The 44,163-nt window shown below is 71.8% G+C and carries 35 protein-coding genes and 3 pseudogenes (1 of these 38 cut by a window edge); 20 read left to right on the forward strand and 18 right to left on the reverse strand.

Going from position 1 to position 44,163, the window contains the following annotated elements; all coding sequences use genetic code 11:
* Window positions 1-350, forward strand: the 3' portion of a protein-coding gene (locus ACWDR0_RS12835; RefSeq protein ID WP_456351688.1) for a Uma2 family endonuclease. 250 nt of this gene lie to the left of the window's left edge; 350 of the gene's 600 nt are visible here — the last part of the coding sequence; its start codon lies off the left edge, out of view; it ends in the stop codon at window positions 348-350.
* Between the two features lie 3 nt (window positions 351-353).
* Here ACWDR0_RS12835 and ACWDR0_RS12840 read toward each other — a convergent pair whose 3' ends face one another.
* The 8 genes and pseudogenes from ACWDR0_RS12840 to ACWDR0_RS12875 form a co-directional block, all read right to left on the reverse strand.
* Entirely contained in the window at window positions 354-845 is a 492-nt protein-coding gene (locus tag ACWDR0_RS12840; protein WP_456351689.1) for a DUF3291 domain-containing protein, read from the reverse strand.
* A gap of 128 nt (window positions 846-973) precedes the next feature.
* Complete coding sequence (locus ACWDR0_RS12845) at window positions 974-2,455, reverse strand: penicillin-binding transpeptidase domain-containing protein (RefSeq protein ID WP_456351690.1); 1,482 nt, start codon at window positions 2,453-2,455, stop codon at window positions 974-976.
* The gene (locus tag ACWDR0_RS12850; protein WP_456351691.1) at window positions 2,452-3,942 is read right to left on the reverse strand and encodes an FtsW/RodA/SpoVE family cell cycle protein; all 1,491 of its coding nucleotides are present in this window, start codon (window positions 3,940-3,942) and stop codon (window positions 2,452-2,454) included. Before ACWDR0_RS12850 ends, ACWDR0_RS12845 begins: the two co-directional genes overlap by 4 nt.
* Window positions 3,943-4,133: 191 nt before the next feature.
* Complete coding sequence (locus tag ACWDR0_RS12855; protein WP_456351723.1) at window positions 4,134-5,300, reverse strand: histidine kinase dimerization/phospho-acceptor domain-containing protein; 1,167 nt, start codon at window positions 5,298-5,300, stop codon at window positions 4,134-4,136.
* 383 nt (window positions 5,301-5,683) lie between these two features.
* Complete coding sequence (locus ACWDR0_RS12860; RefSeq protein WP_456351692.1) at window positions 5,684-6,550, reverse strand: hypothetical protein; 867 nt, start codon at window positions 6,548-6,550, stop codon at window positions 5,684-5,686.
* A gap of 220 nt (window positions 6,551-6,770) precedes the next feature.
* Entirely contained in the window at window positions 6,771-7,142 is a 372-nt protein-coding gene (locus tag ACWDR0_RS12865; protein ID WP_456351693.1) for a zinc-ribbon domain-containing protein, read from the reverse strand.
* Window positions 7,139-9,289 (reverse strand): hypothetical protein, encoded by a 2,151-nt coding sequence (locus ACWDR0_RS12870; RefSeq protein WP_456351724.1) that lies wholly within the window; start codon window positions 9,287-9,289, stop codon window positions 7,139-7,141. The genes ACWDR0_RS12865 and ACWDR0_RS12870 overlap by 4 nt, the downstream gene beginning before the upstream one ends.
* Before the next feature lie 15 nt (window positions 9,290-9,304).
* Window positions 9,305-9,919, reverse strand: a pseudogene (locus ACWDR0_RS12875) (hypothetical protein); the annotation flags it as partial.
* 226 nt (window positions 9,920-10,145) lie between these two features.
* On the opposite strand from ACWDR0_RS12875, the gene ACWDR0_RS12880 reads away from it, so the two are divergent.
* Window positions 10,146-11,000: an NERD domain-containing protein gene (locus tag ACWDR0_RS12880; protein ID WP_456351694.1), complete on the forward strand. Its 855-nt coding sequence runs from the start codon at window positions 10,146-10,148 to the stop codon at window positions 10,998-11,000.
* Between the two features lie 82 nt (window positions 11,001-11,082).
* On the opposite strand, the gene ACWDR0_RS12885 is transcribed toward ACWDR0_RS12880, so the two are convergent.
* Window positions 11,083-12,114: an ATP-dependent DNA ligase gene (locus ACWDR0_RS12885; protein ID WP_456351695.1), complete on the reverse strand. Its 1,032-nt coding sequence runs from the start codon at window positions 12,112-12,114 to the stop codon at window positions 11,083-11,085.
* Complete coding sequence (gene ligD / locus ACWDR0_RS12890; RefSeq protein WP_456351696.1) at window positions 12,111-12,986, reverse strand: non-homologous end-joining DNA ligase; 876 nt, start codon at window positions 12,984-12,986, stop codon at window positions 12,111-12,113. Before ligD ends, ACWDR0_RS12885 begins: the two co-directional genes overlap by 4 nt.
* A 41-nt stretch (window positions 12,987-13,027) precedes the next feature.
* On the opposite strand from ligD, the gene ku reads away from it, so the two are divergent.
* The gene (gene ku, locus ACWDR0_RS12895; RefSeq protein ID WP_456351697.1) at window positions 13,028-14,101 is read left to right on the forward strand and encodes a non-homologous end joining protein Ku; all 1,074 of its coding nucleotides are present in this window, start codon (window positions 13,028-13,030) and stop codon (window positions 14,099-14,101) included.
* A gap of 325 nt (window positions 14,102-14,426) precedes the next feature.
* Here the strand turns inward: ku and ACWDR0_RS12900 are convergent, their stop codons facing one another.
* Complete coding sequence (locus tag ACWDR0_RS12900; protein ID WP_456351725.1) at window positions 14,427-17,711, reverse strand: S8 family peptidase; 3,285 nt, start codon at window positions 17,709-17,711, stop codon at window positions 14,427-14,429.
* Between the two features lie 357 nt (window positions 17,712-18,068).
* Window positions 18,069-21,485 carry a S8 family serine peptidase gene (locus tag ACWDR0_RS12905; protein ID WP_456351698.1) on the reverse strand — a complete coding sequence of 1,139 codons (3,417 nt, stop codon included), beginning with the start codon at window positions 21,483-21,485 and terminating at the stop codon, window positions 18,069-18,071.
* Between the two features lie 478 nt (window positions 21,486-21,963).
* On the opposite strand from ACWDR0_RS12905, the gene ACWDR0_RS12910 reads away from it, so the two are divergent.
* The 4 genes from ACWDR0_RS12910 to ACWDR0_RS12925 all read left to right on the forward strand — a co-directional run bounded on the left by ACWDR0_RS12910 (window position 21,964) and on the right by ACWDR0_RS12925 (window position 27,453).
* Entirely contained in the window at window positions 21,964-22,965 is a 1,002-nt protein-coding gene (locus ACWDR0_RS12910) for a hypothetical protein (RefSeq protein WP_456351699.1), read from the forward strand.
* Between the two features lie 164 nt (window positions 22,966-23,129).
* Complete coding sequence (locus tag ACWDR0_RS12915; RefSeq protein ID WP_456351700.1) at window positions 23,130-23,873, forward strand: hypothetical protein; 744 nt, start codon at window positions 23,130-23,132, stop codon at window positions 23,871-23,873.
* 367 nt (window positions 23,874-24,240) lie between these two features.
* Window positions 24,241-26,433 (forward strand): M48 family metalloprotease, encoded by a 2,193-nt coding sequence (locus ACWDR0_RS12920; protein ID WP_456351701.1) that lies wholly within the window; start codon window positions 24,241-24,243, stop codon window positions 26,431-26,433.
* 126 nt (window positions 26,434-26,559) lie between these two features.
* Complete coding sequence (locus ACWDR0_RS12925) at window positions 26,560-27,453, forward strand: hypothetical protein (RefSeq protein WP_456351702.1); 894 nt, start codon at window positions 26,560-26,562, stop codon at window positions 27,451-27,453.
* A gap of 15 nt (window positions 27,454-27,468) precedes the next feature.
* Here ACWDR0_RS12925 and ACWDR0_RS12930 read toward each other — a convergent pair whose 3' ends face one another.
* Window positions 27,469-28,158: a GntR family transcriptional regulator gene (locus ACWDR0_RS12930; RefSeq protein WP_456351703.1), complete on the reverse strand. Its 690-nt coding sequence runs from the start codon at window positions 28,156-28,158 to the stop codon at window positions 27,469-27,471.
* A 206-nt stretch (window positions 28,159-28,364) separates the two neighbouring features.
* A complete protein-coding gene (locus ACWDR0_RS12935; protein WP_456351704.1) occupies window positions 28,365-29,090 on the reverse strand; it encodes a TetR/AcrR family transcriptional regulator in 726 nt (241 codons plus the stop codon).
* A 200-nt stretch (window positions 29,091-29,290) separates the two neighbouring features.
* Here ACWDR0_RS12935 and ACWDR0_RS12940 point away from each other — a divergent pair, with 200 nt between their 5' ends.
* The gene (locus tag ACWDR0_RS12940; protein WP_456351705.1) at window positions 29,291-30,334 is read left to right on the forward strand and encodes an AraC-like ligand-binding domain-containing protein; all 1,044 of its coding nucleotides are present in this window, start codon (window positions 29,291-29,293) and stop codon (window positions 30,332-30,334) included.
* Between the two features lie 63 nt (window positions 30,335-30,397).
* On the opposite strand, the gene ACWDR0_RS12945 is transcribed toward ACWDR0_RS12940, so the two are convergent.
* Complete coding sequence (locus tag ACWDR0_RS12945) at window positions 30,398-31,117, reverse strand: hypothetical protein (RefSeq protein WP_456351706.1); 720 nt, start codon at window positions 31,115-31,117, stop codon at window positions 30,398-30,400.
* Window positions 31,118-31,145: 28 nt separating this feature from the next.
* Here ACWDR0_RS12945 and ACWDR0_RS12950 point away from each other — a divergent pair.
* Together ACWDR0_RS12950 and ACWDR0_RS12955 are read left to right on the forward strand one after the other, a co-directional pair.
* A pseudogene (locus ACWDR0_RS12950) lies at window positions 31,146-31,214 on the forward strand (hypothetical protein); the annotation flags it as partial.
* 64 nt (window positions 31,215-31,278) lie between these two features.
* Complete coding sequence (locus tag ACWDR0_RS12955; protein WP_456351707.1) at window positions 31,279-31,563, forward strand: hypothetical protein; 285 nt, start codon at window positions 31,279-31,281, stop codon at window positions 31,561-31,563.
* A gap of 49 nt (window positions 31,564-31,612) precedes the next feature.
* Here ACWDR0_RS12955 and ACWDR0_RS12960 read toward each other — a convergent pair whose 3' ends face one another.
* A complete protein-coding gene (locus tag ACWDR0_RS12960; protein ID WP_456351708.1) occupies window positions 31,613-32,047 on the reverse strand; it encodes a hypothetical protein in 435 nt (144 codons plus the stop codon).
* 228 nt (window positions 32,048-32,275) lie between these two features.
* Entirely contained in the window at window positions 32,276-32,437 is a 162-nt protein-coding gene (locus ACWDR0_RS12965) for a hypothetical protein (RefSeq protein WP_456351709.1), read from the reverse strand.
* Between the two features lie 87 nt (window positions 32,438-32,524).
* Here ACWDR0_RS12965 and ACWDR0_RS12970 point away from each other — a divergent pair, with 87 nt between their 5' ends.
* From ACWDR0_RS12970 to ACWDR0_RS13015, 10 genes and pseudogenes are all read left to right on the forward strand, one after another.
* On the forward strand, window positions 32,525-33,361 hold the full coding sequence (locus ACWDR0_RS12970; protein ID WP_456351710.1) for an HNH endonuclease: 837 nt from the start codon (window positions 32,525-32,527) through the stop codon (window positions 33,359-33,361).
* 122 nt (window positions 33,362-33,483) lie between these two features.
* Window positions 33,484-34,353 carry a nuclease-related domain-containing protein gene (locus ACWDR0_RS12975; protein ID WP_456351711.1) on the forward strand — a complete coding sequence of 290 codons (870 nt, stop codon included), beginning with the start codon at window positions 33,484-33,486 and terminating at the stop codon, window positions 34,351-34,353.
* Window positions 34,354-34,600: 247 nt separating this feature from the next.
* Window positions 34,601-37,768, forward strand: coding sequence for an AAA domain-containing protein (locus tag ACWDR0_RS12980; RefSeq protein WP_456351712.1), 3,168 nt, complete (start codon window positions 34,601-34,603; stop codon window positions 37,766-37,768).
* A gap of 147 nt (window positions 37,769-37,915) precedes the next feature.
* Window positions 37,916-38,338, forward strand: a complete 423-nt coding sequence (locus tag ACWDR0_RS12985; protein ID WP_456351713.1) for a WXG100 family type VII secretion target — start codon at window positions 37,916-37,918, stop codon at window positions 38,336-38,338.
* Between the two features lie 57 nt (window positions 38,339-38,395).
* On the forward strand, window positions 38,396-38,710 hold the full coding sequence (locus ACWDR0_RS12990; protein ID WP_456351714.1) for a WXG100 family type VII secretion target: 315 nt from the start codon (window positions 38,396-38,398) through the stop codon (window positions 38,708-38,710).
* Window positions 38,638-40,434, forward strand: a complete 1,797-nt coding sequence (locus tag ACWDR0_RS12995) for an RNase A-like domain-containing protein (protein ID WP_456351715.1) — start codon at window positions 38,638-38,640, stop codon at window positions 40,432-40,434. The genes ACWDR0_RS12990 and ACWDR0_RS12995 overlap by 73 nt, the downstream gene beginning before the upstream one ends.
* 102 nt (window positions 40,435-40,536) lie before the next feature.
* Window positions 40,537-41,097, forward strand: a complete 561-nt coding sequence (locus ACWDR0_RS13000; protein WP_456351716.1) for a hypothetical protein — start codon at window positions 40,537-40,539, stop codon at window positions 41,095-41,097.
* A gap of 49 nt (window positions 41,098-41,146) precedes the next feature.
* Window positions 41,147-41,446 (forward strand): RNase A-like domain-containing protein, encoded by a 300-nt coding sequence (locus ACWDR0_RS13005; RefSeq protein WP_456351717.1) that lies wholly within the window; start codon window positions 41,147-41,149, stop codon window positions 41,444-41,446.
* Window positions 41,447-41,459: 13 nt separating this feature from the next.
* A complete protein-coding gene (locus ACWDR0_RS13010) occupies window positions 41,460-42,116 on the forward strand; it encodes a contact-dependent growth inhibition system immunity protein (RefSeq protein WP_456351718.1) in 657 nt (218 codons plus the stop codon).
* A gap of 638 nt (window positions 42,117-42,754) precedes the next feature.
* A pseudogene (locus tag ACWDR0_RS13015) lies at window positions 42,755-43,222 on the forward strand (transposase); the annotation flags it as partial.
* A gap of 71 nt (window positions 43,223-43,293) precedes the next feature.
* Here ACWDR0_RS13015 and ACWDR0_RS13020 read toward each other — a convergent pair.
* Window positions 43,294-44,163, reverse strand: an 870-nt coding sequence (locus tag ACWDR0_RS13020; protein WP_456351719.1) for a hypothetical protein, incomplete at its 5' end; no start/stop codon positions are given.

The following is a 44,163-nucleotide window of genomic DNA, read 5'->3' on the forward strand; positions in this document are numbered from 1 at the left end:
CGGTCAGGCTGGACCGGCGCAACCGCCCGGAGCCGGACCTGATGGTGGTCCCGCGGGCCACCAGAAAGAACCGGCGGCAGACCTGGTACGCGCCGGAGCACCTGCTGCTCGCCGTGGAGATCACCTCCCCGGACTCCGAGCAGCGCGACCGCGAGGTCAAGCCCCTCAAGTACGCCCGCGCGGGGATTCCGCACTACTGGCGGGTGGAATGCGTCAACGACGCGCCCGTCGTCTACGTCTATGAACTCGACCCCGCGAGCCTCACCTATGTCGTGACCGGGATCCACCACAAGCAGCTCAAACTGGACCGGCCCTTCGACATCGACATCGACCTCACCGAGGAGATGTGAGCCTCACGGCCCGGTGAGGTCCGTCCCCGGGGCCGGGAACAGCCGGGTCAGGGTGAACGCCTCCGCCGTCGGGCCGTCCGCGCGCAGCCGGAGCAGGCGGGACTCCGCCTCGGCGACCGTGGGCCGGTGGCCCGCGGGGACCCACCACAGGGTGGTCATCGCCTCGCGAACCCGGTCGAACCATTCGTGGCGGCGGGCCAGCAGCTCGCGGTGGGTGCCGCGGTACATGAAGTCCTTCAGCGCCTCGTGGTCCCGCCAGACGGACATGTTCACGATCAGCCACTCGTCGTCGAAGATCCGGATGCCGGTGGCGTCGCCGACCTCGCCGTCCGCACCGCCGCCCGCTTCGTCCTTGAGCCGCCAGACGAAGCCGTCCGAGGCTTCGGCCGCCGCGTTCACCGGGTCGAGGTTGTCGGTGAAGTACTTCAGTTCGGGGGAGTCGAGGGGGAACTTGAGGCGGGCTATGTTCACCTGGGCGAGTTCGTACGACGTCATGGTCGGCACCCTAGGCGGCGGAGGGGTCGCGGGGTACCGGTAATTCACCTGCGGGCCGCGGCAGCCGAGCGGGCACGCCCGGTGTCACCGTCCGGCCGTGGCACCGCCCGCCGCACCCCCACCCGGTGTCAGCGACGTGCCTCCCGCCCGGGTGCCGACTTCAGCACCGCCTCCATCACCGCGCGGGCGATCGGCGCCGCGCTGCCGTTGCCGCTGATCCGGCCGCGGACGGCCTCCGCGTCCTCCACGACCACCGCGACCGCGACCCCCGGCTGGACGGCGTCGTCGTCCTGGGCCCAGGCGATGAACCAGGCGTAGGGCTTTCCGGTGTTGTCGGGGCCGTGCTGGGCGGTGCCGGTCTTGCCGCCGACGCGGGCTCCGGCGATCGCCGCGTTCCGGCCGGTGCCGTCCTCCACCACCCGGACCATCAGCCGCTGGAGCCGCTGCGCGGTCGCGGGGTTCATCGCCTGCCGGTAGAGCCGCTGGTGGTACTGGCGGACCGGCCGTCCGCCCGCCGTGGTGACCCGGTCCACCAGATAGGGCCGCTTCAGCGTGCCGCCGTTGGCGACGGCCGCCGACACCATCGCCATCTGGAGCGGGGTCGCGGTCGTGTTGAACTGGCCGATCGACGAGAGCGCCAGCTGGTCCACCGACATCCGCCGGTCGAAGGTGGACCGGGCCACCGGGGACGGGATCCGCAGCGAGCGGTCGTTGAAGCCGAAGTTCTCGGCCGTCGCCAGCACCGCCGGGAGCCCGGCCTTCGCCCCCAGCCGGGCCAGCACCGAATTGCACGACCACTGGACGGCGTACGCCAGCGACGCCCCGCCGCAGCCCTTCGCCGCGTCCGGGAGCCGGGTCCGGGTGCCCGGCAGGATGTACGGGTCCGGTGTGTCGGTGGGCGCGTCCACATCTCGTACCAGCCCCGCGTCCAGCACCGCCGCCGCCGTGACGATCTTGAAGGCGGAGCCCGGGGGGTACGTCTGCCGGATCGCCCGGTTCAGCATCGGCTCGCCGTCCGCGGCATTCAGCTCCGCCCAGGCCCGGCGGGTCGCCGGGCCGGTGCCCGAGAGCACCCCCGGGTCGTACGAAGGGCTGCTGACCAGCGCCAGTACCCGGCCCGTCGAGGGTTCGAGCGCGGCGACCGCGCCGCGGCGGCCCGCCAGCCCGCGGAACGCCGCCTCCTGCGCCGCCGGTTCGACGGTGGTGACCACCCGGCCGCCCGGCCGGCGGGACCTGCTCAGATCGTTCCAGAGCGGGAAGGCGGAGAGCAGCGGGTCGGCGCCCGACAGCGCCGCGTCCTCGGCGTGCTCGACGAGGGAGGTGCCGTACGTCTGCGAGGAGTACCCGGTCACCGGCGCGTACACGGGCCCGTCGGGGTAGGTGCGCTCGTAACGCAACTGCTCCCGGGTGTCCCGCGAGCCGGTGAGCGTTCGCCCCCCGGCGGTGATCTCGCCGCGCGGCTCGGCGTAACGGGCGATCGGGCCGCGCCGGTTGGCCGGGTTGTCGTCCAGGGCCGGGGACTCCACGATCTGTACCCGGGCCGCGTTGACCAGCAGCGCGGCAAGGAGGACCAGACAGAGCGCGGCCGCGCGGCGGATGGTGCGGGTCACCGGGGAGCCTTCCGGGGTTTGTCGAGGTGTCCGGCGAGCAGCGGGGAGCGCTCCGCCGGGGCCGGGCCGCCGTCCGGTTCCCCGGCCACCGGTTCCCGGGCCGCGTCGCTCAGCCGGATCAGCAGCGCGGTGATCATCCAGTTGGCGACGGTCGACGAACCGCCCTGGGCCAGGAACGGCATCGCCATACCGGTCAGCGGGATCAGCCCGGTGACACCGCCGGTGATGACGAAGACCTGGAGCGCCACGATGGATGCCAGACCGACGGCGAGAAGGCGGCCGAAGTCGTCGCGCAGCCCGAGCGCGGCCCGGTAGCCGCGGGCCACCAGCACCGCGTACAGCAGCACGATGCCGGTGAGCCCGGCGAGCCCCAGCTCCTCGCCCGCCGTCGCCAGGATGAAGTCGGACTTGACCGCGAAGCCGATGAGGACGGAGTGCCCCAGGCCGAGGCCGGTGCCGAGGAGGCCGCCCGCGCCGAAGGAGAAGAGCGACTGGGCGATCTGGTCGGGCCCCTGACCGGCCCGGACGGACGCGAACGGGTCCAGCCAGTCCTCGACCCGGCCGTGCACATGGGGTTCGACCGTACCCACCGCGTACGCCCCCGCGGCGGCCAGCGCCAGACCCGCCAGAATCCAGCCGGTGCGGCCGGTCGCCACGTACAGCATCAGGACGAACAGCCCGAAGAACAGCAGCGACGAACCCAGGTCCCGCTCCAGGACCAGGACGCCCACACTGATCAGCCAGACCGTGACCACCGGGCTCAGCACCCGGGCGGGCGGCAGCCGGAACCGCCGCAGCCCGCGGCCCCGCGCCGACAGGGTGTGCCGGTTGGCGGCGAGATAGGCGGCGAAGAAGACCGCCAGCAGGATCTTCGCGAACTCGCCTGGCTGGAAGGAGAGGTCCCCGATCCGGATCCAGATCCGGGCGCCGTTGACCGGCGGGAACAGGGCCGGGACGACCATCAGGATCAGTGCGGTGACGACGGAGACGTACGCATAGCGGGCGAGCAGCCGGTGGTCCGGCAGCAGTGCCACCACCACGATGAACAGCCCCGCGCCCAGGGTCGACCAGACCAGCTGGGCGGGGGCCGCGGCATCGCCGGGGGTCTCCAGGTCGAGGCGGTAGATCAGCACCAGGCCGAGGCCGTTGAGGAGGACCGCGATCGGGAGGACCAGCGGGTCGGCGGCGGGCGCGCGCAGCCGGACCGCGAGATGCGCCAGCAGGGCGAGGACGGCGAGCCCGGCACCGTAGCCGAGGACGTCGGGCGGTACGGAACCGCTGTGGTTGAGCCCGACGGAGGCGTATCCGCAGACCGGGATCAGCACCGCGCCGGTGAGCAGCAGGAGTTCGGTGCCGCGCCGGTGTCCGGCCGGTGTCCCGGCGGTCCCGGTCGTCCCGGCGGCCGCGCCGGTGGCCCCCGGCTCCGGGCCGGAACCGGGACCCGGGCCGGAACCGGGATCAGGGCCGGTGCCTGCGCTTGCGGTCATGCGGGGCAACGTAGCAAGCACCGGGCGGTATGTCCGTTATGTGGATGGGTGTGTGGGGGCGTGCGCCGTCCTCCTGTCCGCGCGCCGGAGGAGCCGGGGCGTCCCGGCCGGGCGTACGGCGGCGGCCGGGGTCCCGGCGGCTGCGCGCCCGTGGCGCCCGGCCCCGGGCCGGCACCCGAGCCGGACCCGGGCTACGGCAGGAGGAGCCGGGCCAGCGCGCCGCCCTCGGGGCGGTTGCGGAAGGTCAGCGCCGCGCCCAGGACCGACGCCTGGCCCACCGCGATCGTCAGACCCAGCCCATGGCCCTTCGCGCCGCCCTCGGTACGGAACCGCTCGGGCCCGTGGGCGAGCAGATACTCCGGATAGCCCGGGCCGCCGTCCGAGACGGTGACCACGGGGCCGTCCACGGTCAGCACCACGGGCGGCGCGCCGTGGCGGTGCGCGTTGGCCACCAGATTGCCCAGCACCCGCTCCAGGCGGCGCCGGTCGGTCTCCACGGTGGCGTCGCGCACCACCCGGACCTCCGTACCGGGACCGGCCGCCCGGGCCACCCGCCCGGCCAGCTCGCCCAGTCCGTACACCGCCAGGTCGAGGGTCTCCCGGCCCGCGTCCAGCCGGGAGATCTCCAGCAGGTCCTCGGTGAGCGCCCGCATCGCCCGCACCCGGTCGCGCACCAGCTCCGCCGGGCGCCCCTCGGGCAGCAGTTCGGCGGCCGCCGACAGCCCGGTCAGCGGGGTCCGCAGCTCGTGCGCCACGTCCGCGGTGAACCGCTGCTCGCTCAGCAGCTTGTGCTGGAGCGTGGAGGCCATGGTGTCCAGCGCCCCCGAGACCGTCGCCACTTCGTCCAGCGGCCGGGTGGGGTCCGTGGTCCGCGGATCGCCGACCCTGGCGTCGAGGTCCCCGGCGCTGATCCGCCGGGCCACCTGGGCGGTCAGATGCAGCCGCCGGGTGACCCGGGTGACGGCGAACGCGCCCACCAGCAGCGTCGTACCGATGGCCAGTCCGGCGGAGCCCAGGATTGCCCGGTCCAGCGCCGAGATCGTCCGGGCGGCCTGGGTGTAGTCGACCCGGACGGCGATCGCCCGGCCGTCGGCGGGGCCCGCCGCCCACATCGTCGGACGCTCCCGGTGGCGGCCGACCATGGTGCCGCGTTCGCCGCGCAGCGCCAGCGCCCGCAGCTCGGCGGGCAGCCCGGGCGGGTCGACGCCGCCGAACTTCGGCAGCGGATGCCCCGCCTCGTACGCTTCGGTGACCTCTTCCAGACGGCCCAGCGCCTTCTCCCGCGAGGCGTCCACGGTCTGCCGGGTCACCCCGACGTGCACCAGCACCCCGAGCAGAGTGGCCAGGGTGCAGCACATGACCGTGATGAAGAGGGCGGCCTTCCAGGTCAGGGTCGCGGTCCAGCGGGGCGGGCGGGGCCACCGGCGGCCCCGGCCGCGGTCACCGTTCCGTCCGCGGTCCCGGCCGCGGTCACCGCCCCGGCCGAGGGGGCGGCGGGGCAGGGGGGCGCGGCCGGGGGCGGAAAGCGCCGCCGGGCCGTCGCCGCCCGGTTCGTCACCGGCGGTGCCGGGGCCGGAGCGCGCGGTGCGGACGGCCGTCGCCGGGCACCCGGCCGGTGCGGGACCGGCGGCGGGGGAGGGAGCGGGCGCGGGGGAGACCGGGGGTGCGGGCGATGGCGCGGGAGAGGCCGCGGGGGGCGGCGGGCCCGGGATCCGGGACCGGGGGCGTCTGATCGGAAGCTTCACGGCCGGTTCTCCTCCGTGCCGCCGTCACCGGCGCCGCCGTCGCCCGTGCCCGGCCCGGACCCCGTCCCGGTGCCCTCGCCGGAACCGGCGGCCGAGGCGGACGAGGTGATCGAGGCGCCCGGCACCGGCTTGTCGGAACGCGGCTTGACCCGCACGATCTCGTCGCGCGTCGGCAGCATCGCCTGGTGCTGCCCGTCCCAGGACCAGGCGGTCCGGTACTCGTACCCCGGGATCCCGGCCGACACCGAGCGCAGGATGATGTCCCGGCCCGCCAGCTCCACGCTCACCAGCTGGTCGGACGTCGCCATGATCCGGGTCAGCACCCGGGGGTCCTGCTGCGCGTGCGGGGTGAACACCCGGACCTCGGTGAGCTGGCGGCCCAGCTTCACCCCGAGGATCAGCTCCTCCCGGCCGTCGCCGGTCAGATCGCGGTAGTAGGGCGTGAGCACCGGGCACGCGGCGGGTTTCGGCGCCGCGCCCGCGGTCCCCTCGGTGTCCTTGCGGACACAGTCGGCGAGCCGGTCGGCCAGCTGGCCGGGCGGGCCGTCCGGCAGGGCGTACGCCATGGGGTACGTCCGGACCTCGGCCCGGACGACGGCGATCGGGTCCAGCGCGCGGACCCCGCCGGACGGCACCCGGACACCCGGTATCGGGACCGTGTCGATCTCCCCGTAGTCGTACGGGGGCGCCGTCACCGGCGGCAGGTCCGGCCAGAGCCGCACCGGGCCGGTGGCCGTCGGCGTCGGCCCGGCGCTGCGCAGGTCCCCCGCCTCGCCGCAGCCCGTCAGCAGCGCGGCGAGAACGGCCGCCGCCCCGGCGAACAGGGCCGGGACGGACAGGGAACGGCGGGCTGGCGGGCGCAAGGATCTCCTCGCCGGGCGGGGACGGACGGTTTCTCGTCACGCAGCGGATGGTTTCCCGTCAACCATAGGAGATGTCCGGGACCGCTCCGGGCCGCCCGGGACTGCTCCGGCTGCCGGACCGCTCCATGCGCCGGACCGCTCCATGCGCCGGACCGCTCCGGCGGCCGGGACGCTCCGGGGCCGCCCGGCGTGCCCGGCGCGCTCCCCCGGCGCCGGCCGGTCAGCGCTGGTACGGGTTGCCGGAGGGGCCGGGCTGCCCCTGCCCGCCCTGCGGGCCCTGCGGGAACGGGTTGCCCTGGGCGAAGGGGTTGGCCTGGTGCGGGCCGTGACCCGGCGCCGCGCCGGGACCCGGGGCCGCCAGGGCCTGGGCCTGCAACTGCTCCGCCTGCTCCCCGGAGAGCTGCGACTCCGCCCCGCAGAACGTGCACTGCGTCCCGTACTTCGTGGACACCGGGAAGAGCGGCACGAAGAACAGCGTGAACTTCGTGACGCGCTTGCGCAGGGTGTGCGCGGCGGGGTTGCCGCACCGGCCGCACACCAGCGTGACTATCGCCAGCTGGTACAGATACCCCTTGGTACCAAAGATGATCATGAACTGGTCCTCCCGTTCAGCGCCCGCCGGCACAGGGCCAGCAGCCTCTCGTCCCTCACGATGTCATGACCCCCGTATCCCCCGTCTATGGCGTTGTGGCGGCGAACCTGCGCCAGCTCGGCACGGAGCAGCGATTCCGCACCTGCCGGGCCGACCGCACCGGCGAGGCCGACCGCACTGACCGCACCGGTCGCACCCGCCGCACCGGGCGGGAGCGCGCCCCGCGCGCCCGGATGCGGGCCCGCGCCGCCCGCCAGACGTTCGGCGGTCGGGATCCGGGTGCTCGGCAGCGTGTCCCAGGCTGCCCGCAGCACCGGCCACGCCAGCCCCGCGCCGCCCGTCACGCCCCACAGCGCGTGCGCCGCTTCCACCCGGGTCCACGGGTCGGCCGCGGTCAGCAGCGGGGCCAGCACGGCCGCCGCCGGGGCCCCGGCCGGGCCCATCGCGGTCACCGCCTCCGCCGCCACCCGCCGGGCCCCCTGGTCGGCCGAGGACAGGGCCCCGCACAGCACCGGCAGCACCGCGTCCGGGTCGCCCTCGACCGCCCACAGGGCCGCCGCGGCCTTGGCACCGAACGCCGGGGACGGGCCGTCCTGCCGGGCCGCGCCCCGCACCAGCGCCCGCAGCTCCGGAACGGCCTCCGCCGCTCCGGGCCCGAAGGCCGCCAGAGCCCGCAGCACCAGCTCGACCACCCACTCCCTGCGGTACTCGGGCGCCCCGCGCAGCAGCCGCAGCACCTCCGGCAGCGCCTCCGCCGCCCGCAGCGACTTCACCGCCCACAGCAGCGACCCCGCGCCGTCGTACAGCCCCTCGTCGAGGGGGAGCGCGCCGAGGCGCTCGCGCAGCGCCGGGACCAGCGGGGCCGCCGCCGCACCCAGATGCCCCACCGCGTACCCCAGGTCCCGGGGGAGCGGATCCCGTTCCAGCAGCCGTGCCAGTACCGGGACGGCCCGCGGGTCGCCGGTACGGGCCAGGGCCACCAGCGCCCGGCCGAGGGCATCGGGCTCCTCCGCCCACCGCCGCACCCACAGCCCGGGACCGGCGGCGATCACATGGTCCGCCAGCGCGTCGGCCGCGGGGAGCGCGATCCGGTGCAGGTCCTCCAGCGCGGTGACGGCGGCGTCGGCGAGCCGGGGCTCGTCGTCGTGGAGCTGCTCGCCGATCAGCCCGACCAGCTCGCCGTACTCCCCGCGCCAGGTGCGCATCAGCCGGGCGCTCATCCGTACGGCATCGATCCGCTGGCCCCGGTCGGGGCTGCACAACTGGTCGGCGAGGAGCGCGATCCGGTCGTCGACCCGGTCGCCGAGGCCGTCGTGCAGGGTCCGCAGCAGATCGCCCGTCCACGGCGCCGTACGGGCGCGTTCCGCCTCCCGCTGGTCGCGCAGCATGCCCAGCAGCGCCCCCGGCCCCGATACCGGGGCGGACCAGGGGGCCGGGGCCCGGTGGAAACGCTCGGGGCCGTGGCCGGTGCGCAGCTCCCGCAGCAGTCCGGTCACATCCGGCACCACATCGGCGGGCAGGGTGTGCGGGGCGCAGCGGGCGAGCTGGGCGATGGCGGAGAGCCGGAGACCGGGGTCGTACGGCCGGGCGGGGGCCGGGGCGCCCGGCTTCAGCGCCTCTCCGCAGCCGTCCCCGGCACCGCCTGCGCCGTCCGCGCCGGTCCCGGCGGCCCGGGCACCTCCGGCGGTCCCGGCGGCTCCGGTACCTCCCGCGGCCCCGGGGGCCCCGGTGGCTCCGGTACCTTCCGCGGTCCCGGCGGTCCCGGCACCCTCCGGGGCCCCGGTGGCTCCGGCGGTTCCGCTGCCCGGGGTGCTCCCGGCGCCGTCGGCCCGGCCCGTGCCGTTCACCCGGTCCCTGCCGGTCGCCCGCTCGGTTTCGTTCGTCCGTTCCGTGCCGTTCGGCCGCTCCGTTTCGTTCGTCCGTCCCGTGCCGGTCGCCCGCTCCGTGCCGTTCGCCTGCCCGGCCCGGGAGGCGCGCGCCGGCCCGCCCGTTTCGCGTGTCCCGCCCGCCCGGTCACCGGCCGGATCGCCGTCCGGGGCCGCGGTCCTTCCCGTACGGCCCTGACCGCCGGCCGCCCGCCGGCCGGTGCGGGCCCGGCCCGCCGGCTCCGGCGGCAGGCCCACCCCGTACGCGTCGGGGTCGTACACCGACGGTTTCCCGTCGTGCGGGCTGCGGGTCAGCGCCGTCAGCCACTCGACCACCTCCGGCGCCAGCCCGTCGTGCCGCAGCGCGATCCGCCCCCCGGCCTCCACACAGGCCAGCCGGACCTCCGGGTCCTGCTCCACCTTCAGCCGCTCCCGCAGCAGCGCCAGCACCAGGGCCGGTTCGCCGTGGAACGCGGCGAGGGCCAGCGGCACCGTCAGCCGTACCCCGCGGTCCTCGCAGCCCACCAGCGCCAGGAACGCGTCGGCTCCCGCGGTCACCGCCGCGGCCGCCATGGCGTAGTTCGCGGCGGACTCGAACTCCTCGCACTCCGGGTCCAGCTCGTCGTCCCCGTCGAGTTCGATACCGCCGATGCTGGTCAGCAGCTCGATGATGCCGCCGCGGTCCGGCACCGCCGGATCCGCCACCAGCTCCAGCAGGAACGGTATGCAGGCGAGCGTCGAATCGTAGACGTCACCCTGGTGGTGCACCGCTCCGTACATCCCGTCCAGTGCGGACTCCCGCACGGCCGCGTCGGGCGAAGCGAGCCCGCGCAGCCAAGCCGGCACATCTCCGGCAGGCCCGTAGGCATGCTCCAGTCCGGCCCACTCGACCTCGTCGATCCCCCCGAACACGCGTGCCTCCTCCCAGGCTCCGTCCTCACGAAGCACCACAGGCATACGCCCGCTAGGGGTGCGTTCACCACCCCGTTCGAACCATTCGTTCGGTGGAAGTGTGCACCACCCGGCCGACATGGAGTCGGCAACGAACGGACATGGCGAGGTTATTGCCCCCGAGGGCCGGGGACTGGTCCCATGGGCGGAGCGCCACGCCGGGTGGCCGGGGGCCGGAGGTGAGGGCATGGCGGGGTTACTGCGCGTCACACCGGCAGGCGACCGGCTGTTCGTGCGGGCGCCGGACGGCCGGATCGTCGGCTGGTACGACCCGGAGGACACCGGAGGCGGCCCCGGCGGAGCCGGTGAGGCTGGCCGGATCCGTATCGCGTACGAACCACTCCGCGCCGAAGTGCTCACCGCCCTCGCGCCGTTCGTGACGGGTGAGGTCACCGTGGGCCCGCCGCCCGTGCCGACCTCCGCCCGGCTGGCGGGCCTGGCGCTGCACCCCGACGACGACCTCGCCCCCAACCGGCCGGGTGAGGCGCTGCACGCGCGGCTCGACCACCTTCCCGGCCCCCGGGGCCCGGTCGGGCGGCTCCGGGACCCGCACCGGGCGGCCCGCGCCCTGCTCGCCGCCGAACAGGAGGTGGGCGCCGCGCTGGACGCCTGGGAGGCCGCCGGCTGGCGGCTGCTGCACTCCGTACCGCTGCCCGGTGCCGACCGGATCCCGCATCTGGCCCTGGGCCCCGGCGGGGTGCTGGCGGTGCACACCGTGCCCGCGCGGCGGTTACGGATCCGGGCCGAGGGGGATGTGCTGAGGCTGCCGGGGAACCGGCGGGCCGCCGAGGTGCCGCCGCTGCGGCTGGCCCGCCGCCGTGCCGAACGCGCCTCCTTCGCCCTGGCGACCGCGGTCCGCCCGGTCCTGGTACTGGTGGCCCCGGCGAGGCTGGAGATCGTGCCGCCGGGCCCGTCCGGGGTGCGCGTCGTCCCGGAGACGGGCCTTCCGGCACTGGCCGCGCTCGGCGGCGTCCATAAACCGGCGGACGTGGAGACCCTGTACGCGACGGCCCGCGACCGCCGCACCTGGACGAGACCGTAGCCCCGGGTCCCCGCCCCGCGTCCCGGTCCCGCGTCCCGGTCCCGGATCCTGCCGGGCAGTCCCGCTTCCCGGCCCTGTTGTTCTAGGTCCCGTCCAGGCCCTTCTGCGGGTCCCCGCTCCCGCCCTCACCCGTGCCCGCGTCCGTGTCCGCGTCCGTGTCCTGCGGCAGCTTCAGCCGGACCACCGTCACCGTCGCATGGCGGGTCGTCCGTACCTCCACCTCCGCCGTCAGGCCCGGCAGCAGTCTGCGGTAGCCGATCTCCCCGAGGCCCGCGGCGGTCGCCCGCCCCTCCGGGCCGTCCGTCCCCGGCGGCAGTACGGCCGCCGCCTGCGCCCGCAGGGCCGGGCTCAGCGGGGAGGAGACGACCGGGGTGCCGCCGGTGTCCGGGAGTACGACGACCAGGGCGCGCGGCCCGGTCGCCGGGCCGGTGTGCCCGGTCACCGCCGCGTCCCGCGGCGTGGTGTGCCGCAGCTTCCACCAGTCCCGGGCGCCGCCCCGGTAGGTGCGGCCGAGCGGCTTGGCCACCAGCCCTTCCACCCCGATCGCCGGGAGGGCGTCGTACCAGTCGGCGGCCTCGTCGGCGTCGAGCGTCATCGGTACCGCCTGGAGCGGCGGCCCCAGGGGCTCCAGCAGCGCCACCAGACGCGCCCTGCGGTGCACGTAGGCCCGCTGCCGCAGGTCCCGGCCCCCCTCCGCGAGCAGATCGAAGGCGGCGTACGAGGCCGGGAGGGTCCGGGCCAGCTCCGGGGCGCGGCGGGCGGTGGCCAGGGCGCGTCGCTGGACGGCCGCGAAGTCGGTACGGCCGTCCCGCCAGACGACGACCTCGCCGTCCAGTACGGTCCCCGGCGGCAGCCGCCGGGCGGCCGCCGCGAGGTCGGGGAAGGCGCCGGTGACGATCCGGCCCGAGCGGGCCTGGAGCAGGACCTCCGGGCCGCCGCCGGGGCCGGTGTCACGGAAGACGAGCATCCGGTGGCCGTCGAACTTGGGTTCGTACGCCAGGTCCCTGGCGCGCGGCAGGGAGTCCACCGGGGCGGCCAGCGCCACCCGCAGCGGCGGCCGGAGGGCGGGCGGCAGCGGGCCGCCGGGCGCGGGGGGTCCGTCCGGCGCGTTCACGGCAGGGCCCCCGCCAGGGCCGGGTCGAGGAGCGGGCCGAGCAGGTCGCCGTACCGCTCCAGCCGGGGCCCGACGGCCTCGAAGCCGAACTCCAGCTCCCGGCCCTCGGCGATCTCATCCCAGGTCACCGGCGCCGATACGGTCGGTTCGGGCCGGGCGCGCAGGGTGTACGGCGCCGCCGTGGTCTTCGCGGCGGCGTTCTGGCTGTGGTCGACGAAGACCTTCCCGGGCCGCAGGGCGCGGTTCATCCGGTGCAGTACGAGTCCGGGCAGTGCCGCCTCGCCCTCCGTGGCCAGCCGTTTCGCATACGCGGACACCCGGGCCGACGGTGTCGGAGCCAGGGGTACGAGCAGATGCAGGCCCTTGGAGCCGGAGGTCTTGGCACAGGCCGTGAGCCCGTCCGCCGCCAGCCGCCCGCGCAGCCAGAGGGCGACCTCGCAGCACTCCACGACGGTCGCCGGGGCCCCGGGGTCGAGGTCGAACACCAGGCGGTCGGCGATTCCGGGTGATCCCGCCCGCCACTGCGGGGTGTGGAACTCCACGACCAGGTTGGCCGCCCACATCAGCGACGCCAGATCGTCGACCACGACCTGGCGGGCGCCCGGGTCGTCCGAGCGCGGCACGGCGGCCGTCCGTACCCACGACGGCGTACCGGGCGGCGGATTCTTGGTGAAGAAGCGCTGGCCCGCCGGTCCGTCCGGATACCGCAGGAAGGAGACCGGCCGGTCCCGCAGATGCGGCAGCATCGCGGCCGCCGTGACCGCGTAGTAGTGCAGCAGCTCGCCCTTGGTGGTGCCGGTGGCCGGGTGGATGACCTTGTCGAGGTTGCTGAGCGCAAGCCGTCGCCCGGCCACCTCTGTGATCGGCGTCATACGATGAGAATCACATGTTTATCGGGTGAAAGGGATCAAAAGTGCGATCCATTTGGAACGGTGCGATCTCCTTCGGGCTGGTCAGCATCCCGATCAAGCTGGTGAACGCCACCGAGAACCACTCGGTCTCCTTCCGCCAGATCCACACCGCCGACGGCGGCCGGATCCGCTACCGCAAGGTGTGCGAGCTGGACGACGAGGAGGTCTCCGCCGCCGAGATCGGCAAGGGCTACGAGGAGGCCGACGGCTCGATCATCCCGATCACCGACGAGGATCTGGCCGCGCTGCCGCTGCCGACGGCCAAGACCATCGAGATCGTCGCCTTCGTCCCGGCCGAGTCGATCGACCCCCTCCAGATGGACGCCGCCTACTACCTCTCCGCGAACGGAGTGCCCGCGGCGAAGCCCTACACCCTGCTGCGGGAGGCCCTCAAACGGAGCCGGAAGGTCGCCCTGGCGAAGTTCGCCCTGCGGGGCCGGGAGCGGCTCGGGATGCTGCGGGTGGTCGACGATGTGATCGCCATGCACGGACTGCTCTGGCCGGACGAGATCCGGCAGCCGGAAGGGGTGGCACCGCAGACGGAGGTCACCGTGCGGGATGCCGAGCTGGACCTCGCGGACGCGCTGATGGACACGCTCGGGTCGGTCTCGATGGACTCCCTCCGCGACGACTACCGGGAGGCGGTCGAGCGGATGATCGCGGCCAAGTCGGAGGGCGGGGCTGCGCTGCCCGAGGCCGCGCCCGCGGAGACCGGCGGACAGGTCATCGATCTGATGGCCGCGCTGGAGAGCAGTGTGCGGGCGGCCAAGAAGGCCAGGGGCGGCGAGGAGGAGCCGGGAGAGGCGGCGGCGGAGAAGCGCGGCGCCGAGGTCACCCCGATCACCGGACGGAAGCGGACGGCCGCGAAGAGAACCGCGGCAAAGAAGACGGCGGCGAAGACTTCGGCGAAGAAGGCGGCGCCCAAGGGGGAGTCCGGCAGCGGCGCCAAGAAGTCCACCGCCGCGGAGAAGGGCGCGCGCCCGGCGAAGACGGCGGCGAAGAGCGTGAAGTCGACCGCCCGGACCGCCAAGGCGGCGAAGAAGGCGCCGGCCCCGAAGAAGCGGGCGTCCGCCTGAGCGGAGCCGTACGGCACGGCTCCGTACCGCACCGGCTCCGTAGGCATCGCCTCCGTACCGCATTGCCTCCGTACCGGGTCAACACCCCGCAAGGGTGATGCACCTGAAACCCCTGAAAACCTGAAACCCCTGAAAACCGGCGGCCGGAACCAGGGGGCGCGCGGCGGCCCCGGGCGGCACCACAACGCGGCGGCCCGCCGGAACCGTGGTCCCGGCGGGCCGCCTTCGTGCGTACTGCGTACTGCGTACTGCGTACTGCGTCGTGCGTCCGGTTTTGCGTGCGCCGCGCCGTGCGCGCCGCCCGCTCAGCCGTGGTGGTGTCGCGTCACTTGCCGAACCAGGCGTTGTGGATCGTGACGGTCCCCTTGTTGTTCTTCTTGTCCGTGACGAACGCCCGCAGCGTCAGCGCCTTGCCCTTCGCCGGGCTGGTCACCGTCGCCTTGCCGCTCTTCACGGTCACGGCCTTCCAGGTCTTGGCGTTGTCGTACGACACCTGGACCGTCAGCGCCTTCAGATTGCTGCCGGCCGCGGCACCCTGCACCACCACCGGCACGGAGAGCGCGCGCCCGGCCGGAGCGGTGGAGTCCAGCGCCAGCGCGGGCGTGAAGCGGACCGTCGAGACGGGCAGCTTCGCGAGGCCCTTGCCCCGGACCGAGGTGAAGGTCCACGACGCGTCGACGCGGTTCGCGGTCCGGGTGACCGCCGTGCTGCGGTTGACCGAGGTCGAGAGGGTGTACGTGGCGGATGCCGACGGCACCCGGAACATCACCTCGTCGGCCGGGTACGGCGCGGAGGCGTGCAGCGCGCCGTTGCGGTAGAGCTTGGTGGCCCCGGCGGTGTACGTGACACTGCCCGAGTTGTGCCCGGCGCCGTCGGAGAACAGCATGACCGACGGGTAGAGGTAGTTGGCCTCGCGCTGGATACCGCTTTCGGCGTTCACCAGCGGTCCGTGCACACCGACGTTGAAGTTCTCGGTGTACGTCTTGCCCCCGGTGTACGAGCGGACGTCGCCGAAGCCGTAGAGGGCCTCGAACTCGGGGAAGCCCTCGGCGTCCACCCGCTTGAACTGGCCGGCCGTGATGTCCCAGCCGACGCCGTCACCCGTCGAGAGGTAGACGTTCCGCACGCCGGGTGCGGCCTGGAGCGAGAAGACGGCCGAGTCGTTGGACGAGTAGTCGGGCAGCTCGCCGTAGGCGAGTACGGCACCCTGCTTGCCCGCGACGGAGGCACCGAGGCCCGCCTTGACCAGGGCCAGGTCCTTGGCCGCGTACGTCTTGGTGTAACCGGTCCCCAGCTGCTGGACCGGACCGCCGGAGATGGTGTTGTACTCCGAGCTGCCGTTCTCCCACTTCGTGTACCACGACTGCGACAGGCCGCCGGCGGTGTAGCGCGGGCCCTGGTACGCGGTGCGGACGTTGTCGAAGCTCTGGAAGTTGGCGCCGCCGTAGTAGACGTCGCCGTCGGGCAGGTCCAGCGTGTACGACATACCGGCCGCGGTCTGCTTCGCCCCGGCGTCCGGCACCTTGATGACGACCGGCTTGGTGGTCCGGGCGTCCAGCGAGACCGTGGTGTCACCGGTGATGGACAGCGCCGGGTTGTCGATCAGGTCACCGCCCTTGAGCGGGTTCGCCGGGTCGGTGTAGGCGGTCGCCGTCATGGCGTAGGTGCCGCGCGGCATCCGGATCGTGGTGCTGCCCGAGGACAGGTCGGGCAGCGGGGTGCGGCCCACGGCCAGTCCGGACAGGCCCTCCAGATCGGCCAGCCAGCCGCCGCTGGGCGCGCCGTCGCGGCCGATGCCCTTGAAGGTGACGCTGTACGACTCGATCTCACGGTCCACCGCGGCGGGGGTGCGCACGGTCTGGCCGCCGCCGGAGGCGACGACGGTCACCGAGTACGAACCGTTGACCGCGCCGCCGAGCTGGGTGTCGGCCGTCAGGCCCACCGAGGCGGTGCCGCCCGCGGGCACGGTGAGCTGCTGGGCGCCCAGGCTGAAGAACCCGGCCGGGGCGGGCCGTCCGTCGGCGCCCAGAGGGCTGCCGAGCGACAGGTCGAGCGTCACATCGGCGGTACCCGAGTTGCGGTAGGTCACCTGACGGGTGACCGGGGTGTCGTCGCTGTGCGGCCACTGCTGGACGCCCAGGTCGACATTGGGCTGCTCGGTGACGACGGTCTGGTCGACGGCGCGGTCGACCGCGATCCGGCCCGCGCCCTGCTGGAAGACCGAGTAGGCGCCGCCCTTGGCGGAGCCCATCAGCGCGGACTTGAGCTGGGCGCCCGTCCAGTCGCGGTTCTTCTGCTTGAGCAGCGCGGCGGCACCCGCGGCGTGCGGGGTCGCCATGGACGTGCCGTCCATGGAGATGTAGCCGGGCGGGTTCTGCCCGGGGGCGCCCGCGATGGACGCCGCCGTGGTCGCCACGCCGGGCGCGGTGACATCGGGCTTGAGGCCCGAGTCCCAGTTGCGCGGACCGACCGCGGAGAACCCGGCGAGCTTGTCGTTGTCGTCGACGGCGCCGACGGTCAGGGCCGCTTCGGCGCTGCCGGGCGAGTCGACCGAGCCGGGCTCGGGGCCGTAGTTGCCCGCCGCGACGGCGAACAGCACGCCCTTCTCCGCGGAGAGCTTGTTGATCTGGGCTTCGAGGGCGTCGATCTCCGGGCCGTCCCAGCCGCCGAGGCTGAGGTTCAGGATGTTCGCGCCCTGGGCGACGGCCCAGTCGATACCGGCGACGATCCCGGAGTCCTCGCCGCTGCCGCTGTCGTCCAGCACCTTGGCGTTGATCAGCTCGGCGCCCGGGGCGACGCCCTTGAAACGAGCGTCCTTCTTCCCCGTACCGGCGGCGATGGACGCGACATGGGTGCCGTGGCCCTGGAGGTCCTTGAGGCCCGGGGCGCGGCTGAAGTTCTTCTCGGCCACGACCCGGCCGGCCAGGTCGGGGTGGGTGGAGTCGATACCGGTGTCGAGGACGGCGATCTTCACACCGGTGCCGTCGAGGTTCCGGGCCCAGGCCGCCGGAGCGCCGATCTGCGCGGTGCTCTTGTCCAGCGACGCCTTCCGTACGCCGTCCAGCCAGATCTGGCCGACTCCGGACGTGGTGGTCGCCGACCCGTCGCCATCGGGGCGGGTCAGGGTGTTCCACAGTTCGCCGGTGGTGCCCGTGGCGCTGGTGACGGCGTCGGCGCCGAGCGTCGCCAGGGTCCGGCGGACGGTGGTGCCGTCGGCCGAGCGGACCTCGGTCCGCGCCTTGCCCGCCGCCGCTCCCCGGTAGCCGACGATCAGCTTCAGCCCGGCGCGGTGGGCCTTGCGGCTCTCCGGCTTGCCGAGTTCGGTGATGTCGAAGAGCCGCCGGTCGAGCGTGCCCTTGGCGATCAGTTCTCGGGCGTCGCGCGGGATGACGTAGGTGTGGCCTTTGTGGGTCCGGGTGAAGACGGGTATGCCCTCACGGCCCTTGGCGCGCTGGATGCTGATGACCCGTCCGCGGGAGTCCACGAGGACCCGGTCGCCGGTGATCAGCGTGATGCTGTGCGGGGCCTTGCTCCGGTCCGCGGCGGCCCCCACCGCCGTGGTGGACGTGCCCCGGTCCCCGTTGCCCGCCGCCGCCGCCGGGCTGGTCATGCCCGCGGTCAGCGCTACAGCGGCCGCGGCGGCGACGGTCGCCGCGTAGGCCTTCTTCGTTTTCTTCGCTGGGTTGCGCAAGATTCCCCCTGATGAGGAGCGATGCGGGCGGGCGAAGACGCCGGCCCGTGCGAGGGGGAACGCTCGTACGCGTGTACACCCCCCGGTGTCGGAAGTATGCATGGACGCATCCGGGCGCTCAACAGCGGGGCGGTGGTGGATGTGTGGGACGAATGAGGTGCCGATCACTCCGGTTCGGCGGGCCGGTACGGCGGTGACCCGCCGGAACGTTTCGTTCCGGCGGGTCGTCCGGGCCCGGCCCGGAAAAACATGATCACTTTCCGGGTCGGTGCGTGATCACTTGCCCAGATAGGCGTTGACGACCGTCACGGTTCCCTTGTTGCCCTGGAGGTCGGTGACGGTGGCGCGGAAGGAGATCCCCTTTCCGGCCGCGGGGTTGGTGACGGTGACCCTCGGGATGTGGGCGACGACCTTGCTGCGCTCCATGAGCGGGGTCTGCTTGATGGCGAGCGGCTTCCAGGTCCGGCCCTCGTCGTACGAGACCTCGGCGGTCAGGGACTTCAGCTTCTTCCCGGGCACGAGGCCCTTCCCGCCCGCCGCGCCGTCTACGACGAGCGGGAAGGTCTGCTTCTCTCCCGCGGGTGCCGTGGAGTCGGGCCCGGCCATGGCGGAGAACCGGACCGTGGAAACGGGCAGTGCGGTGGCCGCCGTGGTCCGGGCGGACCGGAAGGTCCACGAGGCCGAGATCTTCGTCGAGGCGGCGGCGACGGCGGCGGGCCGTTCGACCGTCGTGGCGAGGGTGTAGGAGGCGTCGCCGTCGGGGACGGTGAAGGGTGCCTGGCCCGTCAGCGGGTCGCTGTTCCGGCCGACGAGGACGCCGTCGCGGTGGAGGGTGGTCTCCGTGGTCGCGGCCACGGGGACACCCGGGTGCCCGGCGCCGTCGGTCAGCAGCGGCACCGTGCCCGACAACTGGTCGCCGTTGCGGGTGACTCCCTCACCGGCGGCCAGCGAGGGGCCCTGAACACCTCCGTTGAAGGTGACGAAGTGAGTCTTTCCGGGGGCGAAGCGCCGGTACTCCCGGAACCAGTGCCGGGCCTCGGTGCCGAACAGTCCGCCGGTGGTCTGACGGTGTTCGAGACGCCAGACGGCTCCCTTGTCGGTCGAGACCCAGACCCGGTGTCCTTCCGAAGCGGGCCGCGACGGGCTGCTCGCAATGATGGAGCCCGGCAGGCCGGGTATCCGGCCCCAGGCGTCCACCGCACTGCGCTTCCCAGGCACCGAAGCGCCCGAGCGGACGGAGACGAGGGCCAGGGAGTCACGGGTGTACTTCCTGGTGTAGCCGGTCGCCAGTCGTTCGACCGGTCCGCCGTCGAGTACCTGGTACGCATCGGTACCGCTCCGCCAGGCGCCGGACCAGTACTGACTCAGCTGATGCTCGGACGGCCCGATCTGCGCGGTGCGGATACCGGTGAAGCCGGAGAGGCCGTAGGTCATGTCGAACGGCTCCGGCCCGGCCATGGCATGCGTCATGGTGGCGAAATGCGGGGCGGCGGTGGTGTCCGGCACGGTGATGTCGACCGGCTCGGTCTTCCGGGTGTCGAGCGTCAGGGTGAGGCTCTTGTCGACGATCACCTGCGGCTGCCAGAGGATGTCCTCGCCCTCGGCGGTTCCGCCGTTGCCGCGGGTCGCCTCCAGGAAGTACCGGCCCGGGGGCAGCCGGAGCTTTCCGACCCCGCCGGGCAGGTTCTTCCCGTGGTACGTACCCTTCGCGGCCCCTTCGTATCCCCTGAAGTAGGCGAAGGCGTCCGTACCCGGGCCGCCGTCCCTGGCGATGGCGTTCAGGGTGACGTCGTACGCCTCGGACTCCCGCTCGACCGTGGCGGAAGTGCGGACCGTCTGTCCACCGCCCGTCGCCGTGACCACGGCCGAGTACTGGCCGTCGCCGCCGCCGTCCACCTTGGTGTCGACCGTGAGACCGGTGGTGGCGGTGCCGCCCGCCGGGACGGTGAGCCGCTGGGTGCCGAGGGCGAAGAATCCGGCCGGGGCCGGCTGGCCCGCGGGGTTCGTGCCGGTGACTGCCAGCTCCAGCGTCACATCCGCCGTACCGGTGTTCCGGTAGGTGATCTGCTTGGTCACCGGGGCGTCGTCGTGGTGCGGCCAGAGCTGGGTGCCGAAACCGAGGGAGCCCGGCTCGGAGACCAGAGTCTGGTCGAGGGCCCGGTCGATCGCGATCCGTCCGGTGCCCTGCTCATGGGACGCGTACGGCCCGCCTTCGGCGGACGCCATCAGCACGGCCTTGAGCCGGTCACCGGTCCACGAGGGGTTCTTCTGCTTGAGGATCGCCGCGGCACCCGCCGCGTGCGGAGCCGCCATGGAAGTACCGCTGAGGCTCATATAGCCGGGCGGGTTCTCACCGAACCGCTCGGCCAGGCGGCTGCCGGGTGCGGCGGCCGCGGTGGTGGCGACACCCGGTGCGGTGACATCCGGTTTGAGACCGCCGTCCGCCTCCGGACCCCGGCTGGAGAAATCGGCGATCTTGTCGGCGTCGTCGACCGCGCCGACGGTCAGGGCACCGGCCGCCGAGCCCGGCGAACCGATCATGCCCGGCTCGGGTCCGGTGTTGCCCGCCGAGACGGCGAAGAGCACACCCTTCTCCGCCGAGTACCGGTTGACCAGCGCCTCCACCGGGTCGATACCGGGGCTGTCGTATCCGCCGAGGCTCATATTGACGACATCGGCGCCCTGGGCGACGGCCCAGTCGATGCCCGCCATGATCTCGGACCAGGCACCGTCGCCCCAGTCGTCGAGGACCTTGCCGTTGAGGAGCGTCGCCCCGGGCGCGACTCCCTTGTGCGTACCGCCCGACTTCGCCCCCGAACCGGCGGCGGTGGATGCCACATGGGTGCCGTGTCCGTTCCGGTCCCCGGCATCGGCTTCGGGTGTGAAGTTCTGCTCGGCGACGACCTTGCCCGCGAGGTCCGGGTGGGTCTTGTCGATACCGGTGTCCAGAACGGCGATCTTCACCCCGGTGCCGTCCAGCGAACGGTTCCAGGCCGCCGGAGCGCCGATCCGGCCGGTGGATTTGTCGAGGGTCGCCTTCACGACCGCGTCCAGCCAGACCTTCGCGATCCCCGGCTCCACCGAGCGCGCGCCCGCCCGGCCCGAGGACCGGGTGAGCGACTCCCAGAGCGCCGGGCCCTCCTTCGCGGAGACGGTGACGGCGTCGGCGTTCGCCGAGGGGAGGCTGCGGTGCGCCACCACCCCGTCCGATCCCCGTACGCCCCTTTTCGCGGCCGCGGCGGAAGCACCCTGGTAGGTGACGATCGCCCGGACGCCGTCCCGGTACTCGCGGAGGGCCTCGGGCCGGGTCAGTTCGGTGATGTCGAACAGCCGCCGGTCCACCTTGCCGGTGGCGATCAGCCGTTCCGCGTCCCGGGGGATCACCTGGGTACGGCCGTTGAAGGTCTCGGCGCGGAAGGAGATGCCCTCGCGCCCCTTCGCCCGTTCGACGTTGGTGACCCTGCCCTTGGCGTCCACGCCGACCCGGTCGCCGGTGATCAGGGTGACGGTGCGCACGGTGGTGCCGCCGGGCGCGGTCGCCGGACCCGTCACGGTCCCCGAACCCGGCTTGGTGCCGTCTGAACCGGCGGCGTGCACGGGCCCTGCCAGGCCCGCGACCAGGGCCACGACCAGCGCCGCGGCCGAAGCGGATACGGCGGCCGGGCGTTTCGCGGAGTGTCCTCTTTGATGCATGTCTCTCCCGATGGGATCAGGTGAAAGAGAAGGACGGGCCGGCACGTCGGATGCCCGGGGCCCGCCGATGACGGGTGCGCTCCCCGGACCTCTGAAGTATTGGCATGCGGATGAGCCGTGCTCAATGCCCTGAGGCCGGTGATAACTCCCGTGACGGATGCGGAAATCGAAGAAGATCGAATATCGCCTTGCGGGTCGCCGGGAAGGCCAACCGGCTTGTGCGGCAAGAGAGATGAGGGACGGTAATGCCGACCGCCGGTAGGCCACTCCGCCTCATTCCGTATACCGGTCGGCATGGTGCCCGAATCTTCCTGCGCACCACCGTGAACAGGGATGACGCAGGACTGTTGATGCATTGTGAAGTGGCCCTGCAAAACGGGCGACGGGTTCCGAATTACATGTCAGACTCCCTCACACACGTTTTCAACGGACGTGCGGGGAGTGCGTCCGAAGGGGGAGTTCTTCAGTGCGTCACACCATGATTTCCGGCAATTCCCCGACCGCCCGGCTCCGGACGCTGAGGGGTGCGATACCCGCCGCGGCGCTGGCGGTGGCGGCGGGAGCGCTCGCCGTGACTCCGGCGTACGCGGACGGCCCGGGCGGCTCGCCGGGCAAGGCCGCGAGCCCGGGGGCCGCGGTGCTGGCAGCGGTGTCGGCCGCGGCGGCGGACGCCGACCCCGCCGCCCCGTTCGCCGAGGTCCGCCCCGCCTCCGGGCCGATCCGGGTCACCGAACCGCTCACCGTGGAGGTGGAGTTCCACAACACCCTCGACATCCCGATCACCGACAGTTTCATCGTGGCGGTGGGCCTGCGGCTCGCGCCCCCGGCGGCCGCCCTGACCCCGCAGCGGGTGAAGGCCGAGTGGTACGACTCGGGGGCCTCGACCTGGCGGACGATCGAACTCACCCAGGGCTCGGTGGCCCTCAGCGGCTTCCTCACCGTCGACGGCGGACTGCCGTCCGTCGGCTCGATCCCCGCCAAGGGGGTCGCGAAGGTACGGCTCCGGCTCACCCTCGACAAGGACGTGCCGGTGGGCGAGAAGCTCCAGTTCGTAGGGCAGGGGCTGCTCCAGTTCGTCCCGGGCACGGACCCCGTCGCACTGATGGACGGCAAGGCGTCGTACGACGTCGCGGCGGCTCCCACCCCCACTCCCACGCCGACCCCGACACCCACCGGAAGCGGCAGCCCGACGCCGACACCCTCGCCCTCGCTGTCGGCGATCCCGTCCGAGGACCCGAGCGACCCCGTCCCGAGCGGCGACCCCACGGACACCGCCCCGCCCGCCACGACCGGCGGCGGCGGAGCCCTGCCCCAGACCGGCGACACCGGCCGCGAGGAGCTGGCCGCGACCGGGGCGCCGACTCTGCTGCTGGCCATGGGCGCGGTGGGCGCGGCGGCCATGGGCACGGCACTGTTCCGCCTCCGGGCGGCGGCCCGGAGCGCTCCGGCGGGCCCGGCCCGCCGGGGTGAACACCGGTGACGGACGGCGGTACGGGCGCGGGCGCGGACGCGGGTTCGCGGCCGGGCACCGGTCCGGACGCGGTCACCGGCACGCGCACCGGCACGCGCACCGGCACGCGCACCGGCACGGGTACGGACCCGGACCCGGGCGCGGCCGCTGCCGGACCGCCGGGAGCCGCCCCCGTGGCCAGAACCTCGCCCGGAGCCCGTACCGGGGCCGATGTCCTGCGGGACGTGGTCGCGACCCTCGCCCCGGACGAGCTGTCCCGGCTGGACGAGGCCTGCCGGGAGTACGCCGAGAACCCCTATCCGCCGCAGCGCGGCGAACGCGGCGGCGGGGGAGTCCTCACCGCCGGGGTGGACACGGCCGTACTGCTGCCGGTGCTGATCGCCTTTGTCGCCCAACTCCTCGCGGATGTCGCGGCGGACGCGGTCCGCAAGGGCGGCGGGGCGCTGTCCCGGCGGTGGGCGCGCCGCAGGAGACGGCGCGAAGGGGCGGACGAGCGCCGGGCGGCCCTGACGAACGCGGCCCCCGACACCGGCACGGTCCCGGTCGGCGATCTGCTGCGCTGGGCCCGGGAACACGCCCGTGACTGCCGCCTGCCGGCCACGGACGCGGACCACTGGGCCCAGGTCCTGATCATTGCCCTGACCCCGCCGCCGGACGCGGCGTCCGGGACTCCGGAGCCGGACCCGGCCGACTCCGGCGCTCCGGAGCCCGGTTCCGGCCCCGCGGCGGTGGCCCCGCCCGAGTCCGGACCGCCCGAGTCCGGACCGCCCGAGTCCGGCCCGGCGGAGGGCGGGTCGCCCTCCGCCGGTGCCGCGGCGGACCCACCGGCCGCGGACCCGGCGTCCGGCGCGGCTGCCCCGGGCCCGGGCCCGGACACCGCCGGAGACGCACCGGCGGCCGGGCCGCCCTTCTCCTGAGCAGGGGGTCGGACCGCCCCCTGCTCAGGAGGAGCCGGCCATCCTCTTCGGCGGCCCGGCCGTCCCCGGCACGGGCGTCCGGCGTACGCGGCCGGCGCCCCGGCACACCGCGTACACCGGGCCCGGCTCCGGGAGGGGCCCGGCCACCGGGCATGCGCCACCCCGTACCCGGATCCGTATCGAAGGCCGGGCGGCACCCGCGCACGGCCCGCCGCCGGAAGCAGCCCCGTCCGCCACCCGAAGCGGCCCCGTCCGCTACCTGCGGGGGCCCCGCCCGTCACCCCGAAACGGCCCCGCCCGCCACCGCCCCTCCACCCGCCCCCCCGGCAGGGAATTCGGCATCACAAAGGAATCGCAACCTCTCGCCATGATCAGAGCATCAGCCCGTACCGAGGGGCCCGTTCCGCGCCGCCCCCGCTCCGTCCCCCCGTCCGCGGGACCCGGTGCCGTACCGGCGTCCCTGATCGCCGGTGCGCGGCTGCCGCAGCCGACCACGACCCGGCTCGTCCAGCTGGTCCTCGTATCCGCCGCGGGTGCCGCGTTCGCGGCCTGGTGGTGGCTGGTCAAGGAGCGGGACCACTGGCCCGGCGCCCAACTCGACTGCCTGCCGCGCGAGGTGCCCGCGGGCCGGGACCCGATGGACACGGTCACCGGATTCACCCGCTGCGTCGACGGTGTACGGCTCGACCAGGCGCTCGTCGTCCTCTGCGGCCCGCTCGCCCTGCTCCTGCTCGCTCTGGTCGTAGGGGTACTGGCCCGGACCTGGGCACTGTCCCGGTGGCGGGCCCGACCGGCGAGCCCGGAGATGAGAGCCCGGCTGGCGGCCGTCGTCCCCCGGGACACCGTCCACCACCCCGAACTGCTGACCAGGAAGGGCCGCGGACTCGGTCTGGGCGCCCGCGCGGACGGCACGCACCGCCGCCCGCGGGTGATCGCGGACCCCGGGGCGCACGCCCAGCCGGAGCGGGACATCCGGGCGCTGCTCCGCCACGAGGCGGCGCACCTCACGGCACGGGACGTCGGCCGGGTCCGGCTCGCGATCGTCGCCTGGTGGATCCTGCTGGCCGGCGTCACCGTCCCCCTCGCGCTCGAACTGGCGCTGAACCCGGGCAGCATCGGGGGCGCGATCTCCCTCCGGCTGGCCGTGATCGTCGCCGTATGCGGGCTGACGCTCTGCGGAGTGCTGCGGATCCGGGAGCACGACGCCGACGTCCGGGCGTCCGCCGATCCGCGCGACGACGGGGAGATGGCGGAGTACGTGGCCCGGGACCGGCCGTCTACCGGGCGTCGGCGTATCACGCAACTCCTCGGCCTGGCCACCCATCCCACCCGCGACGCCAGGCTCGCGGCCCTGGACCGGCCAGCCCGGCTCTGGGGACTGTCGGTACCCGAGAGCCTGGCCACCGGTGTCGCGGCCGGGCTGGTCTTCACGGACGCCGCACTGCTGATCGCCACGCTCACACCGGACAGCATCGCCACCGGCTACCGCATCACCGGGGCGCTGACCGGGTGGGCCGTGGCCGGTGTGGTGACGGTGGCCCTGTGGCGGGCGGTGGCCGTACGCCACCCGGACGCTTACGGGTGGCGGCCCGCGGTCCGGGGCGCCGCACTGGGCGCGGGCCTGCTCGCCGGTTCCCAGCTGTCCGCGCGCGCCGCGGGGGACTGGACCGACGCGTTCGGTACGGCGGACGGGCTGGCCGCCGACTTCTCCCTGGCCAACGCGACCACGGGCCGGGCCGTCGCGCTGGCCCTCGCCCTGATCGTCGGGGGCGCGCTCTTCACCACCTGGGCGGCGGCGCTGGCCAGGGCCGCCCGGGCGGCGCCGGACGGCCTCCGGTCCGGCCCGGCGTGCGCGGCGGCGGTCGTCCTGTCGGGGGCGGTGCTCGCGGTGCCGGTCGGGACCTGGTTCCTGTTCGCGGCGCTCGCGGCGGTGGAGGCGGACTCCATCCCGTACTGGGGCGCGGTCGACTCCCGGGCCTGGGTGACCGGCGGCACACTGACCCTCTTCGGCGCGCTCGCGCCCTTCGCCCTGGCGGGGCCGCGCCGGGGCGGCCCGCGGCTCCGGCTCGTACCGGCGGCCGCGGTACTGCTGTTCGCGGTGCCGGTGGCGGCCGTATGGATCCCGCTGGCGGGGTCGGACGATACGAGCCCGCGGCGGGTGCTGTTCCCGGACACGGTGCCGGAGCGCACCCCGGGCAAGGTCCTCACCTCCCCACCACCCTCCCCCTCCCCGCCCACCTCCCCTCCCTCTCCTCTCTCCCCTCCCTCTCCTCCTTCCTCCGAGGACCCCGTCTACGACATCGAGGACCTTCCGACCCTGCCGCCGAACGAGATACGGGACCCCTTCATCGCCTGCCTGGCACTCAACGTCGGCAGGTCGGCGCTGTGGGCGGACGCGGCGGGCCGCAAGGAGACGGGGGAGATGCTCGCCGGGGTCGAGGACCCCGTCCTCCGGGCGGTCTCGGCCGTACTGCTGCGCTCGTACCCCGGCACGGTGCACAGCGATGTGCACCAGGCGGCGATCCTCCGCTGCGACCTGCAACGCCGCTATGCGCGCTGAGACCCTGCCCCGCCTCCCCGCGGCCACCAACACCGCATCACCATCAGCCGGCACTCGTCAGGAGAACACCATGCACTCCACCACCACTTGGTTCCCGGGCATCTCACGGCCGACCGGGAGCCCGTCATGAGGCGGATACGGCCGGCGGCCGTCCCCGCGCTGGTGACGGTGCTGCTGGCGGCCGCGGCCGGCTGCGGGGGCGGCGGGAAGGACGACGGCGCGAAGAAGGTACGGGCGAGCGAGTCCGGCACCCCCGCCCCGCCGTCGCCCTCGCCCAGCGGCAGCCCGAGCGCCTCCGCCGGCCCCTCGCCCAGCGGCAGTACGAGCCCCGCCCCGAGCACCAGTTCGACTCCCACCACCAGCGGCACCCCGTCCCCCGACGACGATCCCGATCCGACGCGGTCGACCGCACCGCCGCCGCCACCGCCGACGACGAAGGGCCCGACGAACGGCGGCGGTACGGCAGGGCCGCCGTCGGCGGCCCGCCTCACCAAGGCGCTGCTCACCACCAAGTCGCTGCCGTCCGGCTACTTCCGCACGGTCCTGCCGAGCTACCCGCCGAACCGTTCCAGCCGCCCTGACTGCGTCCAGCGCCTCAACTCGCTGGAGCTGAACCGTACGACCTACCCCGGTGCGGTCGAGACCCGGGCGGCCTGGGCGAAGAGCAGGACCGGCCCGTACCTGCAGCAGGTGCTGCGCTGGTATCCGAAGGGGGTGGCCCGGGCCCAGGTCGACAACGCGGCCCGGGCGCTGGCGGGCTGCGGTACGTACACCGTGGCCTGGCCGGACGGGGATACGGCACGCCAGACCGTGACGCCCCTCGGGTCGGCGGGCATCGGGGAGCGGTCGTGGCACGCCAGGATCACCGTCGAGTACGGGGCTTCGACGGTGGAGGAGACGATGGTCCTGGTCGTGGTCCGGGGTTCGCTGATCGTGCTCAGCCATCTGGGCAGCCCGGCGGCGCCGGACCGGTCCCAGAGCCTGTCGCTGGCCCGGGCGGCGGCCGACCGGGTGCCGTAGCCCCCGCCCCCGCCCCTACCTCTCGCGGCCGGCGGACGGCGGCGGACCGGCGCGCTCCCCGATCCGGTAGGCGGCGCTGAGCCGGATGTGCTCGGTCATCAGGCGCTCGGCGGTGTCGCCGTCGCCGTCCGCGACGGCGTCGAGGATCCGGGCGTGGGCGTCGACGATATGCCGCTGCACATGGTTGTCGTCGAGCCAGAGGGACGCGTCCTGCGGTACGGGGTAGCTGTTGCGGATGGCGCGGGCCTGCTCGCCGAGGAACGCCGGCCCGCCGATGTCCGCGATGGCGAGATGGAGATGGCGGCTCAGCTCGCCGAGGCGCTCGCGCCGCCCGGCGGCGATATCGGCGACCATGGAGGTGTGGATGGAGCGCAGCCCGGCGAGCTGCTCGGCGGTGATCCGCCCGGCGGCGAGCCTGGCGCCCAGCCCCTCCACCACGGCGCGTACGTCGTAGTACTCGACAAGGGCCTCGTCGCTGAGGTCGATGACGGTGGCCCCGTGATGGCTCTCGTAACTGATCAGCCGGTCCTTCTCCAGCCGCCGGAGGGCTTCGCGGACCGGGGTGATGGAGACCCCGAGCCGCTCGGCGACCGGGGCGGCCCGGAGCGGGGAACCGCCGGGGATCCGGGCGTTGCGGATATCGTCGAGGAGCACGTTGTACACGTAGTCGGCCTTGCTCTGAGGTGCCGTCCGCCGCTGTCGCACGCCAACCGCCCTTCCGGCAGCCCGTCCTGTCCGAAACCGTGCGTGTCCGAAGCCGTGCCGACGCGGGAGGCGATGCCTGCCCCGCCCGGCCAGTATCGCGTACGGCGGGGAGCCGCCGTAGCCGATTCGCCACCGGGTTCCCCACAACCGCGCCCCCTCCCCTCCTCCTCCCCCTCCCTCCTTCCCTCCCTTCCCCTTCCTCCCCTTTACTCCTGCTCGGCGATACGGAGGCGGGTGCCGATGCCGTCGAGCAGATAGCGGACCCCGATGCTGAACATCCCGTCCCAGCCGCCGCAGTAGAGGCTGTCGTTGGAGGCGAGGGTGGGATAGCGGTGGCGGTTGTCCCGGAGGTGCTCGCGGCCCGCGTCCCGCTGCTCCGCGGTGACCCGCCCGGTCGACTCCGACCAGGCGAACCCCATGACATGGTTGAACAGCGTCCAGGTCGCGGCCGTCAGTTCCTTGTCCGGGAGTCCGGCCCGGGCGAGCGAGGTCTGGAGCGTCTCCAGCCAGGCGAGGAAGTTGGGGCCCACGGACGGGGGCCGGCTGGTCAGCGCGGCGGTGGCCCAGGGATGGCGTACCAGGGTCGCCCGGATCCCGCTCATCACCCCGGTCACCCGGTCGCGCCAGCAGACGTCCGCCTCCCCGGCCCGGCCGGGCGGCTCGCCGAAGACCGCGTCCAGGGCGAGGTCGATGACGTTGTCCTTGTTGTCGATGTGCCAGTAGAGGGAGGGCGCGACAACATCGAGACGCTCGGCGAGGCGGCGCATGGTGAGCCGGTCGATGCCCTGCTCGTCGAGGAGGACGACCGCCGCGGCGGCGATCCGGTCCAGGGTGAGCGGAGGCTGCCCGCGGGGCGTCCGCTCGGGCCACAGCCAGACGTTCCGGGCGGTATCGCCCCGGGGCTTTCCGCCCGCCACGCCATCACGCTCCACGATCCGCAATACGGCCCGTACATCCGGCTGTTGAGCGGTCAGTGTAGTAGCGTGAGCCCGCGATCTAACAGCGTTAGGGATGGGGAACGGTGTATGGGGAGACCGGTGGCCGACCGGTCCCCGGGAGCTCTACGACCGGCTCCGCCGGCCGCGCCCACCGGCCGGCGGCGGTTTCGCGGACGCGCAGAGAGGCAGTGCTGTTGATCCCACTGACCTGCACGGACACGGTCCCCGTGCACAAGCGTTTCGACTGGTTCACCGAGGTGCTGGGCCGCCTGGTCGCGCCGACCCGGCTGAGCTGCGACCACCCCGCCGCGTTCCGGGCCCGGGTGGGCACGCTCGATCTCGGCGCCACCGCGTTCTCCTTCTTCGAGCACACCCCGCTGCGCGCGTACCGCACCCCCTCCCTGATCCGGCTGGCGGACCCAGAGCACTACCAGCTCGCCCTGATCACCTCCGGTTCGGTCGCCCTGACCCAGCGCGGCCGGACCGTGTCCCTCGCCGCGGGGGACTGGGCGCTCTTCGACACCTCGCACGAGTACGAGGCGGAGACCACCGACGCCACCGGCTTACGCCAGTTCCTGCTCCGGCTGCCGCGGCACGCCGTCCCGCTGCCGCCCGACCGGCTGGACGACCTCGTCGCCACCCGCCTCGACTGCGGCGGCGGCATCGGCGAAGTCCTCCGCGGCCATCTCTTCTCCGTCGCCCACCACGGCGCCCGTCTCCGGGCCGGCGACACCGAACGGCTCTCCACCGTCACCCGGGACCTGGCCGTCGCCTTCCTCGCCCACTACCTGGAACGGCAGCGCACCCTCCCCGACGACGCCCACCGCACCTCCCTGCTGACCCGCATCGACTACTTCATCGACGTCAACCTCGCCGACCCGCGCCTCACCCCGGCGGCCATCGCCGACCACCACCGGGTATCGGTCCGCACCCTCCACTCCCTCTTCGAAGGCCGCCGCACCACGGTGGCCGCCACCATCCGCCGCCGCCGCCTCGAACGCTGCCGCCGTGACCTGAGCGACCCCGAGCTGGCCACCCGCCGCATCGCGGACATCGCGGCCCACTGGGGCTTCACCAACCCGTCGGTCTTCAGCCGCACCTTCCGCGCCACCTACGGCGCCACCCCCGGCTCCTACCGCCGCACCGAACTCCCCCTCCACTCCCACTCCGCTCCACCACCCCGCGACCACCGCCGCCGGCACGGGCACCCCGGCCGCATCACGGACGGCTCCCGCTGATCCGCCGACGACCGCGGGCATGGCGGGGGACCGCAGAGCCGAAGGGATGCGGGGAGCTCGCGGTCAGCAGCCTTGGTTGAAGAATCTCGTGGGCTGCCGGAGTACATCTGCGGCACCGTCGAGATCCGCGAGCCGAGCGGCGAGCGTTGCCTCGGCGAGCCGGGGTGGCAGTGCCGTACTGAACTTGAGGCCGGTCAGCGCCAGTGGGTCCACTGCCGGGAGGCAGAGCTGCACGGCGGCATCCGCCTTGGCCCCTGCCCACTCCTGAGGAGTGACATCCTCGCGCAGCCGCAGGTGGGCGCCGGTCGGGCGTTGCAACGGATCGGCGACCGACCCGAGGCTGGCGGCAAGAGTGGCATTGGCGCGATGACCGGCCCAGGTCCACCAGCGCACATTGGTCTCTCGTCCGCCACGGGTAACCACCGCCCCGTCGGCGTGCACCGACACATGATTCTCTTCGCGAGCCTTTGCCAGTGCGCCCTGGGCCCGGCGAGTCAGTGCGACCGGGGGAGCGGCTCCCAGCAGCACCTCCCGCACCGCACGAGCGAGCTCGTAAGAGGTGGCGCGAACCGGACCGAGCCCGCCCCACCCGTCCTTCCAGAGCTGATCGCCCACCCTGTGTTCCTGAAGGCAGAGCGCCAGGATCTGCTGGGCGGCGATATGCCGGGGCTCCGGCGGAGCCGTCACCGGTTCCACCCAGCCGCGGCCCCATTGCAGCAGCAGCAGCAGCAGGGCGGCGGCGGCCAGCAAGCCGTCTTCGTCGAGGGCGAGGAACGGAGACATCCTCGATCCGAACTCCGGTGTCGTCTCCCTGCCCCCGACGGCCGGGCTCCAGACGGCGACTCACCTGATGCGATCGCGCAATTTCTCCCAGCTACCCGTTATCGAAGGGCAGTCCTATGTCCCGGGGGGGGTGATCACCTGGAAGTCCATTGCGCGTATGTATGAACAGAACCTTCCCGTCAGCTTTGGCCTTCTTCCAGTACGAAGTGCTGATCGACGGCCAACAGCAGCAGCAGTATCCGGCGCTCTGTGCCCAGGCCGACCTGAACTGGGCCGCGCTGAAGTGGGGTGGATTGGACCGCGGACAGTTCCTTTACGACCTCGCCCAGGTCCGCAAGATCCGGAACAAGATCGCGCACTTCGACCCGCAGCCCCTGCCCGAGGAACGGCTGCAGCAGTTGATCGCATTCCGTCAGTTGCTGCGCGAGTACGTACCGGACCTGTGATCCCGTGACGGGGGTGGGCCCGCGGCGCCGGCCGCGAGCCCACCCCCGTTCACAGTTCGAACTGCTGCCGCAAGAGGCCGGTGTCGAGTCGCAGCGTCCGCCCGTCCGCCAAGGTTTCCAGCACCTGGACTCCGTCGTAGTTCAGCAACTGGCGCAGTACGGCTGCGAACCCCTCCGGACGCCGGGACGGCGGCAGATTCACCCGCTGCGCGAGTGCCGTCACTGGCAGCGTCCCGCCGGATCCGAGCAGGGCGTGAAGAGCCTGCTTGATGCGTGCCATATCCGGCCGACGGGCCAGCATGTCGACCTGCAGGACAGACGTCTCCGAGGCCAGCAGCGCTCCGACCAGCGCCTCGTCGGGTGCGACCAGCGCGACGGACAGCAGACTGTCCTGGCTCGGCGAGGAAGGAACCACCACCTCGTCGAAGAGGGCGTCGTGGCCCCTGGCCAGCTCCGCCGCCGCCTTGGAACGCTTCGCCGACACCTTCGCCACGGTACGCGTGAGCGGTGCTGACTCCGGCTCCCGAGTCTGCGGGACGGCGCCCGCTGCTTCGGCGTTCCACCAGGCCGGTCGCTGACTTCCCAACTTCCGGCAGCCCTTGGGCGGGGTGGCTCCGAGCGGCAGAAAAGCCATGACCGGAATGACGAACTCGGCGAGTGAGGCACCACCGTGGTATCCGGCCCGCCGACTGCCGTAGCGGGTGTCCGTGTCTCACAGGGCCACGATCTCACCGCCCGGATCCGGGGCGACCACCCGTGGCCCGGACAGCCTGACCTCGGCGTCGGCGAGCGGCTCCGCCGGACTTCCGGCCGCGCGGTGCCGAGCCGACTGCGCCTGTTCCACGGGCACCGGCTGCGCGTACCGGTCGATCACAAGGCCGTCCTCCACGAGGATCGGCCGCCCGCTGTTCCGGCACCGCGTCCCGCGGAGCCCGGCCTTACGCACGACACTCTGCTCAAGATGATCAGGTCGTTCAAGACCGACCCGGCACATCAGTCAATGGCCTTGCTCTGGTCCATCGGACGGCTCGTAGAGGAGAAGGCACGACTTGCTCCCTGGTCCGAGCTCGAGCAGGAGGTCGGCTCCCTTTTGGAGGACTTCGGCGGCGACGGCGGCAACGCTACGACAGAGCGTTCGCTCCGGCACCTCCGGGCCGGTGGGCTGTGGGAGGTGCTGGGAGTCACTGGGCCCGACCTGGAGCTCTCCGCAGCCAATCTGCGCAGGGCCTGGGCACGGGCCGGCTTGAAGGAGGACGCGGCCAATGTGTCCAAGAGCTCCCGAAGCCGCGCGCAGGCGGTCGACATCGTGCTCTCCACCCACTTCTCCGGCACGGATACGGACCGGACGGCACTGCTCGAGATGACCGGCCTTGGCGGCGTCCTGAGCGCAGGTGGCCGGACGGAGGACCCCTCCGGCCCGGCTCCCGTGGGCCGCCGCCCCCGGAGCGGTTCCCAGCCCGACCGCGACCGGCAGTCGGCGGCCCTGGTCAAGGACGTCTACGGAAGTATCTGCCAGGTGTGCGGCGTGCCACTGGAAACACGGGACGGCCGCTACAGCGAGGCCGCTCATATCCAGGGCCTGGGAAGTCCGCACTTCGGCCCGGACATCCTGGAGAATCTCCTCTGTCTCTGCCCCAACCGCCACAAGCAGTTCGACACCTTCAGCATCTACATCGACGAGAACTGGTCGGTGTGCATGACGAACAGCGGCGAAGCGAAATGGGAGCTCACTCGCCGACACCCGATCGACACCGAGTACGTCGTCTACCACCGGGACTTGTGTCTGCGCGGCTGGTGATCAGCGGGCGGAACGACCGCGCTCCTGGCAAGTGTCACCGCATGGCCGGAAGCGCTCTTGCGGGTGGCCGCAGGGGTTGTTGCCATGTCCTCCGGGGGGACAGCGGCTGAGGGGGCGGCTCGGTGGGGGATCTGACGGTCAAGGAGTGGAAGAGGTACGGGCACCATCGGCTGTACGTGAACGATGCGGATGGCGGCTTGGTGGCCTGGCTCGATCTCAAGAGCGGGCATCTGGAGATCGCATGCCCGGAGCTCCGGCACCAGGTGATGGAGCTCTTGGCGCACTGCGTGCCCGGTCCAGCGGAACCGGCGGTCCCCGCCGGCCGGGCCCCCGCGGACCCGCTCCGGTCGCCGCCTCCCTTACTGCCTCCCCTCACCGGCGCGGACGACCTGGCACTGCACCGGCCCGGTGCGCTGGTGAAGGACAAACTGACTTCCGAGGGGCCCGGGCCGTTGCGGCGACTGCTCGACGCCGCCCTGAGGCGCCCCTCCGAATGGGACAGCTGGCGCCAAGGGCTCGAGGGAGAGCGGAGGGTCGGTAAGGAACTACGTCGATTCGCCGGGCACGGCTGGCAGGTGCTGCACTCGGTCCCGCTCTCTTCCGGCCACGACATTGATCATTTGCTGATCGGGCCCGGCGGGGTATTCACCCTCAACACCAAGAACTTTCGAGGACGGAGAATCTGGGTGGGTGACGAGATGGTGAAAGTGGATCACGGCAAGGGCCGCCCGTACCCGATGAAGGCCCGACGGGAGTCCGAACGAGCCTCGAAGGCGCTGTCCGTCCACTGCGGCTTCCCGGTCCCCGTATCCCCGCTCCTCGTTTTCGTACGGCCGGCGGAGCTCAAGGTCGATGCGACGCGCCAGACGGTGCATGTCTACAACGAACGCACCCTTGCCGCGCTCGCGCCCATCGGCAGAGTCATGGATGTTCGGCGGATAGAGCAGATCTATGCCGTGGCCCGGCACCGGCAGACATGGCTGGACGCCTGAGCCCGTCGGCTTGCTGCAGTCGCGGGCGGTTCAGCTTGGCCGGATAGGCCGTGGTCAGGGCCTGGCTGCCCTGATAACACGGAGTGAAGTCCGGGCAGCGAGGTTGCGACGGGGGAACGTGGGCTGGCAGGAAGAAGTTGTATCAGCGCTGGACGCCTGGGTGGCTCACGAGGGCGTACCCGCGCGCGAGCCGCGGTGGCGCCCTCTGGGGCGAGCTGTGCGAGGCCGGAAACCCGGAGAGTACGTCGTGGACGTACGAGGCTCCGAGATCGGTACGGACCAGCTTCAAGGCGACAATCTGAGACTGGCCGGGCCAGAGGAAAGCGGTGTCGACGCCGGGCACTCCGTTCTCGACGTGTTCAAGGACGGCACAGCCCTACGGGTGCGCGTGCCGGAGTTCGCGGATCCACCTGATCCACACCTGTGGATGAAGCCTCAGCCCATGGGATTCCTCGTCAAGGCATTGCGGGAGGGCATGGCCGCGCTCACCGACGCCCCACTGGCCCACCTCATGGCCCGAGGTGAGGCGGGCGCCGGTCGGCTGGCACCGATGGGGCCGCCGTCGAATGTGCTCCTGCCGGCTCAGGAGCTCGCGTACCGTGCCTGCACCGGCGAGGGATTGTGGCTTGTCTGGGGCCCGCCCGGCACCGGCAAGACCACGGTCCTCAAACGCGCCATCGGCGACCTGATGGCGCACGGGAAGCGTGTCCTCCTGGTCTCGGCCACCAACATCGCCGTGGACAACGCCCTGTGGGGGGTGGTGAAAGAGAGACGCCACGCAGACGGTGAGATCGTTCGGGTGGGGCCACCCCATTTGCGGGAGGTTGCGGAGGACGCGAGCGTCTGTCTCGCACTGATGGTGCGTGAACGGCTGGCCGAAGCGGATGAACGGCGCCGTGCGGTCGCCGCCCAGTTGGTCGAAGCCGGGGAACGAGCCCGTCGGCTGGAGGGACTGGACCGCGGCCTGACCCACTTCGACGCGGTGACATACGCGGCGGACCGCACCCGCCTCGACGATCCCGCGCGCAGCCCCGATGCCCTGAAGCAGGCTCGCGACCGGGCACATCGGGATGTTCGGGTTGCGGTGGAGGCGGTTACGCGCCTGGAAGAGGCGCATCAGGCAGCGGTCGAAGCCGTAAAAGCGACGGAGCCAGCTCAAGCGGACTGGCAGTCCCACGACGAGCATCATGCGCATATCGCCCAACTGCGGACGGTGGTCGTCGATTTGGAGGCGAAGGCACTCCTCGCCGACGGCGAGCGCACGGCGGTACAGGAACATCTTGACGACCTGGAGAGTTTGAAGGGCTTCGCGAGGCGCCGGACCAAGCGGGACCGCGAGGCGGCACACATCGAACTCGCCACGGCACGCACCCGTGCCGAGGCCGCCGAGCGGAAGGCAGAGCAAGCCCGGTCCGTTCTTGCTCGTCAGGCCGAAGCCGTAGCTGCGCGTCTCGCCGACATCGGTGGCCGGATCGCCTTCAGCAGGCAGGAGATCACTCGTCGACAGACTGACCTGCGCGTGACGCAGGAAGACCTGAAGCAGGCTCAACGGGTCCGCAAAGCGGCAGCCGCTCGGTCCGCCCCCTTCGACACGGAAATCAAGCTCTCGCAAGCGGCGGTGGATCGCGTCGCGGAGGCCGACCGTCTCGGACATCCCGGCCGCCATGCACTGGCCGCCGCCCTCAGGCCCCGAGTCGTTGCGGACGCGGAGCAGAAGCCGGCCCTGGAACGCCGCCACCGCGAGCTCCAGGAGGAGTACGACAAGCTCGCCCGCGATGCCCAGGGCGAGATCGTGCGGGGTGCGAAGGTGGTCGCCACGACCCTCGCACGCTTCCGTACCACCAAAGCGGTGTTCGAGGGCGAGTACGACGTCGTCCTGGTCGACGAGGCCGGGGCCGCTACTCTGCCCGAAGCACTCCTCGCCGTTGGCAAGGCCAAGAGCACGGCCGTTCTTCTCGGCGACTTCATGCAGCTCGGTCCCGTTCTGCCCGACCTCGACAGCAGCAAACGGCCCGATGTGGCTCGCTGGATCCTCAGCGAGGTCTACGAACACTTCGGCATCGAGTCCGCCGCAGCTGCCGTCAACCATCCCGGCTGCGTCGTCCTCGACGTTCAGCACCGGTTCGGCCGTGACGTCATGAGTCTTGCCAATGCCCTCGCTTATGACGGTGTGCTGAAACCGGGCCCCGGGGTCGAGCAGCGTGCTGCTCGACGAGCGCCCGACGACGCAGAGATCGTGATCATCGATACCGACGGACTCCAGAGTCTCGCTCAGGCCCACCGCACCGGCCGTCGCAAGGGATGGTGGCCGGCCGGCGCTCTGCTCGCCCGGGCGCTGATCGACCTGCACCGTGAGGACGGCGAAGAAGCCGGTGTGGTCACGCCGTACCCGGTGCAGGCGGAAGCGACCCTGGAAGCCCTGCGGGACCACGAGGGGACGGACGGCAGGCTTGCCGAGGTCGGGACGGCGCACCGGTTCCAGGGCCGTGAGTTCCCGGTGGTCGTCTTCGACACAGTGGAGGACGACTACGGTGACGGGCTCTGGATGTCCCAGGCGACTCGGGCCCCCGGGGCGACGGCCTGGGCACGCAACGGAGTACGGCTCTTCAACGTCGCCGTCACACGGGTGCAGACCAGGTTGTACGTCGTCGGGAGCCGGAGCCGTATCCTCGCCGCAGGCGAACAGACTGCCATGGGCAAGCTCGCCGCGCTCATCCACGACCGGCGCGTCCGCTCGGTACCTGCCACCCGGCTCATTGCCCCCGGCGGGCAGCCCGATATCCCACTGGGCCCCTTCGGCACCCGGCTCGCCGACGTTCTCTCGCGCCATGTCGAGGTCTCCGACATCGACGACGAGATCTCCTTCTACGAGACGTTCACCGACCGGCTCGCGGAAGCCCGTACGTCCTTGTGGATCTGGTCTCCCTGGACGGCCAAACGCCTGCTCCGCCTGCTCCCGGTACTGGCCGACGCCGTACATCGTGGAGTGCGTGTGACGATCTTCGTCCGTGACCCTTACGACACCGGTCAGAAGAAACAGGCTCACCTGGTCAAGCAGCTGCGGGCGGTGGTCCCGACCGTGGTCGCCGTCAATGTCATGCACCAGAAGATCGTCGTCATCGACGAGCACACGGTACTGCTGGGCAGCCTCAACACCCTCTCGCAGAGCCGCTCCCGAGAAGTCATGCTGACCATCAAAGGCGGCCACTTCGCCCGCAAGATCCTCGCTCATGAGCATGCGGAGGACTTTGCGAAACCGCCGCGATGCGGTGCGTGCAAAGGCGATGATGTGGACCTGCGAAGGCGAGCCAACGGTTCCTGGTACTGGAGGTGTTTCAACAGAGTGTGCCCGGCGAGACAGGGCTCGCGCGCATGGGAGACGGCCGTTCGCATGAACTCCGGGCGCCGCCGCTGAGAGCGGATCCGTGTCGAACGTTTGGACATACATTTATTCGGGCGGCCACCTCATGCGTGATGCGGTCGAGATCGCGATCTGCTCGGCCGGTAGAGGGACCAGCGCGTATACGCGATATGCCGAGGTCAACGAGCGGAGGCACAGATCATGGACGAAGGCGGTGCGGGCGCGAGCCGGGGAAGCGGCGCCCATCTGCGGGCGTCGAGCAGAGATCTCACCAAATTGGCCGATGACCTCGACGACATGCAGGATCACCTGGACAAGCAGATCAGGCGGATGGACGCGATCGTCGACCGCATCGAGGCGGGTTGGCGAGGGCCGGCGGCAACGGCGTACCGCAGGTTCCACCGGGCGGCGGCCGAGGACGCCGTGCGCATCCGCGAAGTGATCCGGCACCTCGAGCAGGCCGTACGTCTGAGCCGGGACGGCTTCACGGATCAGGAACTGGACACGATGGCCGAACTGCGAAGCATTCCCGTTGATATCGAAAGCGAGGTCGGCAAACTGTCCACACCGAACCCGGAGGCCACCGGCCCCGTCCCTCCGCGCAGCAGCCTCGACTCCTTCTGAGACTCTCTCCGAGAACCTCTGCCGTCACTGCGGCGAAACCCACGAAACGGGGTAATCATGCCGACCGGAAGTGCGGACGACAGCCGGATCACCGTCTCCTTCGCCGACCTCTTCGAGCTCGCCGCCGAGCTGGAGGACATCGTCGCAAAGCTCAACAGCAGTCTGGACGACCTCCACGACCGCGTCGTGCCGGTCGTGCTTGCCTGGGAGGGGGAGGCCCGCGAGGTCTTCGTCGAAAAGCTCGACGAGTGGGACCGTTCGGCGCAGGATCTCCAGGCGGTCCAGAAATGGCTGCACGAGTGCGCGACCACAAGCAATATCAATTACGCGGCAGCGCATCAGACCGTGCTGCGTGGCTGGGGGGCCGGCTGATGGGAACACCACCACCGGGCGGGAACGGCACCATCGACGTCAAACCGGCTGACCTCCACCGCGTGTCCGGTGGTGTGGCGAATCAGCAGACGGTGATGGACAGGGGTGCCAAAACCTTCCTCGAAGATCTGCACAAGTACCCGGACGCAGGTGGTTACGGAAACTCGCCCCAGGCCTTCGCAACGTCGTACGTCACGGTAGGAAACCGCTTCCTCGAGGTTTGGGCCAAGAGCGTCGCAAGCATCGGGGGAGCGGCAGTCGGCTTCACCTCGACGGCGAATACCTATGCGCAGGCAGAGGCGGCCAATGATCCAACAGGGAAGACCAAAGCGGTTGTCCAACCACTGCCGAAGGTCATCGAGCGCCCGCCCGCCTACGGCCCGGTTCCGAATCTGAAGTGGGGTGACGACGACGGCGGCGACGACTTCATCCGCAGGATCCTCGAGTGGGTGCCCGAGCTGGTCCGAGACATACTGAGGCCCGTGGTGAAGCATGCCTTCCGGATGGGTAAGGTCGCCGAGGTCTACCCGTTTCCTCAGCAGCACTATGTGAACTCACTGTCCAAGGCATGGATGGCGACGACTACCTCGCTCTCCCTGGCGGAGAGCGGTTTGACGGGGAACGTCAGCAGTATCACCCAGCAGGCCGACAGCGAGTGGTACAACGCGATGCGCCACTTCTGCAGTTCGCTGTGGGGCACGACGGCATGGGGCAAGAACCGCCAGAACTACGAGTGGAAACACGACAGCTCCTCGTCGCCGACCGCCACCCACCCGGTAATGACCGTACTGTTCGACACGGCCAGGAAGGTCAGTGATCTCCTCCACGAATTTGCCGAGGCGGCCGTCTATCTCAACAGCGAGGTATGGGACGTCTACATGGAGGCCGTGCGGGATGCGATTCCCCGAGTCGAAGTCAACCTCAAGGACGGCGTCGGCATGGACGACGTCAAGGGTTTCCTTAAAGGGGTGGTCAAAGGGGCAGGCCAGTTGGGTCAGGGAATCGTCCTGAACATGAACACCGCGAAGCTGAACATGATCGTCACCACGTACAATCGGCGCGTCGACGCACTCGTCCCGCAGCTCGACGCACTGGTGGGTCCGTTGGACGAGGCACACAGAAGCGCTCCGAAATTCGAGGCCCAGGAAGCCCGGGCGCAAGGCTTCGGGATGCGGGCCCTGGAGGAGTTCAAGGGCTCGCAGGTGTGGCTGAAGATCGACTCGGCCGGTAAGTACGACCTCAATCTTGCCGCCAACGAGTACATGGAGAACGGCCACACGCTGGACAAGCACGTCGGAAAGACGGACGAGCAGCTTGTGCAGCGACTGCGTGATCAACAGGTGAACGGGCCGACTCAGGCATGGCCGCACGGAAAGCCCTATCCGAGAGGTTCTTCCGCCTTCCCGAATCTCCAGAGGGCGGAGGTGCTGACCGAGTACAACCTCAACCGGAACAAGGAAGCCATCGAAGCATGGATCAAGGGTCCGCCGCCGCCGGGGGAGGGAGTCGTCAAGAGCTTTCATGCCACCGCGCCGAACGGTGAGACCAGCGGCCGCAGCGTGAGCAAGCAGCCGGTCGATCCGAACGACCCGCTCTCCGGGTACAAACAGGGAGGCATGGACGCCCATGTTTACGACGTCACCGGTATCGAAACCCGTATCCGGTACGACAGCGGCCGTACCCCGCCGTTCACTGTGATGACTTCGATGCCGGCCAGAGCTTAGTTCGTGTCGCCGTGAGGCTGCTCTCCGTCCGGAGGGTGTCGCGGGCACGGGAGGATCCCGGCGACACGGTCCTGAACCCCCACCGAGAAAGGCCAGCACCACATGTTCGTCGACCAGGCCTCCTGGGAAGCCGCGGTACAGCACCTCTACAGAGATGCGGTCGCGTACATTGCCACCGGTCCGCGCCGGCACGAGGACTGGGTGCTCGACGCCCTGGCCTTGATGGCCCGGGCCGTTCCGGACCCCCGGGGCTGGGTCCGCGTCGACGACGCGGAGAAGGACTCCGAACGCACCGGGGCCCCGGAGTACCCGTTTGCCGTCCACTCTCCGGAGTACGTCACCGCCCGCCTCGAAGAGATCGACCGCGACAGCGCCGAGAACCTGCTCCTGGCCCTGACCGAGGCCGGCTGCACCCTCGCCAACCTCCGGTACTTCGACGAGTCCGAGGACGAGCTGAGGGCGATGGCGCGCACGATCCTGGCCCGTTACGGGAACGAGGCCACCTATCGCACCAACGTGCGCAAGACCGGTAGCGCGCCCGGCACGCTCGACTTCTCTCAGGAGAGCCTCGGGTACGCCCCGCTGAGCGTCCTTATGGAGGACTGCGGCCTGGTCGTCGTTTCGGGCACCGAAGTCGGTCTGTTCTGGAGCTTTTCCGACTAGTAATCAGTCGCAGCAAAGCCCCTGACCGGGCCCCTGAGAGGATGTCCCTGTGCTGACCCGTTCCGCTTCCTACCCCGACCGTGAGACCGCTTACTGGGCCGTCCAGCAGGTAGTGACAGCCAATGAGCAGGCCATCCACCGCTGGCTCGCCCGCGGTACCCGGGTACGACTCACCATCGAGGGAGCCTGGCCCTCCCGCGAGCAGCCGGTGGGCCGGGTCCAGTTGGAAGCCGACCTGCTGGCGGGGCGGGGGCCCGTCGACGTTCGTTCGGCACGTGTGGTGTTGCGTCGTGAGCCGTCGAGTCCCCACGGCTTCGTCGTCCACATGACCGTCCCGTTCTACTTGTAGAGGCCGCCCGCAGATGTCCATGAAGCCTCTCGAACACGATCGCAGGTACGGCGAGCTGGACCAGGTGATGCGCGCGTACCTGGGGCAGCCGGCCGACGACACCCCGGAGCGGCGCAGCCGCGCGTTGGACGCGTATCTGCGTCACGCCTGGCACACCCGCCCCTGGGCCATCGCGGCGGCGGAGCGTCAGCTGCGCGAGTACAGCCGTAATCCACCGGGCCGCATCCGACATCAGTTGGGTGAGTTCTACGCGATCCCTGACACCGGGATGCCCCAGGCCGATATCCGTGACTGGCTGATCGTGCTGGCCGACCACCTGCGGAGGAGCATCGAAGAAGGAGACGTCCCGCAACCGTCGTCTCCTCAAACGCACTGGGAGTGGCACGCGCGCTTCCCGGAGACCGCGCAACTGCTCGGGGGCTGGTTCTCGCAGGACGTCGTGGACGAGTTTCCCGACCATGAAGCCGCTGTTGCCGACTATGCCGTGACCACCGACCCACACCTGGTCGCACGTTTGGTGGGCGAACTCCACGAACTGCTCGCCCTCCCCCTGGACGAGGCGGATTACGCCCTGGCGGCCGCCGAACTCGGCATGGAGGTCGGCCCGCCCGAGCCGTTCTCCCACGGCGCATGGTTCCAGTCGGTGGCGGCGACTCTGGCCAGCGTCTGATGCCGGGCCCGTGACCGAGGTCTTACCTCTGCGTCCTGGTGACTGCGATCGGCCGGTCCGGACCTGGCAGGGGCGATCACGAGGGTCCGGAGCCTGGGAGGGCACAGCAAAAGACCCTGATCGACATTTCTGTCGATCAGGGTCTTCAGGCACTTCCTGCGAAGTGCCCCCGGCAGGATTCGAACCTGCGCACACGGCTCCGGAGGCCGTTGGGTGATTCCGCGTTTTGCCTGCTCAGCGGCCTACCTGATGATGTGTCAGGCTCGCGATCCCGCGTATATCCCGCGATGAGGAAATGACTACTTTATTCTGTTTATCCGCTTCCTATCCATTCGGTCGCTGTGCTGCGGGGCGACGTCTGCCGTGATTTCGGCTCCTGGCATGGGAGGGGTGCAAGGCCGCGCTTGATCGGGCAGGCGGACTCTCGTGGAGTGCAGGGCCGGGGGAGTGCGCCGTTGGTGTCCCTGGGCGCCTCCCGCACCAAGGTCCTGCTCGGGCAGGCGGCGGGGAGTGAGTGAGTGAGCCTGCTGGGCCTCGCCGATGGCCGTGGCGTTGGTACGAGGCACCGTCGGATGGGTCGACGGGTGTCGCGCGCCGGGGCGAGTTGAGCCTGGTGCGGTACGACAGAGGCGGGTGCGATATCGGTGGCCCTGTGCCACTGGCGTAGGCCTCGGGCGGGCACGATCTCGGCAAGATCCTGCTGGATGTGGCGCTCGCGGTCGCTCTCGGTGGCGATTGCCCGGCCGGCATCGGCATGTTGCGGACCGAGTTGGCCATGTTCGGGTTGGTGGACCCGGACCCGACAGTCTCCCGGCTGCGCGACGGTCGCCGCTGGCGGCCAACGCGCCCCTGAACGCGATCCGCAGCGCTCGCTCCCAGGTGCGCCAGCATGTATGGCAGGTGGGCAGGCAGATGGCGTCTGACGCGAGCGGCTCTGTGACCGTGGACCTGGACGGCGTCTTGGTGATCGTGCACTCCAACAAGGAAGACACGGCCGCGACCTGGAAGACCTTGGCCACCACCCGCTGACGGGCTTCGTCGACCACGGCACGGGCGAGTCCGGTGAGCTGCTGTCCGGTCTGCTGAGGCCCGAGGAGGCGGGCAGCACACCGCCACCGGTTACAGAGCCGCTACCCAACCGGCCCTGGCCGTAGGGTGCCCGGTGACCGTCCATGCCTCAGCCCTCAAGGGCATCACCCTGGTAGAGGATTCCCGGCAGGTAGCCCCTGGCAGGGGACAGATCCCGCCAGTTGAGGTCCCCCTCCTCCACGGACATCTCTCGCCAGTCGTCCTCTTCGTTCACGCTGCGGAACACCTCATGCAGCGAGTCGGGGAGTACCTCGTTCTCCCGACGGCTCGGGCGGCGTCGGTCCTGAGGAACCGTCCAGTCTGCCGCGAAAAGAGTGCCGTCAATGTAGAGCGTGGGCTCCTGACGAGGCCGGTGGCGGGCGAGCAGGCCCAGGATTTCCTCGCGAAGGCCAGCGATTTCGTTGCGTCGAGCCGCTCGTTCCACACGATGCAGCACCGGTGCCAGAACCCCGACCGTCACGCCGAGCGCCGCGAAGCCAGCCACGACGTAGTCGCCCAGAATGAGTGGTTCCTGATGGGCGAAGGCGTCGAGGAACGGCGTGTAGTAGGCCAGCACATGCCGGTCCGGGTCGACGGGAAGGTCTACGGCGCGGGGGTCGGCTGCGTCCGGGTCGATCGCCGTCAGACGCATGGAGCCGTGGGGGGAGGAGAAGTGCACCGCGCTCGCGTATGCGATCTTCGGCACTGCGCCCTTGATGGTCTTGACTGTCCTCTTCTGTTCCTCCATGGCTTCGCGCAGCCCCTTCTCCAGCGGGCCTGAGCGGCCTTTGGCTTCCGCGACGACATATCCGCCGGCGGTCCGCTCTCCGAAGAAGTCCGCCCGGCTCCGGCCGGGGGCGAAGGTGAGATTGTAGGCGGAGGCGTAGGGGGTGTCTTCAAACGATCTTGGATGGTGGATCATGGTGCGGTGATACGTCGCCATGAACTGTCCGATGCGGAGTGGGCCTTCGTGCAGCCG

Source organism: Streptomyces sp. NPDC003691, assembly GCF_053981115.1.

Bases quoted from the DNA above. Each gene is read 5' to 3' on its own strand.
- ACWDR0_RS12880 (WP_456351694.1), top strand. From the start codon at position 10,146: ATGGCGGGGTTACTGCGCGTCACACCGGCAGGCGACCGGCTGTTCGTG.
- ACWDR0_RS12920 (WP_456351701.1), top strand. From the start codon at position 24,241: ATGATCAGAGCATCAGCCCGTACCGAGGGGCCCGTTCCGCGCCGCCCC.
- ACWDR0_RS12900 (WP_456351725.1), bottom strand. From the start codon at position 17,711: ATGACCAGCCCGGCGGCGGCGGCGGGCAACGGGGACCGGGGCACGTCC.
- ACWDR0_RS12840 (WP_456351689.1), bottom strand. From the start codon at position 845: ATGACGTCGTACGAACTCGCCCAGGTGAACATAGCCCGCCTCAAGTTC.
- ACWDR0_RS12970 (WP_456351710.1), top strand. From the start codon at position 32,525: ATGATCAGGTCGTTCAAGACCGACCCGGCACATCAGTCAATGGCCTTG.
- ACWDR0_RS12990 (WP_456351714.1), top strand. From the start codon at position 38,396: ATGCCGACCGGAAGTGCGGACGACAGCCGGATCACCGTCTCCTTCGCC.
- ACWDR0_RS13000 (WP_456351716.1), top strand. From the start codon at position 40,537: ATGTTCGTCGACCAGGCCTCCTGGGAAGCCGCGGTACAGCACCTCTAC.
- ACWDR0_RS12945 (WP_456351706.1), bottom strand. From the start codon at position 31,117: ATGTCTCCGTTCCTCGCCCTCGACGAAGACGGCTTGCTGGCCGCCGCC.
- ACWDR0_RS12855 (WP_456351723.1), bottom strand. From the start codon at position 5,300: ATGTGCTGCACCCTGGCCACTCTGCTCGGGGTGCTGGTGCACGTCGGG.
- ACWDR0_RS12910 (WP_456351699.1), top strand. From the start codon at position 21,964: ATGATTTCCGGCAATTCCCCGACCGCCCGGCTCCGGACGCTGAGGGGT.
- ACWDR0_RS12955 (WP_456351707.1), top strand. From the start codon at position 31,279: ATGAACAGAACCTTCCCGTCAGCTTTGGCCTTCTTCCAGTACGAAGTG.
- ACWDR0_RS12925 (WP_456351702.1), top strand. From the start codon at position 26,560: ATGAGGCGGATACGGCCGGCGGCCGTCCCCGCGCTGGTGACGGTGCTG.
- ACWDR0_RS12905 (WP_456351698.1), bottom strand. From the start codon at position 21,485: ATGCATCAAAGAGGACACTCCGCGAAACGCCCGGCCGCCGTATCCGCT.
- ligD (WP_456351696.1), bottom strand. From the start codon at position 12,986: ATGACGCCGATCACAGAGGTGGCCGGGCGACGGCTTGCGCTCAGCAAC.
- ACWDR0_RS12985 (WP_456351713.1), top strand. From the start codon at position 37,916: ATGGACGAAGGCGGTGCGGGCGCGAGCCGGGGAAGCGGCGCCCATCTG.
- ACWDR0_RS12850 (WP_456351691.1), bottom strand. From the start codon at position 3,942: ATGACCGCAAGCGCAGGCACCGGCCCTGATCCCGGTTCCGGCCCGGGT.
- ACWDR0_RS12865 (WP_456351693.1), bottom strand. From the start codon at position 7,142: ATGATCATCTTTGGTACCAAGGGGTATCTGTACCAGCTGGCGATAGTC.
- ACWDR0_RS13010 (WP_456351718.1), top strand. From the start codon at position 41,460: ATGTCCATGAAGCCTCTCGAACACGATCGCAGGTACGGCGAGCTGGAC.